General features: G+C 47.1%; 55 protein-coding genes (2 of these 55 cut by a window edge). 36 read left to right on the forward strand and 19 right to left on the reverse strand.

The window, feature by feature from the left end:
- The 5 genes from VRK_RS02160 to hldE form a co-directional block, all read left to right on the forward strand.
- Window positions 1-160, forward strand: the 3' end of a protein-coding gene (locus VRK_RS02160) for a CYTH and CHAD domain-containing protein (protein WP_059119885.1). It extends 1,361 nt beyond the left edge of the window; 160 of the gene's 1,521 nt are visible here — the last part of the coding sequence; its start codon lies beyond the left edge, outside the window; it ends in the stop codon at window positions 158-160.
- Window positions 161-362: 202 nt separating this feature from the next.
- Complete coding sequence (locus VRK_RS21550; RefSeq protein WP_269431940.1) at window positions 363-485, forward strand: hypothetical protein; 123 nt, start codon at window positions 363-365, stop codon at window positions 483-485.
- Window positions 482-1,738 (forward strand): methyl-accepting chemotaxis protein, encoded by a 1,257-nt coding sequence (locus VRK_RS02165; RefSeq protein ID WP_059119886.1) that lies wholly within the window; start codon window positions 482-484, stop codon window positions 1,736-1,738. Before VRK_RS21550 ends, VRK_RS02165 begins: the two co-directional genes overlap by 4 nt.
- 161 nt (window positions 1,739-1,899) lie before the next feature.
- Complete coding sequence (glnE, locus tag VRK_RS02170) at window positions 1,900-4,746, forward strand: bifunctional [glutamate--ammonia ligase]-adenylyl-L-tyrosine phosphorylase/[glutamate--ammonia-ligase] adenylyltransferase (RefSeq protein ID WP_059119887.1); 2,847 nt, start codon at window positions 1,900-1,902, stop codon at window positions 4,744-4,746.
- Window positions 4,747-4,823: 77 nt separating this feature from the next.
- Window positions 4,824-6,254: a bifunctional D-glycero-beta-D-manno-heptose-7-phosphate kinase/D-glycero-beta-D-manno-heptose 1-phosphate adenylyltransferase HldE gene (gene hldE / locus VRK_RS02175; RefSeq protein ID WP_059119888.1), complete on the forward strand. Its 1,431-nt coding sequence runs from the start codon at window positions 4,824-4,826 to the stop codon at window positions 6,252-6,254.
- Between the two features lie 89 nt (window positions 6,255-6,343).
- Here hldE and tolC read toward each other — a convergent pair whose 3' ends face one another.
- On the reverse strand, window positions 6,344-7,651 hold the full coding sequence (gene tolC / locus VRK_RS02180) for an outer membrane channel protein TolC (RefSeq protein WP_059119889.1): 1,308 nt from the start codon (window positions 7,649-7,651) through the stop codon (window positions 6,344-6,346).
- 233 nt (window positions 7,652-7,884) lie between these two features.
- On the opposite strand from tolC, the gene nudF reads away from it, so the two are divergent.
- The 6 genes from nudF (at window position 7,885) to parC (ending at window position 14,844) form a co-directional block, all read left to right on the forward strand.
- Window positions 7,885-8,514 (forward strand): ADP-ribose diphosphatase, encoded by a 630-nt coding sequence (gene nudF / locus VRK_RS02185; protein WP_059119890.1) that lies wholly within the window; start codon window positions 7,885-7,887, stop codon window positions 8,512-8,514.
- Window positions 8,502-8,960 (forward strand): DUF1249 family protein, encoded by a 459-nt coding sequence (locus tag VRK_RS02190; protein ID WP_059119891.1) that lies wholly within the window; start codon window positions 8,502-8,504, stop codon window positions 8,958-8,960. The genes nudF and VRK_RS02190 overlap by 13 nt, the downstream gene beginning before the upstream one ends.
- Window positions 8,961-8,972: 12 nt before the next feature.
- Window positions 8,973-9,794, forward strand: a complete 822-nt coding sequence (cpdA, locus tag VRK_RS02195) for a 3',5'-cyclic-AMP phosphodiesterase (protein ID WP_059119892.1) — start codon at window positions 8,973-8,975, stop codon at window positions 9,792-9,794.
- Between the two features lie 41 nt (window positions 9,795-9,835).
- Window positions 9,836-10,420 (forward strand): esterase YqiA, encoded by a 585-nt coding sequence (gene yqiA / locus VRK_RS02200; protein WP_059119893.1) that lies wholly within the window; start codon window positions 9,836-9,838, stop codon window positions 10,418-10,420.
- A 246-nt stretch (window positions 10,421-10,666) separates the two neighbouring features.
- The gene (parE, locus tag VRK_RS02205; RefSeq protein ID WP_059119894.1) at window positions 10,667-12,547 is read left to right on the forward strand and encodes a DNA topoisomerase IV subunit B; all 1,881 of its coding nucleotides are present in this window, start codon (window positions 10,667-10,669) and stop codon (window positions 12,545-12,547) included.
- Window positions 12,548-12,549: 2 nt separating this feature from the next.
- Window positions 12,550-14,844, forward strand: coding sequence for a DNA topoisomerase IV subunit A (gene parC / locus VRK_RS02210; RefSeq protein ID WP_059119895.1), 2,295 nt, complete (start codon window positions 12,550-12,552; stop codon window positions 14,842-14,844).
- 81 nt (window positions 14,845-14,925) lie between these two features.
- On the opposite strand, the gene VRK_RS02215 is transcribed toward parC, so the two are convergent.
- From VRK_RS02215 to nadC, 15 genes are all read right to left on the reverse strand, one after another.
- Window positions 14,926-15,408 carry a DoxX family protein gene (locus VRK_RS02215; RefSeq protein ID WP_059119896.1) on the reverse strand — a complete coding sequence of 161 codons (483 nt, stop codon included), beginning with the start codon at window positions 15,406-15,408 and terminating at the stop codon, window positions 14,926-14,928.
- A 9-nt stretch (window positions 15,409-15,417) separates the two neighbouring features.
- Window positions 15,418-16,167, reverse strand: a complete 750-nt coding sequence (locus VRK_RS02220) for an HvfC/BufC family peptide modification chaperone (RefSeq protein WP_059119897.1) — start codon at window positions 16,165-16,167, stop codon at window positions 15,418-15,420.
- Complete coding sequence (gene bufB / locus VRK_RS02225; protein ID WP_059119898.1) at window positions 16,151-17,071, reverse strand: MNIO family bufferin maturase; 921 nt, start codon at window positions 17,069-17,071, stop codon at window positions 16,151-16,153. Before bufB ends, VRK_RS02220 begins: the two co-directional genes overlap by 17 nt.
- 15 nt (window positions 17,072-17,086) lie before the next feature.
- A complete protein-coding gene (locus tag VRK_RS02230; protein ID WP_059119899.1) occupies window positions 17,087-17,362 on the reverse strand; it encodes a BufA1 family periplasmic bufferin-type metallophore in 276 nt (91 codons plus the stop codon).
- 88 nt (window positions 17,363-17,450) lie between these two features.
- Window positions 17,451-17,642, reverse strand: a complete 192-nt coding sequence (locus tag VRK_RS02235; protein ID WP_059119900.1) for a zf-HC2 domain-containing protein — start codon at window positions 17,640-17,642, stop codon at window positions 17,451-17,453.
- On the reverse strand, window positions 17,639-18,265 hold the full coding sequence (locus VRK_RS02240) for an RNA polymerase factor sigma-70 (protein WP_059119901.1): 627 nt from the start codon (window positions 18,263-18,265) through the stop codon (window positions 17,639-17,641). The genes VRK_RS02235 and VRK_RS02240 overlap by 4 nt, the downstream gene beginning before the upstream one ends.
- Window positions 18,266-18,515: 250 nt before the next feature.
- Entirely contained in the window at window positions 18,516-18,719 is a 204-nt protein-coding gene (gene yacG / locus VRK_RS02245) for a DNA gyrase inhibitor YacG (protein WP_059119902.1), read from the reverse strand.
- Between the two features lie 23 nt (window positions 18,720-18,742).
- Window positions 18,743-19,483 carry a cell division protein ZapD gene (gene zapD, locus VRK_RS02250; protein WP_059119903.1) on the reverse strand — a complete coding sequence of 247 codons (741 nt, stop codon included), beginning with the start codon at window positions 19,481-19,483 and terminating at the stop codon, window positions 18,743-18,745.
- A 32-nt stretch (window positions 19,484-19,515) separates the two neighbouring features.
- The gene (coaE, locus tag VRK_RS02255; protein ID WP_059119904.1) at window positions 19,516-20,124 is read right to left on the reverse strand and encodes a dephospho-CoA kinase; all 609 of its coding nucleotides are present in this window, start codon (window positions 20,122-20,124) and stop codon (window positions 19,516-19,518) included.
- Between the two features lies 1 nt (window position 20,125).
- Window positions 20,126-21,016, reverse strand: coding sequence for a prepilin peptidase (locus tag VRK_RS02260; protein WP_059119905.1), 891 nt, complete (start codon window positions 21,014-21,016; stop codon window positions 20,126-20,128).
- A 106-nt stretch (window positions 21,017-21,122) separates the two neighbouring features.
- The gene (locus VRK_RS02265) at window positions 21,123-22,346 is read right to left on the reverse strand and encodes a type II secretion system F family protein (RefSeq protein ID WP_059119906.1); all 1,224 of its coding nucleotides are present in this window, start codon (window positions 22,344-22,346) and stop codon (window positions 21,123-21,125) included.
- Complete coding sequence (locus VRK_RS02270) at window positions 22,327-24,138, reverse strand: GspE/PulE family protein (RefSeq protein WP_059119907.1); 1,812 nt, start codon at window positions 24,136-24,138, stop codon at window positions 22,327-22,329. Before VRK_RS02270 ends, VRK_RS02265 begins: the two co-directional genes overlap by 20 nt.
- A gap of 53 nt (window positions 24,139-24,191) precedes the next feature.
- On the reverse strand, window positions 24,192-24,632 hold the full coding sequence (locus VRK_RS02275; protein ID WP_059119908.1) for a pilin: 441 nt from the start codon (window positions 24,630-24,632) through the stop codon (window positions 24,192-24,194).
- A gap of 197 nt (window positions 24,633-24,829) precedes the next feature.
- Entirely contained in the window at window positions 24,830-25,420 is a 591-nt protein-coding gene (locus tag VRK_RS02280; RefSeq protein WP_059119909.1) for a hypothetical protein, read from the reverse strand.
- Window positions 25,421-25,568: 148 nt separating this feature from the next.
- The gene (gene nadC / locus VRK_RS02285; protein WP_059119910.1) at window positions 25,569-26,459 is read right to left on the reverse strand and encodes a carboxylating nicotinate-nucleotide diphosphorylase; all 891 of its coding nucleotides are present in this window, start codon (window positions 26,457-26,459) and stop codon (window positions 25,569-25,571) included.
- 146 nt (window positions 26,460-26,605) lie between these two features.
- Between nadC and ampD the strand changes: the two genes are divergently transcribed.
- On the forward strand, window positions 26,606-27,160 hold the full coding sequence (gene ampD, locus VRK_RS02290; RefSeq protein ID WP_157371829.1) for a 1,6-anhydro-N-acetylmuramyl-L-alanine amidase AmpD: 555 nt from the start codon (window positions 26,606-26,608) through the stop codon (window positions 27,158-27,160).
- Window positions 27,161-27,191: 31 nt separating this feature from the next.
- Here the strand turns inward: ampD and fldB are convergent, their stop codons facing one another.
- A complete protein-coding gene (fldB, locus tag VRK_RS02295) occupies window positions 27,192-27,710 on the reverse strand; it encodes a flavodoxin FldB (protein ID WP_059119912.1) in 519 nt (172 codons plus the stop codon).
- Between the two features lie 183 nt (window positions 27,711-27,893).
- On the opposite strand from fldB, the gene xerD reads away from it, so the two are divergent.
- From xerD to lpdA, 7 genes are all read left to right on the forward strand, one after another.
- Complete coding sequence (gene xerD, locus VRK_RS02300) at window positions 27,894-28,802, forward strand: site-specific tyrosine recombinase XerD (RefSeq protein WP_443083404.1); 909 nt, start codon at window positions 27,894-27,896, stop codon at window positions 28,800-28,802.
- Between the two features lie 12 nt (window positions 28,803-28,814).
- The gene (dsbC, locus tag VRK_RS02305) at window positions 28,815-29,549 is read left to right on the forward strand and encodes a bifunctional protein-disulfide isomerase/oxidoreductase DsbC (RefSeq protein ID WP_059119913.1); all 735 of its coding nucleotides are present in this window, start codon (window positions 28,815-28,817) and stop codon (window positions 29,547-29,549) included.
- A gap of 208 nt (window positions 29,550-29,757) precedes the next feature.
- Window positions 29,758-31,497: a single-stranded-DNA-specific exonuclease RecJ gene (recJ, locus tag VRK_RS02310; protein ID WP_059119914.1), complete on the forward strand. Its 1,740-nt coding sequence runs from the start codon at window positions 29,758-29,760 to the stop codon at window positions 31,495-31,497.
- 329 nt (window positions 31,498-31,826) lie between these two features.
- Window positions 31,827-32,597, forward strand: coding sequence for a pyruvate dehydrogenase complex transcriptional repressor PdhR (pdhR, locus tag VRK_RS02315; RefSeq protein WP_059119915.1), 771 nt, complete (start codon window positions 31,827-31,829; stop codon window positions 32,595-32,597).
- Between the two features lie 66 nt (window positions 32,598-32,663).
- Window positions 32,664-35,324 (forward strand): pyruvate dehydrogenase (acetyl-transferring), homodimeric type, encoded by a 2,661-nt coding sequence (gene aceE, locus VRK_RS02320; RefSeq protein WP_059122606.1) that lies wholly within the window; start codon window positions 32,664-32,666, stop codon window positions 35,322-35,324.
- A 16-nt stretch (window positions 35,325-35,340) separates the two neighbouring features.
- Window positions 35,341-37,224, forward strand: coding sequence for a pyruvate dehydrogenase complex dihydrolipoyllysine-residue acetyltransferase (aceF, locus tag VRK_RS02325; RefSeq protein ID WP_059119916.1), 1,884 nt, complete (start codon window positions 35,341-35,343; stop codon window positions 37,222-37,224).
- A gap of 244 nt (window positions 37,225-37,468) precedes the next feature.
- Entirely contained in the window at window positions 37,469-38,893 is a 1,425-nt protein-coding gene (gene lpdA, locus VRK_RS02330) for a dihydrolipoyl dehydrogenase (protein WP_059119917.1), read from the forward strand.
- A gap of 135 nt (window positions 38,894-39,028) precedes the next feature.
- On the opposite strand, the gene VRK_RS02335 is transcribed toward lpdA, so the two are convergent.
- On the reverse strand, window positions 39,029-39,649 hold the full coding sequence (locus VRK_RS02335; protein WP_059119918.1) for a LuxR/HapR/OpaR family quorum-sensing transcriptional regulator: 621 nt from the start codon (window positions 39,647-39,649) through the stop codon (window positions 39,029-39,031).
- A 421-nt stretch (window positions 39,650-40,070) separates the two neighbouring features.
- Here VRK_RS02335 and hpt point away from each other — a divergent pair, with 421 nt between their 5' ends.
- The gene (gene hpt / locus VRK_RS02340; RefSeq protein ID WP_059119919.1) at window positions 40,071-40,604 is read left to right on the forward strand and encodes a hypoxanthine phosphoribosyltransferase; all 534 of its coding nucleotides are present in this window, start codon (window positions 40,071-40,073) and stop codon (window positions 40,602-40,604) included.
- A 121-nt stretch (window positions 40,605-40,725) separates the two neighbouring features.
- On the opposite strand, the gene can is transcribed toward hpt, so the two are convergent.
- A complete protein-coding gene (gene can / locus VRK_RS02345) occupies window positions 40,726-41,394 on the reverse strand; it encodes a carbonate dehydratase (protein WP_059119920.1) in 669 nt (222 codons plus the stop codon).
- 421 nt (window positions 41,395-41,815) lie between these two features.
- Here can and VRK_RS02350 point away from each other — a divergent pair, with 421 nt between their 5' ends.
- The 16 genes from VRK_RS02350 to VRK_RS02425 all read left to right on the forward strand — a co-directional run.
- On the forward strand, window positions 41,816-42,793 hold the full coding sequence (locus VRK_RS02350) for an ABC transporter ATP-binding protein (RefSeq protein ID WP_082671287.1): 978 nt from the start codon (window positions 41,816-41,818) through the stop codon (window positions 42,791-42,793).
- 13 nt (window positions 42,794-42,806) lie between these two features.
- A complete protein-coding gene (locus VRK_RS02355; RefSeq protein WP_059119921.1) occupies window positions 42,807-43,577 on the forward strand; it encodes an ABC transporter permease in 771 nt (256 codons plus the stop codon).
- Between the two features lie 540 nt (window positions 43,578-44,117).
- Window positions 44,118-45,119, forward strand: coding sequence for a 3-dehydro-L-gulonate 2-dehydrogenase (gene yiaK, locus VRK_RS02360; RefSeq protein WP_059119922.1), 1,002 nt, complete (start codon window positions 44,118-44,120; stop codon window positions 45,117-45,119).
- A gap of 85 nt (window positions 45,120-45,204) precedes the next feature.
- Complete coding sequence (locus VRK_RS02365) at window positions 45,205-45,723, forward strand: TRAP transporter small permease (protein ID WP_059119923.1); 519 nt, start codon at window positions 45,205-45,207, stop codon at window positions 45,721-45,723.
- The gene (locus VRK_RS02370) at window positions 45,720-47,000 is read left to right on the forward strand and encodes a TRAP transporter large permease subunit (RefSeq protein ID WP_059119924.1); all 1,281 of its coding nucleotides are present in this window, start codon (window positions 45,720-45,722) and stop codon (window positions 46,998-47,000) included. Before VRK_RS02365 ends, VRK_RS02370 begins: the two co-directional genes overlap by 4 nt.
- Before the next feature lie 12 nt (window positions 47,001-47,012).
- Window positions 47,013-47,987, forward strand: coding sequence for a TRAP transporter substrate-binding protein (locus VRK_RS02375; RefSeq protein WP_059119925.1), 975 nt, complete (start codon window positions 47,013-47,015; stop codon window positions 47,985-47,987).
- A 94-nt stretch (window positions 47,988-48,081) separates the two neighbouring features.
- Window positions 48,082-48,789: an L-ribulose-5-phosphate 4-epimerase gene (locus tag VRK_RS02380; RefSeq protein WP_059119926.1), complete on the forward strand. Its 708-nt coding sequence runs from the start codon at window positions 48,082-48,084 to the stop codon at window positions 48,787-48,789.
- 37 nt (window positions 48,790-48,826) lie between these two features.
- Entirely contained in the window at window positions 48,827-50,314 is a 1,488-nt protein-coding gene (locus VRK_RS02385; RefSeq protein WP_059122607.1) for an FGGY-family carbohydrate kinase, read from the forward strand.
- Window positions 50,311-50,961 (forward strand): 3-keto-L-gulonate-6-phosphate decarboxylase UlaD, encoded by a 651-nt coding sequence (locus tag VRK_RS02390; RefSeq protein WP_059119927.1) that lies wholly within the window; start codon window positions 50,311-50,313, stop codon window positions 50,959-50,961. The genes VRK_RS02385 and VRK_RS02390 overlap by 4 nt, the downstream gene beginning before the upstream one ends.
- Before the next feature lie 9 nt (window positions 50,962-50,970).
- Entirely contained in the window at window positions 50,971-51,735 is a 765-nt protein-coding gene (locus VRK_RS02395; protein WP_059119928.1) for an IclR family transcriptional regulator, read from the forward strand.
- Window positions 51,736-51,753: 18 nt separating this feature from the next.
- Window positions 51,754-52,623, forward strand: coding sequence for an L-ribulose-5-phosphate 3-epimerase (locus VRK_RS02400; protein WP_059119929.1), 870 nt, complete (start codon window positions 51,754-51,756; stop codon window positions 52,621-52,623).
- Window positions 52,624-52,948: 325 nt separating this feature from the next.
- The gene (locus VRK_RS02405; RefSeq protein ID WP_059119930.1) at window positions 52,949-54,487 is read left to right on the forward strand and encodes a sugar ABC transporter ATP-binding protein; all 1,539 of its coding nucleotides are present in this window, start codon (window positions 52,949-52,951) and stop codon (window positions 54,485-54,487) included.
- Window positions 54,474-55,511, forward strand: coding sequence for an ABC transporter permease (locus VRK_RS02410; protein WP_059119931.1), 1,038 nt, complete (start codon window positions 54,474-54,476; stop codon window positions 55,509-55,511). The genes VRK_RS02405 and VRK_RS02410 overlap by 14 nt, the downstream gene beginning before the upstream one ends.
- Window positions 55,511-56,623: a substrate-binding domain-containing protein gene (locus tag VRK_RS02415; protein WP_059119932.1), complete on the forward strand. Its 1,113-nt coding sequence runs from the start codon at window positions 55,511-55,513 to the stop codon at window positions 56,621-56,623. The genes VRK_RS02410 and VRK_RS02415 overlap by 1 nt, the downstream gene beginning before the upstream one ends.
- A gap of 11 nt (window positions 56,624-56,634) precedes the next feature.
- Entirely contained in the window at window positions 56,635-57,519 is an 885-nt protein-coding gene (locus tag VRK_RS02420; RefSeq protein WP_059119933.1) for an SMP-30/gluconolactonase/LRE family protein, read from the forward strand.
- A 9-nt stretch (window positions 57,520-57,528) separates the two neighbouring features.
- A protein-coding gene (locus VRK_RS02425) for a NanQ anomerase/TabA/YiaL family protein (protein ID WP_059119934.1) crosses the window boundary here: on the forward strand, window positions 57,529-57,671 show its start. It continues 346 nt past the right edge of the window; only the first 143 of its 489 coding nucleotides appear in the window; the start codon lies at window positions 57,529-57,531; its stop codon lies beyond the right edge, outside the window.

Consider the following 57,671-nt stretch of genomic DNA (forward strand, 5'->3'; position numbering starts at 1 on the left):
AACGCTTGAACCATTAGAGCAGCAGGTTGATAAGCTTGAAGACGAGCAGCAAGAGCAATTGAAACGGTGGTTGATTCGGCAGGAAAATTCGATCCTTCATGCCATGGAGCAAACCAGAAACATTAGTATGGCTGTGACACCTTATTGGAAACATGCATAACCTGAAAAATCGAATCGGCGTCGGGATGGTGCAGTCGATGATCCCTGCTTCTTGTTTTTTGTTATATTTGACATGAAGAAAAGACTACAGAACAGCTCCGATGAGTCGATATAATAGTTATAGTCTGAGCTTCAAATCAGTCTGTCAGTGTAGATAGTCTGAAAATATAAGGGTATCTACGCTGTTCTTGATGACCTTCATAATGTTTGAAGATGAATTTTGGTATGCTCTTTCTATTGTTATTACAATCATAAAAATAAGGCATAGTGATTTAACGGGAATGATTGAATTAGGAAAATTAGGATTTAGTGGAGATGGATCATGACAAAACTGGCTTTTAAGCCTTGGGAACGGGTAATTACGGATCTTCGCCTTGTTCCCAAGATGGTGATACTGATGGTATTCAGTACGATATTGATAGTTGCAAAACAGCTCTGGGATGCCAGTGTGTTTTATTCAGCTCTTTTAGATGCCACAAACAATGCTCAGATTGCACAACACCACTATGAAGCCTATATCACACAAGTTGTTTGGCAAACGTTACTGTTAATTATTGTATTCATTATACTATTGCTGTTTGCAGCGAGGGTGATGTTAAGACAGACACAGTATATCAGCGATGCAATTAAGACCATGGCAAGTCGGGATTTATCTGAACCGGTTGAAATGGAATGTAAAGATGAATACGGTGATGTCGCCAGAGAACTTGAGAAAACTCGCCGTCAATTGCAGGACATGATTAAACTCCAAATTACCAGTTCTCAGGAATTATCCGGTTTGACTGAAGTGATGACAATCAGCATGTCCGAGACCAAAGAATCGGCACAAGAAGAGTTCAATGAAATTGACCAGTTAGCGACAGCAATGAGTGAAATGTCTTCTACGGTCCATACCGTTGCTGATCATGCGCAAAGTGCCTCCTCGTTGACTGAACAGGCCTCCTCTCGCGCCAAAACCGGGCAGGAGTTTGTTCAGAGTACTGTCTTGAAAATGCGCGATCTCTCAACTGATATTTCTGAATCGGCACAAGCGGTTAATCAAGTTGAGGAACGTGTTGTGGCAATTAGTAGTGTTGTCGGCACAATTCAGAGTATTTCTGAACAGACTAATTTATTGGCACTGAATGCTGCGATTGAAGCAGCCCGTGCCGGTGAAGCTGGCCGCGGATTTGCTGTGGTTGCTGACGAAGTCCGTAATCTTGCTCAGAGAACCCAACAGGCAACGGTTGAGATTCAAGATATGATTTCTCAACTTCAAAACAGTGCGAATTCTGCCGTAGGACTGATGGAAAAGAGTGTCGTTGAAGCGGCTGACGGTGTGGAATTGGTCACGAATGCGGGCAGTGAACTGGATGGTATCGTTGAACAAATTCAGCAAATCAATGATATGAATTTCCAAATCGCCAGTGCTGCCGGTCAACAGAGTGGTGTTGCCGAGGAGATGAACCAGAATCTAACCAATGTCCGTGAGTTGGTAGAAGCTTCCGTCACCGTGGTCGGTGAGTTACTGGAAACATCAGAAATCATGCAGAACAATGCTGAGGAACTGGATCGGAAGATTACTTCATTCAAAGTATGATCCCGTTGTGAAATTGTAAGCGCTCACTTAGAGGCTCTTGAACTTTCGTGGTTTAATCACGTTGGCGCAATCCCTTCAAGTGGGCGTTTTTTTTGCCATCATTCTTCTCAAGCTGGCTGTTTTTCATCATTTTGTAGGGCACCGATAATAAGAGGCTGCGAATGCAATTACCATCCGAACTTCAAACATTATCCGATTTAAACTATCAGCGGTTGACGGAAAAACATCCGGTGATCTTATCCTGGCCTTCAGTTTTAACCGAACAACTGAAATATGTGTTGGGATTGAGTGATTTCCTTTATGAAGCGTTGATGCGTGATACACAGTTATGTGAGATGTTCCCGTCAATGATTACGTGCCAATCCCGGGCAGACGGTTACCGGCAGCAGTTACAACAACAATTGGTCTCGGAACCGGATGAAGCGACGGGAGAGCAGATTCTTCGTGCGCTGAGAAACCGAGAAATGTTTTACATTGCCTGGCGTGATTTTCTGGCGGACTGGCCACTTGAAGAAAGTTTGCATCATCTCTCCGAATTAGCGGAAGCATTGATTTTTGAAACATATCAATGGCAATATGCGCTTTGTTGCAATCTTTGGGGAACACCGGTCAATCAAGCAGGTGAGACCCAGCCCATGTTAATTATCGGCATGGGCAAATTGGGCGGTGGCGAACTGAATTTTTCATCCGATATCGATTTGATTTTTACCTACCCGGACAACGGTGAAACGCAAGGGGTGCGAAAAAGTATTGCGAATGCGCAATTCTTTACGCGCCTAGGGCAGAGAATCATCAAGAGCCTTGATCAGCAGACAGCCGACGGTTTTTGCTATCGCGTCGATATGCGACTCAGACCTTTTGGCGATAGCGGCCCGCTGGTGATGAGTTTTGCGGCATTAGAAGACTATTATCAGGAACAGGGAAGAGACTGGGAACGTTATGCGATGGTCAAAGCACGCGTGATGGGGCGCGAAATGTATGCGTGTTATCAGGAGCTGAGACAGATGCTACGTCCTTTCGTGTTTCGTCGTTACATTGATTTCAGTGCGATTCAGTCGCTGCGCCGGATGAAGTCGATGATTCAAAGTGAAGTTCGTCGCCGAGGATTGGTGAATAATATTAAACTCGGTGCGGGCGGCATCCGGGAGATCGAGTTTATTGTCCAATCCTTTCAACTGATTCGCGGGGGACGCGAGCCGAGTTTAAGAAAACGCAGCTTATTAGAAACGCTGGATGCGATTCTGACATTAGGGCTGCTCGGTGAGAGCGACGTAACTTCGCTGCAACAGGCATATTTATTTTTAAGACGTGTGGAAAATCTGCTTCAGGCCTTGGCCGATAAGCAGACACAGACCTTACCCGATGATTCATGTTCCCGGCAGCGCCTCGTGACGGCTTTAGGGATGGATTGTTGGGAGACACTCCTTCAGGATATTCAGGCTCATATGGTTCGAGTACATCAAATCTTCAGAGATTTGATCGGCGATGAAGATGATAGCCAAGAGACACCGGTTGAGCCGGTATATCAAGAACTTTGGGATATGGCGGATAAACCGGAAGTCGTCGCCGATATCCTGCAAAAAGATCTGGCTTTAGCCGCAGAAAGCAAAGTAGCGGATGTGTTGCTGCAATTTAAAACCGAACTGGCTAAAAAAACCTTGGGACCTCGCGGCCGGGAAGTGATGAATCATTTAATGCCGAAAGTGTTTCAGGCCGTTTTCCGTCATCCTGACGCTCAGTTCGGTTTCTCCCGGGTTTTGTATCTGTTGCAACGTATCGCTACCCGAACCACCTATCTGGAGCTGCTCGATGAGCATCCCGCAGCGCTGATGCAATTAACCCGCTTATGTACTGCAAGTCCGATGATTTCTGAGCAGTTGGCTCGTTATCCCATTTTGCTCGACGAATTACTCGATCCACACCAGCTTTATCATCCGATTCCGCTCGACCAATACCGTGTGGAACTGCGAGATTTTCTAGCTCGCATTCCTCAGGATGATATGGAACAGCAAATGGAAGGTCTGCGTCAGTTTAAACAGATCTGTTTGCTGCGTATTGCCGCTGCTGATATTGCTGAAGTGCTGCCTGTGATGAAAGTGAGTGACCACCTCACTTATTTGGCTGAGGCGATTGTGGGAGCCGTTGTTCATCAGGCGTGGGAACAGTTAAAAGAGAAGTATGGTGAGCCGATGCATCTCAATCAGCGTCATGGCAGAGGGTTTGCGGTAATCGGGTACGGTAAAGTCGGTGGTTGGGAACTGGGTTATAACTCCGATCTGGATTTGGTTTTCCTCCATGATTGCCCGGCCAATATTAATACCGACGGTCATAAAGAAATTGATGGCCGGCAGTTTTATTTTCGTCTGGCACAACGCATCATTCATATTTTCTCGGTGCGAACGGCTTCCGGTATTTTATATGACGTTGATATGCGCCTCAGACCTTCAGGGGCTTCGGGGTTATTAGTGGCACCGGTCAGTGCTTTTGCCGAATATCAGCATCAGGAAGCGTGGACATGGGAACATCAGGCACTTGTTCGTGCACGAATGATTTATGGCGATGAACCACTGGCGGAGGCATTTGTGCAAACGCGTCATCAGGTGTTGAGTCTTGTCCGAGATGAAATCGTCCTGAAACGAGAAGTGGTTGAGATGCGAGAGAAAATGCGTCAGCACCTCGCGGAGAAAAAAACAGGCCGTTTTATGATTAAACAAGATCGTGGCGGGATTACGGATGTTGAATTTCTGGCACAGTATCTGGTGCTTGCTTATAGCAGTCAGTACCCGGAACTGACCCGATGGTCGGATAATGTCAGAATTTTCGAGTCGTTGATGGCGGTCGGTATGATGTCATCAGAACAGATGCAGGCACTCATTGAGGCCTATACCACGATGAGAGACCAAATTCATCACCGTAATTTGCTGAATCTGGATGCGGACGTGAGTCAGGATAAACTCATGACCGAACGTCAAGTGGTGACTCAGGCATGGCAACAATGGCTGGGATAATATCTCGGAGAGTGGTTATTCAGCCTGTGATTCGGCTGTGATAAACTCTGAGCAAATCGAAAAACTGGAGATTTCTAATGAAGCCAATTCTACCTGACTATAATCAAGCAGGTGTTTTAATTGTTGGTGATGTCATGCTGGACCGTTACTGGTATGGTCCGACTGGGCGAATTTCACCGGAAGCCCCGGTTCCTGTCGTGAAAGTCGAACATAATGAGGAACGTCCGGGCGGGGCAGCAAACGTTGCCATGAATATTGCATCGCTTGGCGGACAGGCACACCTTGTCGGGTTAACCGGACAAGACGAGCCCGCCGCAGTTTTGGAAGAAAAGCTGACTTCATTAAATGTTCATTGTCATTTTGTGGCCTTGCCTTCTTATCCGACGATTACCAAGTTACGTGTCTTAAGTCGTGGACAACAGTTAATCCGCCTTGATTTTGAAGATAAATTCGAGAATACCGATCCCGAGCTGGTATTGTCCCGCATGGAAAGTGCGCTCCCTCAGGTTCGCTCCGTCATTCTGTCTGATTATGCGAAAGGGGCACTCGAGCATGTACAGCAGTTTATTCAGAAAGCCAAACAGTTCGGTGTGCCGGTCTTCATTGATCCGAAAGGGGCTGATTTCGAACGCTATCGGGGCGCGACACTGCTCACCCCTAACATGGCTGAGTTTGAGATGGTGGTCGGCAAGGTTCATTCAGAAGATGAGCTGGTTGCCAAAGGGTTTGTATTGATTGACAAATTCGAACTCGATGCCTTGTTAGTGACGCGAAGTGAGCATGGGATGACCTTGTTACGTCGTGGTTATGAACCGTTTCATTTACCAACGCTGGCTAAAGAAGTTTATGACGTGACTGGTGCCGGTGATACGGTTATTTCCGTTCTGGCAGCTTCGGTTGCCGCAGGGAAACCATTGGATGAAGCTTGTGCGCTGGCTAATGCGGCAGCCGGGATTGTCGTTGGCAAAGTCGGAACATCAACGGTTTCAACGATTGAACTGGCGGAAGCGATTCATGGCAGTCAGGATACCGATTTCGGTGTTATCGGTGAGAAAGCACTGATTGAAGCTGTCAGAAAAGCGCAGGCTCACGGAGAGAAAGTCGTGATGACCAATGGCTGTTTCGATATTCTTCATGCCGGGCACGTCTCTTATCTCAATCATGCCGCTCAATTGGGCGATCGTCTGATTGTGGCTGTGAATACCGATGAGTCGGTGAAGCGGCTGAAAGGCCCGGGCCGTCCGGTCAATCCGACCGATCGTCGCATGGCGGTTCTGGCTGGGTTGGGTGCGGTCGATTGGGTTGTCCCGTTCAGCGAAGATACTCCGCAACGTCTGATTGCGACCGTATTACCGGATCTACTGGTCAAAGGCGGTGATTATCGTCCTGAAGAGATCGCGGGTGGTCAGGAAGTCATTGCCGCCGGCGGAGAAGTACGGGTGCTTAACTTTGAAGATGGTTGCTCAACTTCTGAAATCATTGAAGCGATCAAAGGTGGCCGTGGTTAAATGCTTTTATCAATTGTTGCTCAAATAAATAAAGCCAGCATTTTGCTGGCTTTATTGTCAATGTAACTGGCATTCTGACGTGTAGGTGACTATTTCAGGCCAGCGTTGATATCAAGAATATCTTGTTCGTTTAACGTGCCGACAGCCTGTTTTAATTGAAGTACATTCAGAATGTAGTCATAACGTGCATCTGAGAGATTTCTGTTTGCATCATAGAGGCGACGGGTGGAATCCAATACATCCACAATGGTGCGGGTTCCGACATCAAAACCGGCTTCAGTTGCTTGTAGTGCCGATTTTGCCGACACGACCGCTTGTTGGTAAGCCCGGATCGCTTCGATAGAAGCATTGATGTTGTTATTGTATGCGCGAACATTTTTGACGACGCTACGGTAGCTTGCTTCAAGATCCTGACTGGCTTGTGTTAAACCATATTCGGCTCTTTTGGTCTCAGCGGTGATTTTACCACCGGTATAAAGCGGCACCGAGAGGTTGACGCCGACACTGACATTATTAATTGGATCGAAGGCGTTATAGTTCGCATTTGACTGTTCATACTCATGTTTAGTGCTGTAACCCGCATCCAGACTTAGATTGGGCAAATGTCCTGAACTGGCTAAAGCAATTTTTTCACGGGCGATATCTTGGGCGATTCTGGCCGTCAAAAGCGATAAATTCTTCTTCTGGGCTTCATTTACCAGCTCAGTCATCGAGTTGTCCATTTTACTGGCCGAGAAACGATTGGTATCCAATGGACTGAGGTGAGCGTGTTCCTGACCGGTAATTTCACGAATGGCTTCGTAGCTGTTAGTCAGGCTATTTTCCGCTAAAACTTCATCAGCCAGAACACTATCATATTGTGCCTGAGCATCGTGGACATCAGTAATCGCAGATAAACCGACTTCAAATCGTTGTTTAGTCTGTTCCAGTTGACGCGCAACCGCATTCTTTTCAGCACGTACAAAAGCGAGGTTATCTTTTGCTCTAAGCACTTCGAAGTAAGCTTGAGCAACACGCAAAATGAGATTCTGCTGCGTTTGTGCATATTGAGAATCAACTTGGCGTGCTGATTTTTCAGCGATGCCCAAGTTCAGCCAGCTGTTTCTGTCATAAAGCGTCTGAGATAAAGTCACACCCGCTGACCACTGCTTGCTATCTGCAATATCTTTATTACTGCTGATAACGTTGTAACCTGTTGACAGGTTAATCTGTGGTAATAGTTCTCCCCGAGTTGACTTTATTGCTTCATAGGCTGAGTCTCGTTGTGCTGCAGCGCTAAGCAACTGGGGGTCATTTTGTTTGGCTTGGTCATAGATTTCCGCAAGGGTATCTGCCCAAACGATTGGGGACAGACTTCCCAGAGTGATACTGACGCATAGTGGGAGCAGTTTTTTCATTCTTCCTATTCCTGCAATATTGTCATGAGAGATTGCGCTCGCTAGTTTAACTTAAATTTCCTAAGAAGTGCTCAGGCAGTTTGTCATTTTTCTGGTTAATTATCCATCTGTATAGTAAACAAATTACTTAATTTAACTATTTTAGTAATTTTTATATAAAAAATTGAGCTGCATCCTTGGTACGTAAACTCTTACATGGTTAAATTTAAAGATTCAAATGGAGAATAGAAAGAATGCGATCATCACAAAAAGAGCCGACACAGTTTTCTGCTCAAGATTTGCAGGTTGTCAAAAAAGAGACACTTTTTAACGGCTTCTTCAAAATGGTAAAGTATTATTTCAAATATAGGCAGTTTGAAGGTGGCTGGAGTCGGGTTGTTGAACGGGAGATGTTTGTGCGCGGGCGTGCTGCTGCGGTGCTTCCTTACGATCCAGTGCTTGATCAGGTGGTCTTAATTGAACAAATCCGTGTTGGCGCGCTTGAACATCGGCATCCATGGCAGTTTGAAGTCGTTGCCGGGATTGTCGAAGAAGGGGAATCTTCGGAAGACGTGGTTCGTCGCGAAGCGGTCGAAGAAGCGGGACTCGATGTCGAACGGATTGTTCCGGTGACGTCATACTATCCTTCATCTGGCGGATGCAATGAAATGATTGACGTCTATGTCGGTGAAGTCGATGCCTCTATAGCGCATGGTGTTCATGGGTTGGATGGGGAAGATGAGGATATTCGTGTCCATGTGCTAAGTCGGGAAACGGCTTACGACTGGGTGAAGACGGGTAAGATTGAAAATGGTGCCTCCATTATCGCGCTACAGTGGTTGGCGTTAAACTGGGAAGAACTGAAGATACAATGGCAGAAGTAGCAATGAAAAAACCGTATCATGTTGATTTACCGGAACTGATGCGGGTCTATGAAACAAACTATGCAAAACTAAATGCGTTGTTGCCAGCGATGCACAGTGCTGAGGATGTGCGTTGTTACCAAGCCTTGCGTATGAATTATCAACTCGAAGTCATGGAAGTAACCAAATATACGACTTTGGTTAAAATATGTCAGAGTGATGATGTGGCTGTATTTCCGCTACCGACCATGTCTGTCAGGTTATATCATGATGCACGTGTTGCTGAGGTGTGCAGCGCTGAGCAGATACACCGATTAAAGCCTCGTTACGACTACCCGAACGATAGCATGGTACAAAAAGATGAAAAGGCGCAGACCAACCGTTTTTTGGGGGATTGGCTGACCTTTTGTTTAAAGCATGGTATTACTCGCGCACCGATTAATATCCGAGATCGATCATCTTCATAAGGTTAAGTAGATTTGGACGTATCGTTTCACACCGAACATCTTGATAGTATAAAACTGCTTCAGATGACCGATACTCATTTGTTTGCTTCTGATGAGGGCAGCTTGCTCAGCGTCAATACGGCAAATAGTTTTAAAGCGGTCGTGCAAGAAGTCATCGCGAGGGATGTTGATTATCAGCTCATTCTGGCGACCGGAGATATCTCTCAGGATCATTCCGAAGCGTCTTACCAGTTGTTTGTAGACGGCATTGCTCCTTTGCAGAAGCCTTGTTTGTGCCTGCCGGGAAATCATGATGAGCAGATCGCGATGAAAAACATTCTGGCGAACTCTCAAATCGTCCAACCGAGACATGTGACAGTGGGAGCCCACTGGCAGATGATTTTGCTCGATTCACAGGTCTCCGGTGTTCCCTATGGTTATATCAGCCCGGAGCAGCTGCAACTGATGGACGACATTTTACGTGAGACTCAGGCAAGACATACGCTTATCTTGCTCCATCATCACCCTCTGTTAGTCGGCAGTCGTTGGTTGGATCAGCATACGTTGAAAAATAGCGATTCGTTTTGGGATATTCTGTTGCAATACCCTCACGTCAAAGGCGTGATATGTGGTCATGTCCATCAGGTGATGGAACGTGATTATCATGGGATTCAGGTGATGTCTACACCCTCGACTTGTGTCCAGTTTAAACCGCACTCCGATGAATTTGCACTGGATTTGGTCTCTCCCGGCTGGCGTGAGCTTGAACTTCATCCTGACGGACAACTGACGACACAAGTTGGTCGTTTGAAGCAAGGTCTTTTCTTACCCGATTTCTCAGCAAACGGATACTGATAACAGATAATCACCCGCGTAGACAGAAGATGAGGCAATCAATGCGTAAACCTTCTTTATTGATCTATATTCACGGTTTTAACAGTTCCCCTTTATCCCATAAAGCGATGATCATGCAGCAATACTGCCGTGATTATCGTCCTGACATGCGGGTGATTGTGCCACAGCTTCCCTGCTTCCCTGAGGCTGCTGCCCGGATGCTTTGTGAGTTGATTCGAGATAAACAGCAAGAATATCGTATTGGTCTGGTGGGTAGCTCGCTCGGTGGCTATCTGTCTATCTGGCTGAACTCACAGTTTCATCTCAGAGCGGTGGTCGTCAATCCAGCGGTTCGCCCTTACGAATTGTTACAAGACTATCTTGGCGAACAAGTGAATCCATACACCGACGAAAAATATACTCTGGCGGCTTGTCATATCGAGGAGCTTAAAGCGCTGGATATTGAGGTGCTGCCTGACCCGGCCCAGTTTTGGCTGTTACAACAAATGGGCGATGAAGTGCTGGATTATCGTCAGGCTGTTGACAAATTTCGCAATTCTCGACAAACCGTAGAACAGGGGGGCGATCATAGTTTTGTTGGCTTTGAACGCTACGCTGCTGCTATTCTTGAGTTTCTGGAACTTTGACATGCATTGAGAAAAGTGTCAGAAACTAAGGCCGAAGCCTGACAGAAGCTTGACAGGAAGTCTTCTCTTCCTGACTATACCTCAAACATCGACGGGAAAGGGGGAGGATTGAAGTCTCTATCGCTTCCCACGTATGATGTGTGCCATACAAATAAACTTTTTTCAGTGACAACTGTAAATAGTCTCGAAATGTTTACAGATTGAGCGCAGAGTTAGAATCATTGATTGATATAAGCATCCCGAAATATGACTGAACAATATAATGCTGGTGCCATTGAAGTATTGAATGGCTTAGAACCAGTACGTCGCAGACCTGGGATGTATACCGATACCGCACGTCCGAACCATTTAGGTCAGGAGGTCATTGATAATAGTGTTGATGAAGCGTTAGCCGGGTATGCATCGAAGGTCCAAGTTATTCTTCATTCTGACCAATCTCTGGAAGTGATCGACAACGGGCGAGGCATGCCTGTTGATATTCATCCGGAAGAGAAAGTCTCAGGCGTTGAGCTGATCATGTGTAAGCTTCATGCCGGAGGAAAATTTTCCAATAAAAATTATCAGTTCTCCGGTGGTTTGCACGGGGTGGGTATTTCGGTCGTCAATGCCTTGTCCAAACGTGTCGAAGTTACTGTTCGGCGTGATGGACAGGTCTATGAGATTGCATTTGAGCATGGCGATAAAGTCTCTGATCTGACAGTGACCGGCACCTGTGGTCGTAGAAATACAGGTACCAGTGTTCACTTCTGGCCGGATAGCAGCTACTTTGATTCAGGTAATTTTTCGGTTTCCCGACTGATCAATAACCTGCGTGCCAAAGCGGTGTTATGTCCCGGTCTCGAAATCACTTTCGAAGATAAAGTCAATGGTAATGATTACCGTTGGTTCTACGAAGACGGTTTGAAAGATTATCTGGCAGAAGGTGTGAAAGGGTATACGCTTTTGCCCGAGGAACCTTTTACCGGTGAGTTTAAAGCTGAAATTGAAGCTGCGACCTGGGCTGTTATTTGGCAACCCGAAGGTGGTGATATGATCACCGAAAGCTACGTCAACTTGATTCCGACCCCATTAGGCGGGACGCATGTCAACGGATTGCGTCAGGGGTTACTCGATGCCATGCGTGAGTTTTGTGAGTTCCGCAACTTGTTGCCGCGAGGCGTCAAGCTCACGGGTGAAGACGTTTTTGATCGTTGTTCCTATGTGCTGTCTGTCAAAATGCAAGATCCGCAGTTTGCCGGTCAAACTAAGGAGCGCCTGTCATCGCGTCAAACCGCAGCATTTGTTTCCGGCGTCGTCAAAGACGCATTCAGTCTATGGCTGAACGAAAAACCACAACTGGCGGAGCTATTGGCGGAAGTCTGTATTGCGAATGCCCATCGTCGGATGCGAGCCAGCAAAAAAGTCGTCCGCAAAAAAATTGCTTCAGGGCCAGCGCTGCCGGGGAAACTGACAGACTGTACCGTTCAAGATCTGAGCCGCACCGAATTGTTTTTGGTGGAAGGGGATTCCGCCGGAGGGAGCGCCAAGCAGGCCAGAGATCGTGAGTTTCAGGCCGTTATGCCACTGCGGGGGAAAATTCTGAACACATGGGAAGTGTCAGCCGATCAGGTGCTGGCTTCACAGGAAGTTCATGATATTTCGGTGGCTTTGGGGATCGACCCTGACAACGATGATCTGGATAATCTGCGTTACGGTAAAGTTTGTATTCTCGCGGATGCGGATTCGGATGGTCTGCATATCGCAACCCTATTATGTGCGCTATTTACGCGCCACTTTCCTGCATTGGTGCGCGCCGGACATGTCTATGTTGCGATGCCTCCTCTTTACCGAATCGATTGTGGTAAGGAGGTTTATTATGCATTGGATGATCAGGAAAAAGATGGTGTGCTAGAACGCCTGAGTCAGAAAAAAGCCAAAATCAACGTGCAGCGTTTTAAAGGACTGGGGGAGATGAATCCACTTCAGTTACGTGAAACAACTATGGATCCGAATACACGCCGTCTTGTTCAACTCACGATCGACGATATTGAAGCGACTGATGAGATGATGGATATGCTCCTCGGGAAGAAAAGAGCGGACGACAGAAGATCTTGGTTGCAACACAACGGTGATTTGGCAGAGGTATAAAGATGGCAACAGAAATCAGTTTTGACGGAGTAGAACAGCTGCCGTTACGTAAATTTACGGAAGACGCATACCTGAACTACTCGATGTACGTCATTATGGACCGTGCACTGCCTTACATCGGTGACGGTCTGAAACCGGTTCAGCGCCGTATTATTTATGCGATGTCGGAGCTTGGGCTATCTGCTTCGGCCAAATATAAAAAATCGGCACGGACCGTCGGGGATGTGCTGGGTAAATATCATCCCCATGGTGACTCAGCCTGTTATGAAGCAATGGTTCTGATGGCACAACCTTTCTCTTACCGTCATCCGCTGGTGGATGGTCAAGGGAACTGGGGGGCGCCGGATGATCCGAAATCTTTTGCAGCGATGCGTTATACCGAAGCCAAACTGTCTCGTTTTGCGGAAGTTCTATTGGGTGAACTCGGACAAGGGACGGTTGAATGGCAGCCGAACTTTGATGGCACCATGAATGAGCCACAAATGCTGCCGGCTCGTTTACCGCATATCCTGCTCAATGGTGTGACGGGGATTGCTGTCGGGATGGCGACCGACATTCCACCGCATAATGTCCGGGAAATCACGGATGCTACCATTCATCTCATCGATAAACCTCAGGCCGGTTTAGAGGAGATCATGGGGTATGTTCAGGGACCGGATTATCCGACGGAAGCGGAAATCGTCTCTGCGCGTACCGATATTGAAAAAATATATCGGACCGGTCGTGGCAGTATCAAAATGCGTGCGGTTTGGCATAAAGAAGGTGGTGATATTGTTATCACCGCGCTGCCTCATCAGGTTTCCGGTGCCAAACTGTTAGAGCAGATCGCCAGCCAGATGCGAGCGAAGAAACTGCCGATGGTCGAAGATCTGCGCGATGAGTCAGACCATGAGAATCCGACGCGGATTATCATTGTGCCGAGTAAGAAAAAAGTCGATTGTGACGTTCTGATGAATCATCTGTTTGTTTCGACTGATTTAGAAAAAAGCTTCCGCGTGAACCTGAATATGATTGGTCTGGATAATCGTCCTCAGGTGAAAGGATTAGTGGAAATTTTGTCCGAATGGCTTGAATTCCGCCGCAATACGGTGAAGCGTCGCTTGCAGCACCGACTGGATAAAGTTCTGGCAAGATTACACATTCTTGAAGGCTTGCTGATTGCCTACCTGAATATCGATGAAGTCATCGAGATTATCCGCAACGAAGATGAGCCGAAAGAAGTTCTCATGGCTCGTTTTGGAATTTCTGAAATTCAAGCAAATGCGGTTTTGGATACGCGCTTACGTCATTTAGCGAAACTGGAAGAATTTAAAATCCGTGCTGAGCAAGAAGAGCTGGAAAAAGAACGGGATAAATTAGAGCAACTGCTTGGCTCGGAGCGTCGTTTGAATACGCTGCTGAAAAAAGAGCTGAAAGCCGATGCCGAGAAATATGGTGATGATCGTCGTTCTCCGTTGGTTGAAAGAGCTGAAGCGAAAGCATTGACGGAAAGAGAACTGGTGCCGAGTGAGCCGATTACGGTAATCTTGTCGGATAAAGGCTGGATTCGCCATGCCAAAGGTCATGATATTGACTGTCAGGGACTGAATTATAAATCGGGTGACCAATATCTGGCTCATGCTTGTGGGAAAAGTAATCAGCAGGCGGTTTTCTTTGGTAGTGATGGCCGCAGTTATTCACTCGAAGCGCATACCTTTCCTTCGGCCCGTTCTCAGGGAGAGCCGATTACCGGGCGTCTGAATGTTGCGGAAGGTACACAAATCCGTCAGGTGGTGATGGGCGATGAAGATCAACTGTGGCTGGTGGGCTCGGATGCCGGATATGGATTTGTCTGTAAGGGGAGTGATTTTCTCTCCAAGAACCGCAGTGGTAAGGCGTTGGTAAATTTACCGAATAACGCGCTGATCATGACGCCGCAACCGCTGAACAGTTTAGAATCCGATGAAATTATGGCGATCACCAATCAGGGCCGCATGTTGCTATTCCCGATTAAAGATCTGCCTCAACTGGGTAAAGGCAAAGGCAACAAGATCATTAATATTCCTTCGGCGAAGGCCAAAGAAAGAGAAGAGTTTGTTTCTCACCTGATGGTGCTGCCGCAAGGCGCTGCGATTACGATCTATGCAGGTAAACGTAAGCTCGGACTGAAGCCGGATGATCTGGAAAACTTCCGGGGCGAACGAGGCCGGAGAGGTGCATTATTGCCGCGTGGTCTGCAACGGGTGACCCGGATTGATATCGAAGATTTGGCTGCTGAGGAAGGTGCGCAACATCAAACTGGCAGTGATGATGCTTGACTGAACTGACATGCTTTACTGAAATGAAACAGACTAACTGGGCGATGAAGATCGCCCAGTTTTTTTATGTATCGATATTGATTAGCTTGCCGGGTGATGGTGGCGAAAACGCAGTAAATAATCTAATGAAATTGTCCCGGCTCCCTTGTACATGATCCAAGCGCTCAGTGCTAACCATGTCGCATGTGTCGGATAAGCATCCGGGTAAACAAAAACCTGAATCACCAGTGTCATGCCAAAAATTCCCAGCGCGGCAAGGCGAGTCATTAATCCGGTGAGCAATAAAATAGAAAGCAGATGCTCGGCAATGGTGGCAAGGTAAGCGGCCAACACATAAGGGATGAGCGGTAGGTTGTATTCATATTCGAACAAGGTAAATGTACTGTCCTTAATGGTCGGCCAGCCCAGATGAATTGGGCCGGAAATCAAGTTGAAAGAAAATCCTTCGATTTTGGTTTGCCCGGACAGCCAGAAGATTGCAGCGAGGCCAAAGCGACTCAGCAGTAAAATGATCGATTCTGTCCACGGAGAGACTACGATTTTCTTGAGTAATGGCGGTGACATAACCAGCTCCTATTGTGGCAAAATCGCTCGGATAATGGGTTTTTGTAAGAGGGTTGAAAATAACTCTGGAAAATGATCTGGCGCGATGTTTTGGCTTGCTTGTTCCAGCGTGACGCCTTGCTGTAACCGCTGAAGTAAATGGTATTCATCAGCCGAAAGAGAGTAGAAGACACCATAATGCTCTCTCTTGGTCAGTAGTAGGTACTCACTTTTATCCCACTGAATATCTTGAATCATGTGCGCTGAATTTGGCTGGTGAGCCTGATAAATTAACCCGACAGCATAAGATGTTTGCCAGAACTGACAGGGTTCGGTGAGCTGCCAGACCGATTGGGTCGGATCTGCGCATTCTGCCAGATGCTGTTGAATGTCGGTAATGGAAAGCACGGGGAGATCGGCTGCGTGAGTCAATTGCAGTAACTGATATTCCAGTTGGGCTAATTCACTGAAGTAAGGCAGTGATGAAAGCTGCGGGATTGAGCGGGAAAACTCAGCAAATTGCGCCCCATACTCGCTCAATATTGGCGAAGTTGGCGGATAACGTTGAATAAAGTGCCCTGCCAGCATGCGGAAAAAATCTTCACCGACAACCTGTCTACAGACAGGGTAGATCTCTTCCAGTGCTTCGGTCAGTGAGTGATAGACATTGTTGCGGTAAACGGCAAAACGAGCTTGTTTTTCTGCGGTTGATGTTGCGTCGATTTGCGGCAGTGCTTCATCGTTTTGCATCAGAATCGACTGACTAAATTGCTGTTGCATGATCGGCCCCTGACTCTGATTGAAACGTGCGTTGAATGCGAGTTCGTATCTGATCAGCCATTGTGGCCTGCCGTTGTAGTACGGCAAGTTCCGGGAGTTGCCCGTCCCATTCAATCAACGTGGGCTTATCTCCCCACTTCTGTAAGGTATATTGATAGAGCTGCCAGACGTCATCAGTGACTTCTCGGTCATGGCTGTCGATTCTTAGTGGTACTGTCTCATTTTGGTCAATCGCATATCCGGCCAGATGAATTTGTCGTACAGACTGACCGGGAAATTGATCGATATATTGGTAGGGATTCTGTTGATGATTAAAACAGGAGACGGCAACATTATTGACGTCAAGTAGCAATTGGCATCCGGTCCGCTGGATGATCGTGCTGATAAATTCCAGCTCACTCATGGTTGTTGTTTTGAAGCGCAGATAAGTGGATGGATTTTCCAATAGCATGGGGCGCTTCAACTGTTCCTGAACCTGCTCAATGTGCGCACAAACTTGCCCAAGCGTTTTCTCCGTATAAGGGAGCGGGAGTAAATCATTGAAAAAATGATTGAAATGGCTGGACCAAGCCAAATGCTCTGAAAAAACCAGCGGTTCGATCCATTCAACCAGTTGTGCGACTTTTTTCAGATGTTCCCGGTTCAATGGTGATTCGCCACCGATCGAGAGGCCAACTCCATGAACAGTGATCGGATAATGTGCCCGAATCTTTTCCAGATAGTAGCGATTGGGGCCTCCGGCAGAAAGATAGTTTTCAGCATGGATTTCAAAAAAACCGACCGACGGTTTTTCTGTCAGAATCGTCTGATAATAACAGGGTTTTAAGCTCACCCCGCTTCGGGGTGGAAAACCCGAAGACGTTAGCACGTCTTCGGCGGATGGGGTTTGACGAGGATTAATCATCGCGAAAAGCTCGACTTAGAATGCTTTGAGCAGACCATGGCCTGTCGGCGAGGTTTCTGATTTCATCTCCATACAGGTCCCTTTAGGAACAAACTTCCATGCGTCTCCCTGATAATCTGTTTTTGCTGTGCCGGCACAAGTGGTTCCGGGGCCAGCTTTACAATCATTTTGCCCGGCAAGTGCGATCCCGTAGCATTTTTCTTTACCGGCGGCTTGAGCCGGCAGTGTCGCTGCCGAGAGTGCAACCGCAGTTGTCAGAGCGAGAGCAAGAGATGTTTTTGATGTGTTCATAGTGTTTTCCTCACAAGTGTATTGTCTGATTCCCTTATTCGACGGATGAACAGGGGTAGGTATTACACAAAAAATGGAAAAAAATTTATTATTCTTTATCTTTCAATTCTGCATGCATATAACTTTTTGATAATAAACGGATATCATCCATCTGCTTACCAAACCGACGGCAACTGCTGCACATGCTTGTATGGAGACGTAATGCCAATTTCTCTTTGGTGGTGAGTGTTCGCTCCATTCGCTCGGAAAGAAGTCGGGTAGCTTGTTTACAGTTCATCATCGTTCCTCCGACAGATACCAGTTATTTTCTAAACACTCCCGGAGTCTGAGACGAGCACGGTAGAGCGTGACATTGAGGTGACTGACCGAGATGTCTTCATTGTGACAAATCTCGGGCGTTTCCAGTTCAAGGAACTCTCGCATCATGAATAATCGACCATAGCGTTCCGGTAAGGCATTCAGGCAAGCATCGAACACGCGCCAAAAATGTTCGTTTTCAATACAACTATCAGGTTGTTGCCATTTCACCGGGCGCTCGTGTTTATGCCAGTGACCATGTTGATCAAACAGCTTTTCCATCAAGGCATCGCCTTGAGTACAGTCCCCCTGTTCAAGCTGACTGGCGACCGTGGTGCGTTTTTCTTTTCTCAGTAAATCGATCAATTTGTTTTTGAGAATGGCAAAAATCCAAGTTTTCAGTGCGGCTTGCTGTTCAAACTTATCGATATGTTGATATGCGGCAATCATTGCTTCCTGGACCGCATCCTCGGCCAGTTGTTCGTCTTGAACCTGCAACCGGGCAAATTTCAACATCTGCTGCCTTAACGGTTGGATAAACTGCTCATCATCAAAGAGATGCTGTGAAAAGGTATTTGGTTGAATATCTGAATCGGCTAATGTCATTCAATATCTCAATAAAAAGGAACTCTGTTAGTTTAGACGAATCTTGAATCAATTCCTTACAGGGTATTTTTATTTTTTATGAGTCGGATGTCTGTGTCGTGTTCTTTATGATGTCATTCGTTTGAACGACGAGTATCAAGCGATGAGCAAGCTGGGTACGTCGTCAGATCAGGAATTCATAGAAAGAGAAAGATGGTGGGGGAGAATATAAACATCCGCCCAATGCAGAACGGATGTGAAGATGTGAAGGTTAATCGAGATCGTCTTCTGACCAACCATCCGTATCGGAGATATCGGGAGCACTGGGGATGGTATTTTCTTCATTGGCCCAGCTACCGAAGTCGATCATTTGGCATTTTTTACTACAAAACGGGCGGAAGGGACTTTGCTCTCCCCAGACAACAGCGGTGCCACATTGAGGACATTGAACGGTTGTGATTTTTGGATTTGTCATAATTCTCTATATAGTTCAGTTCGTTAGCAACAAACTGCCAGCTCAAACTGAATATCGCAAGCGCTGGCCTGATTGGTTTCAAATTCAATAAATTTTATCGCAAAACGGTTTTTGTGTCCTGAGATCATCGGATAAACCCCATATTCCAGAGGAATCAGCAGACGGAGAATATTCGCATCTTCAGCATCGCTCTGATAAAAGCCTGATTTTGCAGTATACGCATGGTACTGACCGGTTTCCCGGGCGAGTTTCAGCCATAGACTCAGTGCAGATGATAGGGGTTTCAGGGTGTGGAGCCAAGTCAAAGCATCCCGCTGTTTTTGTTCGGTCGGTGTATGTAGCCAGTAATGCAGTGCCGGCAGATCAAAACAGCATGAACCACCGGGAAGATTAAATCGCTGGCGGACAGAGATCAGAAAGCGATCTTCTTTGAGTGAGACGCCAAACCGTTCTGCATTCATCAGATTTGAATGGACTTCATCGACTTCTCTCAGTAACGCCAGTAAGGTATTTTGATCGACCCCGTCAACATTCAACCAATTTCGGTACATGATGCGCTGCTTCTCGATATCTTTCGCCAGTTCACTGCGTAGCTGAATTTGTTCAAAAATATCAAGCAGGTCAAACAATGCCCGGAAAAAAAGCTGATATTGGTCACTATCATCAAATTGAGATGCACGATGAAGTTGGGCCAGCAGGGCTTCGACTCTCAGATAAATTCGAGTCTTTTCATTCAGAGGATGTTCGAATTGATGGATCGTCATTTCGCTAGCCTTTATTTATATCCGTATTATTTTCACAAATTTCTGCCGCTCATGGCTAGGTACTTCTGGTGTAATTCTGTGATTTGAGGCAGAAGTTGATGGCTTTCCGCACTATTGTTAATCACATCATCGGCCACTGCAAGGCGTTCAGTTCTAGTCGCTTGGGCAGAAAGTATATTCTGAGCGTGCGAATCACTGATTCCGTCACGAAGCATTGTGCGCTGGATCTGTATCGTTTCATCCACATCGATGACTAAAATTCGGTCGGCCATCGACTGGAGTTGATTTTCAACTAAGAGTGGGATGACTAACAATGCATAGGGTGAGGTGGTGCGAGTGAGCGCGCGCTGCATTTTTTGTCTGATCATCGGATGAAGGAGTTGGTTCAGCCATGATTTTTCATCCGCATCGGCAAAGATAATTTCTCTTAGGCGCGCACGGTTTAATGTGCCGTCATCGTTGAGTATCTTGTGACCGAAATGTTCTGTAATGGCCGTCAGCCCTGTGGTGCCGATGGCAACCACCTCTCTGGCAATGACATCCGCATCGACGACATCAATCGCAAAGTGTTGATGAAAGAGTTCGGCTACCGTTGTTTTTCCGCTCGATATACCTCCGGTCAACCCGACAACGAATGTCATATTACGCTCCTAATACGATTGATGTATACCAGCTCATCATCGGGTTGCCCCAGATGAGACAGATCCATCCGGCAATCGCCAGAGAGGGGCCGAATGGAAAGGATGGATTACTTTGCTTACTTGTCAAAACTTGCTTTCTTATCAAAAGTAGTGTGACACCTAAAATGATGCCAATCACGGAGGACAATAAAATCACCATCGGTAACGTTTGCCAGCCGATCCATGCGCCGATGGCAGCAAGATATTTAAAGTCACCATACCCCATGCCTTCTTTTTTCGTCAGCAGTTTAAAAATCCAGTAAATCGACCAGAGTGATAAATAGCCGGCAACCGCGCCGATTACCGCATCGGATAGCGGCAGCGGATTGATATGTGTCAGTGAGAGTAATAGCCCAAGCCAGATCAGCGGGATGGTTAAATTGTCGGGAAGTAACATCTGATTGAGATCGATACATGCAGCGGCAATGCTGATGTAAGTAAACATGAGCAATGCCAGCGTGTAATAGGTCATGCCTCCGTGAATTGCGACGATGCAGCTTGCCAGTGCCGTCACGAGTTCTACCAGTGGATATTGTACTGATATCCGTTTTCCGCAGTCTGCACATTTGCCACCGAGCAGTAACCAGCTAAACAGCGGGATATTATGCCAAATCCGGATTCGGTGATGACAGTGCGGGCAAAATGAAGCCGGGAGACTGAGTGAAATCTGTTCTTTCTTGGCCGGTGCAGGAATGTCGTATTCGGGGAAAGCTTCGGCAAATTCTTGCTTCCAGTTTGTGACCATCATCTGTGGTAAACGATAGATGACGACATTCAGAAAACTGCCGATGATGAGCCCGAAGAGGCTCGCAAAAACAGGAAATAACCAAGGATAAATCAAAAATGCATCCATTCAACTATGCTCAATGTTATTCGATAATTCACCCCGTTCAACGAGGTCGTTTCAATTCAGACCGGTGACTCAGAGCTCATCTGAGAGTACAACAGCGGACATTATACTATCCCATCACCTGCATTAAGTTAAAGACAGGTAAATACATTGCGATGACTAATCCCCCTATCAGGCCGCCAAGCAACAAGATCAATAAGGGTTCAATCATTTCTCCGAGCTGTTCAACATACTGATCGATGTCTTGTTCGTATTGTTGGGTCACCTTAGTCAGCACTTGACCTAATGTGCCGGATTCTTCTCCGATGAAGACCATTTGTGTGACAAATTCAGGAAAATGGTGACTGTTCTGCATTGCCGCATATAAGCTGGTTCCGGCAGAAACCTGTGCCAAAACCGTTTCCAGTGCGGTTCGATAGCGCAGCGACCCTGCAATATTTTGTGCGCTTTTCAGGCTATCCAGTAAAGGAATGCCGCAATCATAACAGGTTGCCAGAGTGCGACAACAACGAATCATGATCGCTTTTGTTCGCAAAGGACCCAACAGTGGTAGTCTGAGTAGGAGTGACTCCATAATCATTTGGAGCATCGTGATGCGATGCCAGAGGCTCTTCAACAGGCATATCACACCAATCACGAATGCGACGGCCCACTTCCCCCAGAATCTTAGTATGTCCGATACGGTCAGAACCTGGCGAGTCAACCAAGGTAACTCAGCGTGCATATGGGCAAACATCTGAGCGAATTCAGGGATGACTTTCGTTAACATCAGTGCGGTGAGTAGCAGTGCGCTCACCAACACAATCGATGGATACGTTGCTGCTTTGATCATTTTTGCACGGAGCTGGGCGTGTTTTTCCCGGTAATCGGCAATTTGGGCCAGTGTTTCGGCGATTCTCCCGGTCATTTCTCCTGCATGGAGCATGTCACCATACAGACCCCGAAAAGCGGGGGAACTCTGTTGGAGTGCATCGGTTAACGATGCACCATTCATCAGCGCATTGTGTGCTTGTAATACAATGAGTTTGGAACCAAAACGAGAACATTGTGTGGCAATCAGAAGGAGCGCTTGAACGATGGGAAGCCCGGCGTTCAGCATAATTGCCAGCTGTCGTATCAGGTCTGTAATATCCTTTACGCGAGCACGATTGAGCCATCGTGTGAGTGGATTGGGCGGATCCGGGCGAATGATGTGAATCGCAGTCAGGTTTTGTTGTAACTGGCGGAGCGCATCTTCCTGAGAAAATGCCCAGAGATGTCCGGTTTTACGCTGTTGATCGAGATGAATCCCTTGCCAGTAATAGCGATGAAGTTCAGGCGTCGGGGGCGGCATAGCGATCTCCTCTGTCTGTGGTGTGTTGAGATGAAGTTGTCTGGTATTGTGTCGGCTGGCATGTTGACTGAGATTGAGTCGCTGAAAATGTATTGGTTGCGTTGGCGATCTCGGCTGGTGGGGTTCCCAGCACCCGAACGATCTCTTCATAAGCGGTCACTCCCTGTCGGACTTTTTCTAGTCCTTCCTGCCACAGGCCCGTTGTTGTGTCGTTTTCCGGGAGCGGCATGTGTTGTTTCCGAGGATGTGACTCGTTATCTGAGAAGACTGAGAATTGGGTGGGATAGTACATATCATAAATGCTGAAGCGACCTTGATAACCACCAATACAGGCGTGACAGCCTTGAGAGGATGGCTGATAGGCCCGTCCGTTATTTAATATCGGCCAGCGTCGGCACAGTTCAGGCGGCAGTTGTACTGCGACCTTGCAGCGTGGGCAAAGTTTGCGGAGTAGCCGCTGGGCAACCACCAGACGAATAGTCGGTAGAATATGATAGCTTTCCAGTCCCATGTAGATGAGTCTGGTCAAAGCTTCATATGCTGAGTTGGTATGCAGGGTTGAGAACACCAGATGCCCTGTTTGTGCTGCCCGAAAGGCAATTTCTGCGGTTTCCGGATCACGGATTTCACCAATCATTAGAATATCAGGATCCTGTCGCAGTAGAGATCTGAGTATATGGCTGAATGACAGGCCGATCTTTTCGTTCACTTGAATCTGATTGACCCCGGAGAGTGCGATTTCTATCGGGTCTTCTACGGTGGATATATTGCGCGATTCATCGTTGAGCCAAGTGAGTGCGGAATAGAGCGTCACTGTTTTACCACTGCCTGTCGGGCCGGTAATCAGAATCATCCCCTGAGGATGCTGAATGGCCTGTAGAAACATCTCATGTTGCGTGGCTGAAAATCCCAGTTGATCGGGGTGTAGTTCCATTTGATGGCTATTGAGGAGTCGAATAACAATCTTCTCCCCCCACTGGGTTGGTAATGTTGAGATCCGAAGATCGACATCGATAGTCGATAAGGCACCGAGTTTGATCCGGCCGTCTTGCGGTAAACGGCGTTCCGCAATATTCAAATTGGCTAATACTTTCAACCGGGATGCGAGTCTGCGGCTGACTTTACTCGATGGTGTATGAGTCGTCACCAGCAAGCCATTGATTCTCATGCGGATACGATAAGTGTGCTCATAAGGTTCGAAATGAATGTCTGATGCATGTCTTTGATGGGCTTCCTGAATGAGTTGGATAATAAATTGCGTGACCGGGGCATCGTTAGGTCGGATATCCGTTGTCTGGTAATCATCATGATCTTCCTGAATCACGTATTCATCCAGTCGGTTTTGAGCGGGAATACTATGGCCAATGTTGTCACTGGATTCGTAGTGTGCGATCGCTTCCTGTAGTTGTTCAGCATCGGCAACAACCACATCAATATTGAGCCCGGTAGCAAACTGAAAATCTTCGCGAAGGTGAGGGATGGTGGGGTCCCCGACCGCCAGGGTCAGCCATTCATGCTGGATTGATATTGGCAGTGCTAAGTAGAGCTGCATCAGATCACTGACATCGAGTTGCCGACAGGTTTCTGCATAAGCGTAAGTGTGGATGTCGATCTGGCGCATCTTGAGATGTTGGGCGATAAAATCGGCTATCTGCCTTGCCGTCATCAGTTGAGAGTCGAGCAGCACTCTCAACGGCGCAGTTGCATGATGGCCGCACTGTCCAGTCATCATGGTGAATTGCTCTTGCGTCAGGTGGTGTTCGGAGTGGAGCAGCCGAAGTAATATACTCATGGTAAGCCTCTGATCGTTCTGATAGTTGTGAGTGTGGTCTTGTCTGCCGGGACTTACATGATGGTGCCTTTCTGACAGCCTTTGATCTGTTCTGCTGCATCCTGAATGCATTGCCATCCCGTGGTTGCGCTTTTTCGCCACTGCACTTTTTTTCCGGGAACGGATGTTGTGGTATTAAATTCGAATGACAACACACCTTGTTCAGCGACCTCGGTGTCTGGGAGCAGCGATAAGGTTCCCAGAGCGCTCATGGTGGCACTTGCGCCAATATCACTCAGACCTGTTGCGGATGGAAATCTGCCGTTTTCCTGAATGAATAAATCGATATTGGTTGTCAGTGCACTGGTGGTACTGACACCGGCGGTGACTTCTGATTTCTGGATATAGTTCTGGTAAGCCGGGACGGCAATGGAAGATAAAATGCCGATAATGGTGACGACAATCATCAATTCAACTAGGGTAAACCCCAGTTGTCGGCTGGCAGTTGAGGACATAAACGATCTCCGTTGTTAGATGAACGGAGCACATCATAATTTGGTGCCGGGTCATTGAAACGGGTACTCTTTCTGAATGCGGGAGAGTCCCGGGAAGCTCATTTCTGACTGACATATGAATCTCAGAAGATTTCGACAGAGGGCGCATTTTTTATTGTGAGCATCATGTCCGAACCCGCTGATCTTAGTTTGTGGTCTTAGTCTCTGGACCACTCATATTCACAGGCATCGAAATGTTTTTTGGTGCAGAAATAGTGTTTATTTTTCTGAATGAACTGATCTTTTTTCAGAAATGCCAATGCCCAGTGAGCGGGCTGAAAGGTGAATGACTGCTGATCGAAAGTGATGGTTAAGGGGTGAGGTGTTGCCATGACCAGACGAAAAGAAAGCTCACGACCATTTTCATCGCAGATAAGCGGCTGTTGTGTTGAGCCCTTATCGCTGTTGACGATGACGTGATAAGCCTGATCCGGTGAACATGAATGACGGAAGATGGTGAACAGGTCAAAACGGTTATCCAGCGTGAGCGATGTAAAAATAACGGCTTGCTGAAAAGGATAAACGCGGCGAAACAGTAACTGGTGGGTATCCGTGGTTCGTGTGACCTGTACACCACCGATATCGTACCATTCCCAGTCCATGTCTTTATTCTGATAGGTCAGCAGATAATGGGACGTTAGCCAAAGACCGATGGCTATCACCAGCAGAAGCAGCAGAGAAATTTTCGTGCTCGTCGCGCGCAACAAGGATTGAACATTGATCATATCGATTGTGATTTTACCCGGCATCAGTTCACAGTGAACATACTGACTGAATAGACACAATCCGTGTGTCTGCGTTCAGAATTTTTTCGTCCTTTCTTGAACTCTTGATGAGTGATGAGCCAAGAAAGTCCATATTTTGTGCATCCGAAGTGTGTTTGAGCTCCGTTACGTGCTATCCCTGAAAACGCATTGACAGATCAAGTGCCTGAATATGTTTGGTCAGTGCTCCGACAGAAATATAATCAACGCCGGTCATGGCATATTCACGAATCGTTTCCAGCGTCACATTGCCTGAGGTTTCCAGCGCAGCTCTGCCGGCGTTGATGCGGACCGCTTCTCGCATCATGTCGCAATCGAAATTATCCAGCATAATGATATCGGCACCGGCTTCAATTGCTTGTTGCAGCTCTTCGAGTGATTCGGTTTCAACTTCGACGGGTTTGCCGGGGTTGAGCTGTTGCGCGGTTTGAATGGCAGCGGCAATTCCCCCACAGGCGATAATATGATTCTCTTTGATCAGATAGGCATCAAATACACCGATGCGATGGTTGAATCCGCCCCCGCAGGTGACGGCATATTTGAGTGCGTTACGCAGGCCGGGAACGGTTTTACGCGTATCGAGCAGACGGCATTCTGTCCCCTGAAGCATCGCAGCGTATTGCGCGGTTTTGGATGCACAACCGGATAATGTCTGAATAAAGTTCATGGCATTGCGTTCACCGGTCAGCAAAATCCGGGATGGGCCGCGCAGGGTACACAAGATTTGGTTGGGCTCGATGAGATCGCCATCTTGCACATGCCATTCGATCGTAACGCTGCCACCGAGTTGTTGAAAGACTTCATCCGCCCAGGCTTGACCACAAAATATACCCGCTTCTCTGGTAATAATTGTGGCTGTATTGTATTGATCTGCCGGAATCAGACTGGCAGTAATATCGGCACTTGGATCGACGGTTCCACCCAGATCTTCATAAAGGGTTTCTCTGACGACTCGAGTGATATCGAGAGGCAGCTGTTGTTTGAGGTAGCTGAGGCGTTCCTGACTATTATGGCTGTTTTTCATCGACGATCTTTCGCTGTTGGTTAGACATTTTAAGTGGTATAGGTGCGGCATAATACGATGACCGGATGTGAAATTCAGCCATTGCGTTCGAATTTTCCGGCAATTGGCGTAAAATTTTGGGACAAAGTTGTGAGAGGATGACAGTGATGATTGATTCGGATGGATGGTACGGCAAAGCTCAACGGGTGATTTCGCCGTTTTATGATCAACGGGAAAGCCCTGATGATATCTCTTTACTGGTCATTCATAATATCAGTTTGCCACCGGGACAATTTGGCGGGCCTTATATCGAACAGCTTTTTCAGGGCAAACTACAAGCGGCACAGCATCCTTTTTTTCAAGTCGTTGCGGATTTTCGGGTCTCGGCACATTGTCTGATTCAGCGTGACGGTCATGTGATTCAGTTTGTTTCTTTTCTGGATCGGGCCTGGCATGCCGGGGTGTCTTCGTTTGCCGGACGGCCGCGATGCAACGATTATTCGATTGGTATTGAGTTGGAAGGTACCGAATTTACCGCTTATACCGATGCGCAGTACCAGTCTCTGGCAACTTTGACACAAGCGGTCTTAGCGCGTTATCCGCAGATCACCCATGAACGCATTACCGGGCATCAGTATATTGCACCGCTGCGTAAAGCGGATCCGGGATTAACCTTTGACTGGCGGCGTTATCGATACATGTTGAAAAAATCATGTGAATGATATGCCGAGGTAAGGAGCAATATCATGCGTTCTAGAGCGCATCATGATATTCAACGAGAATTTGCTCACACCAGTTGGCGATGCGTTCGTCACTCAACTCGTACTGAGAGTCTTCATCCAGTGCGAGGCCGACAAAATAGCGGCCGTCTTCTGTCAGTGCTTTGGAGGCATCGAAGTTGTAGCCCTCATTAGGCCAATATCCGATAAAATGGACGCCACAATGTTTCAGTTCATCGTGCAGCAGCCCCATGGCATCGAGATACCATTCACCATAGCCTTCTTGATCTCCCAACCCGTAGAGCGCGACATATTTTCCGGTCAGATTCGGCTGTCGGATGTGATCCCAAATCGCTTGCCAGTCTTCCTGAATTTCGCCGAAATCCCAAGTGGAGATCCCGAGGATCAACAGGTCGTAGTCTTGCATTTGCGTTAAAGGGATATCTTTCACGTTGTGTACATCGACGATATCTTCACCGATCATCGCGCGGATTTTTTCGGCCGCCATTTCGGTGTAACAGGTAGTGGAACCGTAGAAAAGACCAATCTTCATAACAATTATTCCAGCAAATCAATGTGTGCCAACGTACTCAAGGTTGTCGGATTCTAACGCTATCCCCCGATGAGCTCAAGATGAGTGATCCGCGATAAAATTGATCGGTTTTTGGTGATGTTTCTTCTGTCGGCAGAGGATTCTATGGTATTAAGAGCTGGTGAAATGAAAGTGAGGTCGATAGTGTCGGAGATTTTTGCAGCGGATCAACGCTGGGTTGAGCAGTTTTTGGATGCGATGTGGATGGAGCGTGGTTTGTCGGAAAACACGTTGGCGTCTTATCGTCATGATTTGGAAAAACTGTTGCGCTGGATGCAGTCTCACGACTATCGACTTGCGTCCGTTCTGACATCTGAATTACAGGCGTTTCAAGCCTGGCTGGTGGATGAGAATTATAAACAGACATCCCGGGCCCGAATGCTTTCTGCGATTCGTCGTTTATTTCAATATTTGAATCGTGAAAAAGTCAGAACGGATGATCCGAGTGCTTTGCTGGTGACACCAAAGTTACCGAAAAGGTTGCCGAAGGATTTGAGTGAAGCTCAGGTTGAAGCCTTACTGGATGCACCAAATCCTGAAGACCCCGTCGAGTTACGTGATAAAGCCATGCTTGAGTTGTTGTACGCGACCGGATTACGGGTGACAGAACTGGTCACGCTGACGATGGAAAATATCAGTCTGAGGCAGGGGGTGGTCAGAGTATTCGGCAAAGGTGGTAAAGAAAGACTGGTACCGATGGGCGAAAATGCCATTGAGTGGATTCAGACATTTTTGCAGCAAGGAAGAGGGATTTTGTTGGGTGAACATTCATCTGATGTTTTGTTTCCGAGCCGCAGATCACGTCAGATGACGCGTCAGACATTCTGGTACCGAATTAAATATTACGCAGTTCAGGCTGGTATCGATACGGACATGTTATCACCCCATGTGCTACGACATGCATTTGCAACTCATTTACTGAACTATGGTGCAGATCTCAGAGTCGTACAGATGTTGTTGGGGCATAGTGACTTATCGACAACGCAAATTTATACTCATGTGGCGACTGAAAGATTAAAACAGCTCCACAACGAACATCATCCAAGGGCTTAAAAGGTGACAATGATGCGCGCAATCCGCGAATTAGTTTTATTAGGTTTAGTATTTTTCTCTCTGGCAGCATCGGCTGCCGACTCATTTGATAAACAGGCATTAATGCAGCGATTCCAGTCGTTGGGATTGAGCGTCAAAGATGTTGTCTCTGCTGATGTTGATGGTTTAGTTGAAGTTCAGACCACCAACGGGGTGCTGTTTGCGTCTCCCAAGGGAGATTATTTCATTGCCGGCACCCTGTATAAAATGAAAGGCAACGGTCAGTATGAAGATGTGATTGCGAAACGTCAGGCACCAATCAATGCCAAGCGAATTGAACAGCTGAAAGATCAGATGATCGTCTATAAAGCTGACCATGAAAAATATGTGGTCACGGTGTTTACGGATATTACTTGTGGTTATTGCATTCGTCTGCATAGTCAGTTGAAAGCGTACAATGATTTAGGTATTACAATCCGTTATCTGGCGTTCCCGCGTCAGGGGCCAACCGGACAGGTGGCCGAGCAGATGGCGGCGATTTGGTGTGATGCTGATCCGGCCAAAGCACTCAATGATGCCAAAATTAACCGTGATATTCCCAAGCCTGAAGGCGATATATCAAAATGCAAGAAAGAAGTGGCCAACCATTATCAATTGGGCCGGGAACTGGGGATTAGCGGAACACCGGCAATCTTCCTACCGAACGGTGAAATGATCGGTGGCTACTTACCGCCTGACAAATTACTTGAGCGTTTAGAAGCGATTTAATCGATCAACGCTCTTGCTGACTAGACTGATTTGGCCCGATATTGATCGGGCCATTTATTTCTCAACCTATTTATTTCTCAATTCATTGATATTTATCGGGATAATGATGGTCTGAACAGAGACTTTGTCAGCATGGTATGATGTCTTGGGGATTCATCGGAATCGAGTATATGAATTGTATTGCATTAAATGATAATTGAAGTAAAACATGATTGAAGTAAAAAGAAGACCTGTCGCTGATATTTCCTTGCTTCCGGATAGCATTCCTCCGATTTTGAGACGTCTGTACATCGGTCGTGGTATCAGAGATGTCAGTCAGTTGGAAAAAAGTGCCAAAGCACTCCACAGTTATCAGTTGCTTGATGGCATTGATCGTGCCGTTGCGATTCTTTTTGATGCGATTCAGCGTCAACAGCGCATTATTGTTGTGGGGGATTTTGATGCCGATGGCGCAACCAGTTCGGCATTATCTGTCTTGGCACTGCGGATGATGGGGAGTCAGCAGGTCGATTATTTGGTGCCGAATCGTTTTGATGATGGTTATGGTTTGAGCCCGGAAGTGGTCGATCAGGCGCTGGCGATGAATGGCGAAGTGATTATGACCGTGGATAATGGCGTTTCTTCGATTGAAGGGGTCCGTTATGCCAAACAGCAGGGACTGACGGTGATCGTCACGGATCATCACCTGCCGGGCAATGTGTTACCTGAAGCGGATGCGATGGTGAATCCGAATTTACCCAGTTGTCAGTTCCCTTCGAAATCACTGGCGGGGGTTGGGGTCGCTTTTTATCTTATGATGGCACTTTGTGTGGCTATGCGTCAGCGTCATTGGTTTGCAGAGCATGGCATCGCGGAACCGAAATTAATGGAACTGCTGGATTTGGTTGCGCTGGGAACCGTCGCCGATGTGGTGCCGTTGGATGAGAATAACCGCGTGTTGGTTTATCAGGGGCTGCAGCGTATCCGGGCCGGGCATGTTCGCCCCGGCATTCAGGCATTGATCGAAGTTGCGAAACGGGATGCTCGCCAATTGGTCGCTGCCGATTTCGGCTTTGCTTTAGGGCCGAGAATTAATGCCGCAGGCCGGCTGGATGACATGTCCTTCGGTGTTGAACTGTTGTTATGTGACAACATTCATGCCGCGCGCAGAATGGCCAGTGAACTGGATGCGCTCAACCAGACTCGCAAAGAGATCGAATCAGGCATGAAACAAGAAGCGATGGCATTCTGTGAGCGGCTGAAATTAGGCGCAGGAAGTGAGTTACCTTTTGGGATCTCTTTGTTTCAACAGGACTGGCATCAAGGGGTGATTGGGATTCTGGCCTCTCGCATTAAGGATTCTTATCATCGGCCGGTCATTGCTTTTGCGGATGCCGGTAATGGTTTACTCAAAGGGTCTTGCCGCTCAATTCCCAGCCTGCATATGCGTGATACGTTGGACTTGATTGATACGCATCATCCCGGTTTGATCCTGAAATTCGGCGGACATGCGATGGCAGCGGGGCTGTCGATCAGAGCCGGTGACTTTGAACTTTTCTCTAGTCAGTTTGACCGAGTGGTCCGCGATAGTCTTGATGAAGCAGCACTCAAAGGTGTGCTTTTGTCTGACGGGGAACTGCTGCCGGAAGAGTTTTCCATGTATACCGCGGAAACGATCAGAGCCGGAGGACCTTGGGGGCAGGCATTCCCGGAGCCACTGTTTGATGGTGAATTTAAAGTGCTGGATCAGAAGCTGGTCGCAGAGAAGCATTTGAAATTAATGCTTGAGCCGATTTATCAGGGACATACCACCCATAAAATGATCGATGCCATTGCGTTTAATGTCGATGTGCGTCGCTGGCCGGATCGGTCAGTAAAAACCGTTCATATTGTTTATAAGCTGGATATTAATGAATTTCGCGGCAATCAGTCACTCCAACTGATTGTCGATCATATTGAGGCGCGTTAGCGTACTTATCTACCCTTCTGTGAGATGATTTCGGTTGCGGAATCATCTTCATCTCAGTTTGATTTTTAGTGAATTACCTCGTTGAGAATGAGGTCTGCTTGTCCAATTAAATTGGTCAGATCTGCTAAATTTATTACCTTATGTCACTATATTTATTAGCAATTATGAATAGATAATGTTGCTAGTATGTTTAATTGTGATGGGTTCTATGATTTGGGTCAAATTTTGTCTGGACAGATAAGTTTTGAATATGTTAATTTCTGCACCAGTTGGGAATTGGTATTACCAATTGACTAGACACCAAAATATAACATAGCAGAATAATAAGTATGGCCTATCAAAGGATTCGTCAGCCGAAACTTGCCGATGTCATAGAGCAAGAGTTAGAACGGTTGATTGTGGAAGGAATATTAGCGCCTGGGCAGCAACTTCCGCCAGAGCGAGAACTAGCCCGACAGTTTGATGTATCCCGTCCATCTGTCCGAGAAGCTATTCAGCGGCTTGAGGCGAAGCGTTTGTTGACTCGCCGTCAGGGGGGAGGAACATTTGTCACTGCAAACATCGGGACGAGTTTCTCGGATCCTTTACTCGATTTACTGTCTAGCCATTCTGAAACTCAATTAGATTTGCTTGAAGCCCGCCATGCTTTGGAGGGAATATCTGCTTATTTTGCAGCTCTGCGTGGTACAGAAGAAGATTTTGTGCGAATTCAGGCCTGTCTGGAAAAGATTAGCGAAAAACAAGCAGCAAAAAATATCGCAGAGGAATCATCCAGCGTCGTCGAATTTTTAATCGCACTGACTGAAGCTGCACATAATGTGGTCTTGCTACATATCGTTCGTAGTCTGGCGCCGCTGCTTGAGCAAAACGTATTACAGAATTTCAAATTATTACACCGCCGCCCTGAAGTGGTGGAGAAAGTGAGTAAACATAGGGCAAGTATCGTAGATGCTATCGTTTCCGGAGAGCCTGAAAAAGCTCGTGAAATGTCGCATTCTCATCTCGCCTATATTGAAGAAACACTGCTGGACCTAACGCGTGAACAGACTCGACGAGAACGTTCGTTACGCCGGATTCAGCAGGGTAATAAGCCGGACTGATTGATTGAAATCGAATGTCCTTTATTACTGATTTGTTTTGATCAAACCAACAAAAGGAAAGATCGCATGTCTGACATGAAGCATGACGTAGATGCACTGGAAACTCAGGAGTGGTTAGAAGCACTTGAGTCAGTTGTCCGTGAAGAAGGCGTTGAACGTGCTCAGTATCTCCTGGAAGAAGTTCTGGAGAAAGCACGTCTCGATGGCGTTGATATGCCAACAGGCGTTACAACAAACTATATCAATACCATTCCTGCCGATCAGGAGCCTGCCTATCCGGGCGACACGACACTTGAGCGTCGTATCCGGTCAATTATTCGCTGGAACGCAATCATGATCGTTCTTCGTGCTTCGAAGAAAGATTTGGAGTTGGGTGGCCACATGGCTTCGTTCCAATCTTCAGCTGCATTTTATGAAACATGCTTTAACCATTTCTTCCGTGCGCCAAATGAGAAAGACGGCGGCGATCTGGTTTACTATCAAGGTCATATCTCTCCGGGAATCTACTCCCGTGCTTTTGTTGAAGGCCGTCTGACTGAAGAGCAACTCGACAACTTCCGTCAAGAAGTTGATGGTAAAGGGATTCCATCTTATCCACACCCTAAATTGATGCCTGAATTCTGGCAATTCCCGACGGTATCGATGGGGCTTGGACCTATCTCTGCTATTTATCAGGCGCGTTTCCTGAAATATCTTGACGGCCGTGGCTTGAAAGATACCTCAGAACAGCGTGTTTATGCCTTCCTTGGGGATGGTGAAATGGACGAGCCGGAATCTCGTGGAGCTATCTCTTTTGCCGCACGTGAAAAACTGGATAACCTTTGCTTCCTGATCAACTGTAACCTGCAACGTCTGGACGGACCGGTCATGGGGAACGGTAAAATCATTCAGGAACTGGAAGGTCTGTTCCGTGGCGCAGGCTGGAACGTGGTTAAAGTCCTGTGGGGCAACAACTGGGATTCGCTGTTGGCAAAAGACACGTCTGGCAAACTGTTACAGTTGATGAATGAAACCATTGACGGTGACTATCAGACATTCAAGTCAAAAGATGGTGCCTACGTTCGTGAGCACTTCTTCGGCAAATATCCTGAAACAGCAGCGCTGGTTGCGGATATGACCGATGATGAAATCTTTGCTCTGAAACGTGGCGGTCACGATACATCGAAGCTGTTTGCTGCATTCAAAAATGCTCAGGACACCAAAGGCCGTCCAACCGTGATTCTTGCCAAGACCGTCAAAGGTTATGGCATGGGTGATGCTGCAGAAGGTAAAAACATTGCGCACCAAGTGAAGAAGATGGATATGACCCATGTTCTGAAAATGCGTGACCGTTTAGGCCTGCAAGATCTGATTTCAGATGAAGACGTAAAATCGCTGCCTTATCTGAAACTTGAAGAAGGTTCAAAAGAACATGAATACCTGCACGCTCGTCGTAAAGCGTTGCATGGTTATACACCACAACGTCTGCCGAAATTTACGCAAGAATTGGTGACGCCTGAATTGGATGAATTCAAGCCGCTGCTGGAAGAACAGAAACGTGATATTTCTTCAACGATGGCGTTTGTCCGTACGTTGAACATCCTCCTGAAAGATAAAAATATCGGTAAGCATATTGTGCCGATTATTGCTGATGAAGCGCGTACTTTCGGCATGGAAGGTCTGTTCCGTCAAATCGGTATCTATAACCCACACGGTCAGACTTATACACCGGAAGATCGTGGTGTCGTTTCTTACTATAAAGAAGATACTTCCGGTCAGGTATTACAAGAAGGGATCAACGAGCTGGGTGCGATGTCCTCTTGGGTTGCTGCTGCAACATCATACAGCACCAACGACTTACCAATGATTCCGTTCTATATCTATTACTCGATGTTCGGTTTCCAACGTATCGGTGACATGGCATGGATGGCGGGTGACCAACAAGCGCGCGGTTTCTTGCTCGGTGGGACTGCCGGACGGACGACACTCAACGGTGAAGGTCTGCAACACGAAGATGGTCACAGCCATGTTCAGGCAAGTACTATTCCAAACTGTATTTCTTACGATCCGACATTTGCTTATGAAGTCGCAGTGATCATTCAGGATGGTATTCGTCGTATGTATGGTGAACAAGAGAATGTTTACTACTACCTCACGCTGATGAATGAAAACTATGCAATGCCTGCAATGCCGGAAGGTGCTGAAGAAGGCATTCGCAAAGGGATCTATAAACTGGAAACGCATGCCGGTAACAAAGGCAAAGTTCAGTTGATGGGCTCTGGCACGATTATGAATGAAGTGCGTAAAGCAGCTGTGATTCTGAGTGAAGAATACAGCATTGCTTCTGATGTCTTCTCCGTAACTTCATTTAATGAACTGACGCGTGATGGTCAGGCATGTGAACGTGACAACATGCTTCACCCTGAAGCGGAAGAAAAAGTGCCTTATATCAGTACTGTTATGGGATCTGAGCCTGCAATTGCAGCAACAGACTACATGAAAAACTATGCCGAACAGGTTCGTGCCTATATCCCTGCTGAATCTTATAAAGTTCTGGGAACGGATGGTTTTGGTCGTTCTGACAGCCGCGAAAACTTGCGTCGTCACTTTGAAGTGAATGCTGGTTATGTCGTGGTTGCTGCGCTGAATGAACTGGCAAAACGAGGTGATATCGAGAAATCCGTTGTGACTGCAGCGATTAAGAAATTCGATATCGATACAGAAAAAACAAACCCGCTATACGCTTAATTGAGGTAGAAAAGCAATGACAATCGAAATTAATGTACCTGATATTGGTGCGGATGAGGTTGAAGTCACTGAGATTCTGGTAAGCGTTGGTGACAAAGTTGAAGAAGAGCAATCCCTGATCACCGTTGAAGGTGACAAAGCTTCTATGGAAGTCCCTGCATCGCAGGGTGGGGTTGTCAAAGAGATCAAAATTGCCGTTGGCGATAAAGTGTCAACTAACTCTCTGATCATGATCTTTGAAGATGAGGGTGCAGCTGATGCTGCACCTGCCGCTGAAGCGAAGTCTGAAGATGCTGCGCCAGCGGCATCAACAGCAAGCACTGAAGTCAAAGAAGTGCATGTACCAGATATCGGTGGTGACGAAGTTGAAGTCACTGAGATCATGGTTGCTGTCGGTGATCAAGTTGAAGAAGAGCAATCTCTGCTGACCGTTGAAGGTGATAAAGCTTCCATGGAAGTCCCTGCACCGTTTGCCGGTACAGTCAAAGAGATCAAAGTTGCGACGGGTGACAAAGTGTCAACCAATTCTTTAATTATGGTCTTTGAAGTGGCGGGTTCAGGTTCTGCACCAGCTGCGGCTTCTGAGCAGCAAGCGCCAGTTGCTGCTGCAACAGCATCAGCATCTAAAGACGTACATGTTCCGGACATCGGTGGTGATGAAGTTGAAGTGACTGAAATCATGGTTGCTGTGGGTGACTCGATCACTGAAGAGCAGTCACTGATTACCGTTGAAGGTGATAAAGCTTCCATGGAAGTTCCGGCACCATTTGCCGGTACGGTCAAAGAAATCAAAATCAAAGTCGGTGACAAAGTGTCAACAGACTCTTTGATCATGGTCTTTGAAGTCGCCGGTGCTGCACCTGCGGCTGCCCCAACTGCAAAATCAGAGTCTGCGCCCGCACCAAAAGCAGATGCTGGAAAACCAGCGGCTGCTAGCGCTGCACCAGCAACGGGTGATTTCCAAGAGAATAACGAATATGCGCATGCTTCTCCGGTTGTTCGCCGTCTGGCACGTGAATTCGGTGTTAATCTGGCAAAAGTAAAAGGGACGGGTCGTAAGAGCCGCATCCTCAAAGAAGATGTACAAAACTTTGTCAAAGAAGCATTGAAACGACTAGAGTCCGGTGCTGCTTCCGGCAAAGGTGACGGTAGTGCATTGGGTCTGTTGCCATGGCCAAAAGTGGACTTCAGCAAATTTGGTGAAACTGAAGTTAAGCCGTTATCTCGCATTAAGAAGATCTCCGGTGCCAATCTGGCGCGTAACTGGGTGATGATTCCTCATGTGACCCAGTGGGATAATGCGGATATCACTGAGCTGGAAGCGTTCCGTAAAGAACAGAATGCGATTGAAGCGAAGAAAGATACCGGTATGAAGATCACGCCACTGGTTTTCATTATGAAAGCTGCGGCCAAAGCACTGGAAGCTTTCCCGTCGTTCAATGCATCACTGTCTGAAGATGGTGAAAGCCTGATTGTGAAGAAATACGTCAATATCGGGATCGCAGTTGATACACCAAATGGCCTGGTTGTTCCCGTGTTCAAAGATGTGAACAAGAAAGGGATTTACGAGCTTTCAGAAGAGCTGATGGCGATTTCGAAAAAAGCCCGTGCCGGTAAACTGACTGCTTCAGATATGCAAGGTGGCTGTTTCACGATTTCTAGCCTTGGCGGTATCGGCGGTACGGCATTTACACCAATCGTGAATGCGCCTGAAGTCGCTATTCTGGGTGTATCTAAGTCAGAAATGAAACCTGTTTGGAATGGCAAGGACTTTGTTCCTCGTCTGCAACTTCCACTGTCTCTCTCTTACGATCACCGTGTGATCGATGGGGCTGAAGGCGCTCGTTTCATTAGTTACCTGAACGGTTGCCTGAGCGATATTCGTCGTCTGGTACTGTAATCTTGTGAAATGATAAGGCGGCTGAATAGCCGCCTTGATCGATAGAATCAAAGGGCAATTTGAACCGGAATGTTATTCTCGGGTTTTAATTGTTGACTGGCTCACAGGCTTTGGGGTTTATCTTTTCATATCATTAACATCTCTGTAAACTGGATTGGTTTTAGGATTCACTCCTCACATGTTTTAGACGTATGTTTTTGAAGCCCCATTAGCCTGTAAGGGATAATGACTACAAGAGGTCAAAATGAGCAAAGAAATCAAAACCCAGGTGGTTGTGCTAGGTGCAGGTCCTGCTGGTTACTCCGCTGCTTTCCGTTGTGCCGACTTAGGTCTGGAAACTGTAATTATTGAGCGTTACAACACCCTCGGTGGTGTATGTTTGAATGTCGGCTGTATTCCATCTAAAGCACTGTTGCACGTTGCGAAAGTAATTGAAGAAGCGAAAGCATTATCAGAACACGGCATCGTGTTTGGCGAACCGTCAACAGACATTAACAAGATTCGCTTGTGGAAAGAAAAAGTTATCAATCAGTTAACTGGCGGTCTGAGCGGTATGGCGAAGATGCGTAAGGTTAACGTCGTCAATGGTTTTGGTAAATTTACCGGCCCGAATAGCATCGAAGTTGAAGGTGAAGATGGCAAAACAGTCATTAACTTCGACAATGCAATTATTGCGGCGGGTTCTCGTCCGATTGAATTGCCATTTATTCCGCATGAAGATCCACGTATTTGGGACTCAACCGATGCGCTGGAATTGAAAGAAGTGCCGAAGAAAATGCTGATCATGGGGGGTGGGATTATCGGCCTTGAAATGGGGACGGTTTATCACGCGCTCGGTTCACAAATTGATGTGGTTGAAATGTTCGATCAGGTGATTCCTGCGGCAGATAAAGATGTCGTAAAAGTGTTCACCAAACGGATCAAAGACAAGTTTACCCTGATGCTGGAAACCAAAGTTACGGCTGTTGAAGCGAAAGACGATGGTATCTATGTTTCGATGGAAGGCAAAAGTGCCCCGGCAGAAGCAGAGCGTTATGATGCAGTACTGGTTGCTATCGGCCGGACACCAAACGGTAAACTGCTCGATGCTGAGAAAGCGGGTGTGGAAGTTGATGATCGCGGCTTTATCAATGTTGATAAGCAGATGCGTACGAATATTCCTCATCTGTTTGCGATCGGTGATATTGTCGGTCAGCCAATGCTGGCACACAAAGGTGTTCATGAAGGACACGTTGCTGCTGAGGTAATTGCCGGTAAGAAACATTACTTTGATCCAAAAGTGATTCCATCGATTGCGTATACTGAGCCTGAAGTCGCGTGGGTTGGTAAGACCGAGAAAGAAGCCAAAGCTGAAGGCATCAACTACGAAGTTGCGACTTTCCCTTGGGCTGCTTCTGGCCGTGCTATCGCATCTGACTGCTCTGACGGTATGACGAAGATGATCTTCGATAAAGACACACATCGTGTGATTGGTGGTGCGATTGTTGGTACCAACGGTGGCGAGCTACTGGGTGAAATTGGTCTGGCGATTGAAATGGGTTGTGATGCTGAAGATTTGGCGCTGACCATTCATGCGCACCCAACGCTGCATGAGTCTGTCGGTCTGGCTGCTGAAGTCTTTGAAGGCACTATTACCGATCTGCCTAACGCGAAAGCGAAAAAGAAATAATGGCCTGATGCCCTTCAATAAAAAACCGCTGTCACTGACAGCGGTTTTTTTATCTCTGAAATCCTATTGAATCTCTCACCGGAACGAACACATTTTCCAGTCGAACACAAAGAGAATGGATTTCCGGATAATCAGTTAAGCCCGACGGTTGTTATAAATGCATAACATGTCCAGATAGCTGTTCACCAGATCATCGATCTCTTTTTGATCTTGTAAACGATTCACTTGGACAAACAGGGAATAGAAAATCCCGAGGAACAGGGTGACTAAGTGCTCAGAATCATAATGATCGCTGACATCACCGCGTTCGATTGCGTTGACAAACATGTTCTTCACCAGCAGGCGGTTCGTATGGTTGGTCGATACGAATAGCGGCCAGACTTCATCGCGAGTCGATGCACTCCATTCGAACCACACTTTCAGCCAATGACAATCTTCAAAGACCAGTTTTGTCATTTTATGTGTGAGATGATAGAGGTTATCTTTGATATAACTATCTACATCAATATTGTCTGCGAGGAAGTTTGAGAATTGGTGAACGACATGAGTGAGTACATCATCAACTAAATCCTCACGAGTTGGGAAATAGTTAAATACAGTTGCAACAGAAACCTGAGCAATTTCAGCGATATCTGCATGTCCACCACGTCCGATACCTCGTTTGGCGAAAACTTCAAGCGCAATTTCCATTAATTGAAGTTTACGTTTCTGAGGTGATAATCGTGTACGAGGGCGTTTTTCTATTGAAGCGTCCATAGTTTTTTTCCTTGCCAATTACGTTGAATGAAAATGTGTTCTAATGATTATTTTATTATTTTGTGTTCGATATATGAGTGTAATGGTGCATATGTGTCAGGTCAATTCTTTATGTAAAGTTTTTGTGCAGTGTCTCAAGTATCATTAGTGATAGGATTGAATCATACTAGTGATAATTATCGTGAAATTATGTCTTTATTTTATAGATGAATTTTATTCATCCAGAAGTTGAACAGATCGATATGACATTTGTTTGTTGAGCATAGAATGAGTCTAGACCGTTCTGTCAGGTTTGTTTAACTCTGATCTCAGAGGTGGTACCATACGCCCCTTCATTGATAGGCTTATCATTCAAACAGTGCCGAATTCAGTGAGATAAGATGCATTAATTTACAAGCCAAACCAAAGCAATGAGATTTTTATGAAGCATACCGTTGAAGTCATGATTTCTGAGCAGGATGTCCAGAAACGTGTACAAGCCCTAGGGAAGGAAATTACCGAATATTATCAGCATAGCGAGGAATTGGTTCTGGTCGGGTTACTCCGCGGATCATTCGTATTTATGGCTGATTTAGCCCGCGCGATTCAACTGACGCATCAAGTCGATTTTATGACGGCTTCCAGTTATGGCAACGAAATGCAAAGCTCACGAGATGTGCGTATCCTGAAAGATCTCGATGATGATATTAAAGGCAAAGATGTATTGCTGGTCGAAGATATTATCGATACGGGCAATACCTTAAATAAAGTGAAAGAGATTCTGTCATTGCGCGAGCCGCGTTCGATCCGTATCTGTACATTGCTGGATAAGCCTTCACGCAGAGAAGTCCCTGTGGATGTAGCGTGGATTGGTTTTGAAATACCGGATGAGTTTGTCGTCGGTGTCGGTATTGACTATGCGCAGAAATACCGTCACTTGCCTTATATTGGCCGGGTCACGCTACAAGAGTCATAAGACCTTATGGAAGATGGGCTGCATCATTGTTGTTTAAGAGCGCATCTGTGAATTAAGATGAAATTTGTAAAAATAAAGAGCCCGGAAAGGGCTTTTATTTTTTAGACACTCAATACGGCGCTCAGCGACAAAGTAGCTTGTAGTCCGGATTGAGAATTTTTTCCATGGCTTGATGGTAGTTATCTTCAACGGTTTGTGGGGAACTGCAGCGAACTCCCAGATATTCTAGTTTCCCATCTTCGATGCCGTAGACCACACCGTGGAGTTCGATTTGTTGACCTCGCTCCCAGGCGCCTTGAAGGATGGTCGAGTTACCTAGGTTATAAACCTGTTCTGCGACATTGATTTCTGCGAGCTTATCGGCACGGTCTTCATCTGACATATTGTTAAGGTAAGTCCGGTGTTTGCAGTAGACATCGTGAATGTGAAGCAACCAGTTATTGATGAGCCCGAGCTTCGGTGTATCGATTGCGGCATTCACGCCACCACAGTGATAGTGTCCACAAATGATGACATGTTTCACTTTGAGAACATCAACAGCGTACTGGACGACAGAGAGGCAATTCAGGTCGGTATGAATGACTAAGTTGGCAACGTTGCGGTGAACAAATAATTCTCCGGCATAAAGCCCGGTCAGACGTTCTGCCGGCACGCGGCTATCGGAACAGCCGATCCACAGAAAATCTGGATTCTGACCTTCTGCCAGTTTACTGAAATATTCAGGATTTTCCGCTTTAATCGATTGGGTCCATTTCGCATTATTTTCGAATAGTGTTTTAATCTGGGGCATCTTACTTTCCTTACAAGCAATGGGATTCATTTCCCATAGCCTAAAGATAATCAATCCGATTGTTCGGCGGGCTTAACTGAGAATCAATATACACAATAATAGTGGCGAATATATTGCTTTTTTTACTCATCTGATCAGATATAGCAGGATCAGGAGAACTGAGGTGATAAATTCATCGATTTTTAGAAGCTCAGACGGGTTATGGAGAGAATGTGAAAAACTGTGTATTTTCACCGTAAATACCCTCATTTAAAACCGGTTTTTTTGAGTTTTAGCCGCAAGTTTGATATTTCATTTTTTTCTGATGTAAGCTTGAAACTGATTGGCTGCACCTCCATATGAAAATTATTCGTCTACTCGCATCCCTATCATCAGTTGCTGCTTCAGCAGACGATGTCAATGACACAGGATCTTATTCAATATGAATGCATTAGAACTAACCGATTTGCGTAAAACGTATGCCGGTGGATTTGAAGCACTGAAAGGCCTCAATCTGACGGTGAGAAAAGGGGATTTTTACGCCTTACTGGGGCCGAATGGTGCCGGGAAGTCAACCACCATCGGGATTATCTCCTCACTCGTCAATAAAACCTCGGGAAAGGTATCCGTCTTTGGTCATGATCTGGATAAAGAAATGGAGCTGGCTAAACTTTCTTTGGGGTTAGTGCCGCAGGAATTTAACTTCAACCAGTTTGAAACGGTTGAGCAAATCGTGATCCAACAGGCGGGATACTACGGTGTGCCACGTGCGCAAGCCAAAGAGCGGGCGAAGAAATATCTGACACTGCTCGACTTATGGGAAAAGCGCAAAGAACGATCCAGAAATCTCTCCGGCGGCATGAAGCGTCGGTTGATGATTGCCCGGGCTTTGATGCATGAGCCTCAGTTATTGATTCTCGATGAACCGACCGCCGGTGTCGATATTGAATTGCGCCGGTCGATGTGGGATTTCCTTCAGCAGCTCAACCGCCAAGGGATTACGATTATTCTGACCACACATTATCTGGAAGAAGCGGAAATGTTATGTCGCAATATCGGGATTATTCACGGTGGTGAGTTGATTGAAAATACTTCGATGAAGGCGTTGCTCGGTCAGCTTAAGGTGGAGACATTCATTCTGGATCTTGCACCGACGGTGACCGATATTCCGGAGTTGACCGGTGTGCTCAATCAGAAACATGCCGATGGCTCTCTGGAGATTGAAATCGAAAAAACACAGGGGTTGAACCATGTTTTTCGGCAGTTAAGTGAGCATGGCATTCCGGTTCTGTCGATGCGAAATAAGGCCAACCGACTGGAAGAGTTGTTTGTCCGTATTGTCAATGAATCTACGACGGATAGGCACACCGCCGTAAGCCATAACGCGGTCACAACAGATCATGAGACGTCAACGAATTAAAATGAGAGGAAGCATGTATAAGCTTTATTGGACCGCCTTTTGCAGTTTGCTGGGGAAAGAAGTGGTCCGTTTTTCCCGTATTTGGGTGCAAACCCTCGTACCGCCAGCGATTACCATGACACTCTATTTTATCATTTTCGGTAATTTAATTGGTTCTCGCATCGGGATGATGCATGGTGTCAGCTATATGGCCTACATCGTTCCCGGCCTGATTATGATGTCGGTGATTACTAACTCTTACTCGAATGTCGCCTCTTCTTTCTTTGGTGCCAAAATGCACAAAAACATTGAGGAGTTGTTAGTCGCACCGGTGCCGACTTACGTCATCATTGCTGGTTATGTCATGGGTGGGGTTACCCGGGGATTATGTGTCGGGGTGATGGTCACGTTGGTGTCGCTGTTTTTTGTCGATCTTCAGGTCGAACACTGGGGCATTATTGCCGTGACGGTTTTTCTCACGTCCGTGGTGTTCTCTCTCGGTGGATTTATCAATGCCATCTATGCAAAAAGTTTTGATGACATTTCGATTGTGCCGACGTTTATCCTGACCCCACTGACTTATCTTGGCGGCGTGTTTTACTCATTATCGCTGTTGCCTGAATTCTGGCAGTATGTGTCCAAGGTCAATCCCATTGTGTATATGGTCAATGCATTCCGTTATGGATTTCTGGGGATTTCCGATGTGAGTATTCTGGCATCGTTTTCGGTGTTAGGGATCTTCATCGTGGCGCTGTATACCATGTCTTATATCTTGGTGAAAAAGGGGATAGGGCTGAGAACATAATCACGGCTCGATGGGGGCGAGCTGAATCGAGTCGTTCGTTAATCCAATATGGTCATGCAACAGGGAGCATCGATTCAGGTGCTCCCTGTTTTTTACATGAAAATTATCTTATCAGGATGAGCTTTACAGAAAAGGCCATGACGTTATCAAGACACTCAGAGTGAGTAGCAAACTCATTCTGACAAAGAACAGAACGGTTTTTATATCGGGCATTTCATTTTTCCTCAGAACATCAATATTGCCATTGTATTTATTTTTCTATTTTATCTGATCTATCCGTTTGGGTTGATTTTTTGTTGTAATTTTCCTTCATTTTAACGTTTTTTATCTGAATTAAATCTCTTTCATAGTTTAATTTACTGATTTGTCTCTTAATTATGTATTTAAGTTTCATCTTTATTCATTTCGTATAGCGAAACAAAAAATGCCATTTGTTTTGAATTTGAATCATTGGCTCACAAAGTGAGCAATTTGAGATTTTAAAATTCGGAATAAAACGTAGCATCAATTACGTAATATGAAATGAATCGGAGATAAGCAATGCCTCTCGTATCCTTAAATGAACTACAACATCAATTTGAAAGTGCCTTGCTCAAAAGGGGCATGACCGCCGACTCAGCAACCAAACTTGCCCAAGGGTTTGTTGAAATGGCGAATGAAGGAACCTACTCGCATGGTATCAACCGATTTCCGGTTTTTATTTCTCAGGTCGATCAAGGGCATATTAAGCTCAATGCCGTGCCTGAGTGCGTCAACAGTCTGGGTGCCCTGGAGCAGTGGGATTGCCATTTCGGCCCCGGTGTTCTCAATGGATTAATTTGTACTGACCGTGCTATTGAACTGGCGAAACAGTATGGCATCGGCATGGTGGCAATGCGCAATTCAAACCACTGGATGCGCGGCGGGACTTACGTACTCAAAATGGCTCGTGCAGGCTTGGCAGGTATTGCATCCACCAACTCAATTGCCGTAATGCCCGCTTGGGGAGGGAAAGATCATCGCGTGGGCAGTAATCCATTAATTATGGCGGTTGCCGGTGACCCGCCGGTATTGGTGGATTGTTCAATGAGTCAGTATTCCTACGGTCAACTGCAAAACTATGTGCTGGCGGATAAAGAACTCCCGGTCGTCGGCGGCTTTGATGATGAGGGTCAGTTAACCACCGATCCGCATGTTCTGTGGGAAAACAAACGACTCCTGCCGATGGGATTCTGGAAAGGCTCTTCAATGGCTGTGGTACTGGACATGCTGCTGACGGCGGTAAGCGGTGGGTATTCCGTCCCTGCATTAACTGAAGATATGCAAGCTGAATTCGGCGTTTCACAGTTTTTGATTGCCATCGATACCAGCAAAACGATGGACGGAGAGCGTCTGCTCGAAGAGATGAAGCGCATCCGGGAATATGTGCTCGCCTCAGAACCTGCCGAGAGTGGCAAGGTGATGATTGCAGGATCTGAAATTCAGTCTTATATCGACAAGCACCGGCAGCAAGGTGGTATCGAAATTCACGATGAGATTTGGCAGCAGATCCTTGCACTTTAGATTGACCGAATCAGTCGAACTGATAACAAAAGTCGATCCATAAAAAGAATGATTCAGACAAGTAGGCATCGCCGGAGAGTTGTATATGCGTACGGTATTGAAACGAGTTTTGGACAGTATTGACATCATCATGGCAGCGATATTGGTCGCCATGTTAGTGCTGGTATTTACCAATGTAGTACTCAGGTATGGATTTTCTTCAGGGCTGAGAGCATCGGTTGAATTGTCGCGTCTGGGGTTAGTCTGGGTGGTGATGTTGGGGGCGGTGATCGTCCTCCAGCGAGATGAGCATCTGGCGGTCAAAGAGTTTACCGAGAAACTTATGCCACGCTGGGTCCCATTTCTCAGACGGCTCTGTTGGTTGATTATTTTGGTCTCGGTCGGGATGCTGTTTTATGGCGCATTCGGTCAGATGATGGATAACTGGCGTGATATTTCCCCGCTGACAGGCCTGCCCTCGGCACTATTTTATCTGGCCGGTGCGATCTCCGGTGGATTAATGGCGATTTTGGCTGCCGGGCGAATCTTTTTCCCGCAGTGGCTGATGGATACCTCCTCTCATGAGTCCGCTGTGACAGAACAGACTCAGGAGGATAAAGCATGACGCTATTTATCTTCTTAACGGTCTTGATTGTGTCGATCCTTTTAGGTTTGCCCGTCGCCTTTGCTTTATTACTGTCGTCAATCGCACTGATGGTCCACATGGATCTGTTCAGTTCTGACATTTTGGCTCAGTCGCTGGTCAACGGGGTCGATAGCTTTACCCTGCTGGCAATTCCGTTCTTCCTGATTGCCGGTGAGGTGATGTCTGCGGGTGGGTTATCGACGCGAATTGTCCGGCTGGCAACTTGCTATGTCGGTCACCGCAAAGGTGGGTTGGGATACGTTGCGATTATGACATCGGTGCTGCTTGCCGGGCTTTCCGGTTCTGCGGTTGCCGATGCTGCAGCGCTGGTCAGTATTCTTTACCCGATGATGAAAGCGGCCAAATATCCGCAGAGTCCGTCGATGGGGCTGCTGGCCGCCGGTGGCATCATCGCACCAGTCATTCCACCGTCTCTGCCGTTAATTTTGGTTGGGGTTGCCGGTGGCATTTCCATCAAGAACCTATTTCTCGGTGGGATCGTGCCCGGTATCTTGATGGGACTGACACTGATGTTTGTCTGGGCATTCACGGTGCGCAGCGAAGATCTGGACGTGCAGCCCAGAGCTTCAAAAGCGGAAAAACGTGCCGCACTGAAAGATGGGGTCTGGGCGTTATTGTTGCCGGTGATCATTATTGGCGGGATTCGCTTTGGGGTGTTCACGCCGACAGAAGCTGCGGTTGTGGCAGCCGTGTATGCCATCTTTGTTGCCTCGGTCATTTACCGGGAAATTAATCTGCGCAGCTTTTATCACATTCTGCTCAATGCCGGACGTTCGACGGCTATGGTGATGTTTCTGGTCGGCTGTGCCATGGTCGCAGCCTGGCTGATTACCGTGGCTCAGTTGCCCCAACAACTGGCACAGATGCTGGCGCCGTTGGTTGACAGTCCACGTCTGCTGATGGCGGTCATTATGCTGCTGGTTTTATGTGTCGGCATGGTGATGGATCTGAGCCCGACGATTCTGATTTTGGTACCGCTCCTGATGCCGGTTGTCAAACTGGCAGGGATCGACCCAACCTATTTTGGACTGATGTTCGTGATCAATTGTTCGATCGGTTTGATTACGCCACCGGTTGGCACTGTGCTTAATGTCGTATGTGGCGTAGCAAAAGTGCCCATGTCGGCAGCGGTCAAAGGCATCTTTCCATTTATTCTGGCGTACACCGTGTTACTGACGCTGTTCGTCATCTTCCCGAGCATTATAACAATACCAATGAAACTTATTATCGGATAACGGAGAAACAACATGAAATCAATTCTGAAAGTTGCAGGCTTGGTGACAGCACTGGCGATATTCACCACCCAGTCTTATGCCACCACGTTGAAACTTGCCCATGCTGCCCCTGAATCAGATCTGCAGCAGGACATGTCACTATTCTTTAAAAAAGAGGTCGAAGCGCGTTCTCACGGGGATATCAAAGTCAATATCTTCCCTCAAGGACAATTGGGCAATGATAAACAGATGATTGATGGCACCCGGGCGGGAATCATTGATATCTCAATGGTCGGATTAAATAACTGGTCTGGCTTACTCCCTGAATCGGCTGCTTTCACTCTGCCATTCATTTTTCCGACTCGGGAAGCCGCTTATCAGGTCTTAGACGGCGACGTGGGTCAGGACGTGCTCAAGTCGATGGAAAAATATGGCATCAAAGGGTTGGGATATCCGGAAAACGGCTATCGGAATATGACCAATAATCGCGGACCAATCCGTAAACCGTCAGATGTTGCCGGGCTGAGAATGCGGGTCAATAACTCCAAAGCACTCAACGATATGTTCAATGCATTGCATGCGAATCCCCAACAGATCCCTGTTTCTGAACTATATACAGCCTTAGAAACGGGCGTGGTCGATGCTCAGGATCATCCGATTGGTGTCACCCTGTCTTTTAAATTTTATGAAGTACAGAAATATTTGAGCATGACTCAGCATGCGTATTCACCACTCGTCTTAACCATGAACTTAAAAAGCTTCGAAAAACTCAGTGCCGCTGAACAGAAAATCATCACTGATGTTGCGGCTGAAGCCGTCAAGATGCAGCGCCAAATGAGTATCAAAAAAGAAGATCAGATGATCGCTGAACTGGAATTTCATGGCATGAAAGTCAACCGGGATGTGGATGGTGCAGCATTTCAGGCGGTGGTTAAACCGGTGTGGAATGAATTTATCAAAGAAAACGGTGACACCATGATCAATCGCATTCTGGCAGCGCAAAAATAACCGTCAGCGATTGAGCAACCCTTCGGTGTGCAGTGGTGCTGTACACCGAAATGAAGAGGAGAGATATCGACAAGCCTTGTCGATAGGAGCGGCTATGTATTCTGAAATCAAGCAACGCGTATTAGAGGCGAATTTGAGCCTGCCAAAATATGGTTTGGTGACATTCACATGGGGCAATGTTTCTGAGATTGACCGGGTAGCTCATGTGATCGCTATCAAACCATCCGGCGTGGCGTACGATGACATGACCATCAACGATATTGTTATCGTCGATCTGGATGGCAACATTGTCGAAGGGACACTGAATCCTTCCAGTGATACCAAAACCCATCTTGAACTGTATAAAGCTTTTCCGTCGGTTGGTGGCATCGTGCATACCCATTCACGCCATGCCACGATCTGGGCACAGGCCGGATTGGATATACCGGCGCTCGGCACCACCCATGCCGATTATTTTTACGGCAACATCCCCTGCACGCGTCCGCTGACACCGGCAGAGATTCAGGGGGATTATGAGCAAAATACCGGCTTAGTGATCATAGAAGAATTCCAGCGGCGAGCGATTGATCCGGTGGCTGTACCCAGTGCGATCATTGCCGGTCATGCCCCGTTTAGTTGGGGGAAAAATGCCGATGAAGCGGTGCACAATGCCGTGGTGCTGGAAGAAGTCGCCACGATGGCACTCGGCACCCGGGCACTGAATGCCGGTATTGTGTTACAGCAAGAGCTTTCGGATAAGCATTATTTCCGCAAACACGGGCAAGATGCTTATTACGGACAAAAAAGTAAATCAATCAGCTGATGTACAGATGGCGGAGCAACGTATGGGGCACAACACGATGAGTTACTTTCTTGGGATTGATTCCGGAGGCACGGTGCTGAAAGCGGGTCTGTTTGATTGTCACGGTCGTCAGATTGCGTTGTATCGGGAAAATACCCAAGTGATTCGTGAGAAACAGGGGTGGATTGAACGGGATCTGTCGCTGTACTGGCAAGAAACCTGCCGGGCGATTCAAGGGGTAATCAAGCAGAGTGGCATCCGTGCGGAGCAGATTCGGGGCTTGAGTATTTCTGCGCAGGGAAAAGGACTCTATTTGCTGGATAAAGATGGCAAAGCACTGCGTCATGGCATTCTGTCGTCCGATTCCCGGGCGATTGATATTGTCAGGCAGTGGCAGCAAGACGGTATTCCTGAGGCGATCTATCCGCTGACCCGGCAGACATTATGGACCGGACATCCCGTTTCGATTCTGCGTTGGGTGAAAATGCACGAGCCTCATCTCTACGCACAGATTGGCACGGTGTTCATGTCTCACGACTATTTGCGTTACTGCCTGACCGGAGAGATCCGGGCAGAAGTCACCAACATGTCGGAAAGTAACTTCTATCATGCCAGCCAGCAACAGTACGATCCGGCACTCTTGTCTCTCTTCGGCATCGAAGAGGTGTTCGGGGCATTGCCGAAGCTGATTTATCCTGCGGAATGCTCCGGTATGGTGAACGAAGCGGCGGCTCAGGCGACCGGATTAATGGTCGGTACGCCGGTTTACGGCGGTTTATTCGATGTAGTCTCGACAGCGATCTGTTCCGGTATTCATGCTGATCAGCCGATGTTGAATGCGGTGATGGGGACTTGGTCGGTCACCTCCGGGATCACGACCACACTGGAAACCCATACCGATGAGCCGTTTGTTTACGGACATTATGCGATGCCCGGGGCTTATATCGTCCATGAAGCCAGCCCGACATCAGCAAGTAATTATGAATGGTTCGCGCCTTATCTGGGGGGCGAACAGATCGATCATCAGGAGAATGAGCGTTTAGTCAGCTCGCTGAATCCACTCGCCAGTGATGTATTGTTTGTGCCGTTTCTCTATGGATCTAACGCCGGACTGGGGCTGAAAGGATCATTCTATGGATTGCAGGCCTATCACAGCAAAGCCCATCTTATCCAAGCGATCTGGCTGGGCATTGTGTGTTGTCATCATGTTCATCTGCAAAAAATGTTACGCCGTTTCCCTGAGACCCGGGTATTACGCGTAACCGGCGGCACGACACAATCACCGACCTGGATGCAGATGCTGGCGGACTTAACCGGATTACGTCTTGAAATCCCTGCGGTTGAGGAAACCGGTGCACTAGGGGCGGCACTCGTCTCAATGGTTGGCAGCGGGACTTATCCGGATCTCACTACTGCCTTGGCTGCATCTGATATCCCGATAGAAACGGTTCTTCCTAATCCTGATTTATATGCCAGCTATCAAAGCCGGTTTGAACGTTATCAGCGTTATGTCGAAGCACTGAAAAATTTTGAGGAAATGGTATGAACCAGACACAACCTTATTTGCAAATTGCACTGGATTCGACGGACCTGAGCACCGCATTGAATGATGCTCGCCATGTGGCGGATATGGTGGATGTGATTGAAGTCGGGACGGTTCTGGCTTTCTCGGAAGGCATGCATGCGGTTAAGACCATGCGGCAACAGTATCCTCAGCATATTTTGGTGTGTGACATGAAGCTGCTTGATGCGGGAGAAACGTTAGCGGAGATGGCATTTGCCAACGGTGCCAACTGGGTGACCGTCGGTGCTGCCGCCCATATTGAAACCATCCGCTCGGCACAGCGGGTTGCGCAGCAATTTGATGGTGAAATTCAGATTGAACTGTTCGGACACTGGACTATTGAGGACGCGAAACTCTGGGTAGAAAGTGGCGTGACACAGGCGATTTATCACCGCTCCCGGGATGCGCAGGCTGCCGGTGTGGGGTGGGGTGAGCATGATTTGGTGCAAATGGAACAATTATCCGAGGTCGGGCTTGAACTCTCGATTACCGGTGGTATTGTTCCGGAAGATATTCATTTGTTTAAGAATATCCGTGCAAAATCGTTCATCGCTGGACGCGCACTGGCAAATCACGATGGCAAAACCATAGCCCGTGAGTTTCGCAAACAGATCAACCATTACTGGTAAGGTTTCTTTATGAGTGAGCAGGTCAAATCACTGGTGAAGTCTATGGCTGTGCTGGAATTTCTGAGCCACCACCCCGATGGGGTCGCGTTGCATGAAATTGCGCAGCAGACGGGCATCAATAAAACCTCGGCTTATCGTATGCTCGGTACCTTTGAGGCGTTGGGTTATGTCGCCCAGCATTCAGCTTCAAAGAACTATCGGTTAACCCTGAAGCTACTGCATATCGGTCATTCGGCTCTGAGTTCTGACGTCTTGGCGACGACCCGGCCGAAGTTAAATGAACTGGTGAAAGACCTGAATGAAACGATCAATTTTATTTCCCGTGAGGGGGATAAGATCGTGTTTCGCGACAAGCTGGAACCTCAGCATTCACCGTTCAGAACCCGTACGTTTGTCGGCATGTATTCCGAAATGTATTGCACCGCTGCGGGAAAAGTTTTTCTGGCGTTTTCAACCCAGGAAGATCAGGAGAATTATTGGCGGCGCAATGTCGGACTGATTCAGAAGCTGACCGACAATACCATTATCGACAAAACCCATTTTCTCAATGAGCTGAAGAAGATCAGAGCACAAGGGTATGCAATTGATAATGAAGAAAATGAAGCCGGGATTTCTTGTACCGCCGTGCCGATTTTTGACCGCTCAGGTTCACCGGCTTATGCCGTCAGCCTCTCAACCCTGACTCCCCGGTTAAGAAATTTCGGACCGGATAACCTTGCGAAGAAAATCAAACAAACGACAGAAAAGATAGAACAAGAACTGTTTAAGCAGTGATTGAAAAGGATACCAGCGATGAACAACCATACCCTCAAATCTCGTATCGGCTTATATGAAAAGGCGATGCCGGCAACGCTGTCCTGGGAAGAGCGTCTCAGAGAAGCGAAATCTCTCGGCTTTGATTTTGTCGAAATTTCTGTCGATGAAACCGATGAACGACAACAACGATTGGACTGGGGAGATGATGATATTGATCGGCTTCGCCAGCTCTGTTTTCAGTACGACATACCTTTACAGAGTATGTGTCTGAGTGCGCACCGCAAGTTTCCGTTCGGATCTGAACATCCGCAGGTGCGTGAAAAAGCCCGTGAAATTATGGAAAAAGCCATCAAACTGGCGTATCGATTGGGGATCCGGACGATTCAATTGGCCGGATACGATGTCTATTATGAATCTCAATCGGTAGAGACCCATCAGCGTTTTATTGACGGCATGCGTTGGGCGGCGAAGCTGGCTGAGCAGGCGGGCGTGATGTTGGCAGTCGAAATAATGGATACGCCCTATCTCAATTCGTTGTCTAAGTTTGAAGTTTTGAAGCGGGAAGTCCCGTCCCCTTATTTTATGGCTTATCCCGATGTCGGTAATATTACCGGCTGGAATCACGATGTATGTACCGAGCTGAAACTGGCTCGCGATCATCTGGTGCAGATTCATCTCAAAGATACGCTGAAAGTGAAACATGGTTTCCCCGGCAAGTTTCGTGACTTGGTGATTGGTGAAGGGGAAGTCGATTTCCCGGCCATTTTTGCGGCACTCAAAGAGATTCACTACGGTGCTCCGTTCGTGATCGAAATGTGGGCCCATGATGAGCACTGGCGAGACAATATTATCACTGCCAAACAGCGTTTAACGGAGATGGCGCAGAGCGTCGGGTTTGCGCTATAGGCGGTTTTCTATTCGTTACTCTTCCCGATTGAATCGCTGATAGGGCGCGTGTCAACGCGCCCTATTTTTCATCTCAACGTCATCATGACATTCAATCGTGACACCCGGCAGCAACCGGATTGATCTCGAATGTGATCTAATTCACTGAAATATCAAAAACAAACGGCATCCCTATCAAATCCCGATCTTGCTCACTTTTTAAACATGGAAAACGCTATATCGTAATTTGGAATTTTAAATAATATTATTCCACAATATGGAATATTTGGCGTGATTGATCGTGAGCTGATATCCCGCGAAACAGTCATATCATCATGAGGTATCTATGGAAGTGCTCAACAATCCACAAGGAAGCCTGCTCTCGATTGATCGGTTAACCAAGCGATTCTTTAATTTTGTTGCCTTGGAGTCTGCTTCTTTCCATGTTCACCCCGGGCGTTGTGTGGCGCTACTCGGAGAAAACGGTGCTGGAAAGTCGACTTTGATTAAAACACTGGCCGGTATTCATAAAAAAACCTCCGGTGAGATTCGCTTTCAAGGGGAATTGATTGAAGATGCAGCCCATTTGGCGTCAGCCGATAAAGTACCGATTGCTTTTATTCATCAAGATCTTGGTTTGATCGAATGGATGACGGTTGCAGAGAACATCGGTTTAACGCTGGGGTTCCCGAAACGCTGGGGCATGATCAACTGGAAAGCCGCAGAGGAAAAAGCGCAGCAAGTGCTGGATTTAGTCGGGTTAGATGTGAAATCGTCTGAGCGTATTTTTAACTTAAGTGCGGCAGAAAAATCATTACTGGCCATCGCAAGAGCCTTGGTCGCTGATGCGGAGGTTTTGATCTTAGATGAACCGACGGCTTCTCTCGTTGCCAGTGATGTCGGCCGGATGTTTCAGGTTTTGAAACGTCTGAAAGCGCAGGGGGTGGGGATGATCTATGTCTCTCACCGGCTGGATGAAATACATGATATTTGCGATGACGTTGTCGTTTTACGGGATGGCCGCTTAGTGGGCTCCGGACTGGTCAGTGACTACACCATTGATGATCTGGTCACGTTGATTGTCGGTTCGCAAAAAGAGATGAATTATCGTACTCCGCTCCGACCGGAGCAGGATGATATTTTGCAAGTGCGAAATCTGCAACTCGGTGATTTGGAACCGTTCAATATGACTTTACGTCATGGGGAGCTGGTTGCTTTGGTTGGTCTGCGCAATGCCGGGCAGGAAGCGATTGGGCAGGCGCTGTTTGGTTGTCTCAATATCAAATCCGGTGAGGTGTTGATTCGGGGGAAGCAAGCCGATATCAGTTCACCGGCTAACAGTATTCGTAGTGGATTTGCCATGGTGGCCGCTGATCGAGTCAAAGAGAGTATCTGTGGCACCATGAGCGCACTGGAAAACCTCAACTTAAATCCGACCATTCGTGGTGCGGGTAATCTGACATTCCTGTCAAAGCAGCAAGAGTACCGCAACACGCTTGAAGCAATGAAACAATATGACGTTCGCCCGATGGATCCTGATATTGCGATCAGTTCGATGAGTGGCGGCAATCAGCAAAAAGTGATTCTGGCGCGTTGGTTCAATCTGAATAAACCGATTGTCATTTTGGATAATCCCACGGCTGGCGTTGATATTGGTGCTCGCTCTGAAATCTATCGGATCATGCGCGAGTCCATTCGTCAGGGGTTGTCTGTGATTGTTATTTCCAGTGATTTTGAAGAGGTGGTGAATATTTCGAATCGTGCCTTGGTATTTAACCGGGGAAAAGTGGTGAAAGAGCTGACGGAGCAGCAAGTGACGGTGGCTAATTTATTGAAGTATGCATCAGGTTCAAAAGTAGGAGAGGGCGAACATGGCGACGTCTAATATTAAATCGACCGCATTAGAGACGGATGTGACCCTCTCTTTGGGGATTGGGAATTTCATCACTCAGATCGCAATGCGTTATGGATTATTGCTATTGACGATATTTTTAATCCTTTTGTTTAGTCTGACCACCGACACCTTCTTTTCCATGCTGACGTTACAGGCGATTTTGAGTGAAAAGAGCGTTGTTGCCATTCTGGCTTTAGCGGCGATGGTGACCATGATCACCGGCAAAATGAACCTGAACGTCGGGTTCGGCGTAACATTCTGGCATGTCTTTGTGATTACGTTACAGCAACGGTATGGATTCTCCTGGGAAGCTGCGGCATTGATTGTCGTGCTGTGTGGATGTCTCTATGGTGCATTTAACGGCATGTTGGTGGCATTGGCCGATATTGATTCTTTTGTGGCAACGTTAGGTACCGGGACAGTGATCTATGCCGTATCACTATGGCACACCGGTGGCCGTCAGATTGTGGGGGTATTGCCGGAGAGTTTCTATCAGTTCAGCGGTTATGAAATGGCAGGTATTCCGATCATCGTTTTTTACCTACTCGCGATTACGCTGTTGCTTTGGCTAGTGACTGAATATACCGCTTTGGGACGCAAACTTTATGCAGTCGGAGCCAATCCGAATACCGCGACCTTAAATGGCATCAACACGACTTCCTGTTACATCGGGGCTTATGTGGTCTCGGATGGGTTGATCGCTTTTGCCAGTGTTTTATTGGCCTCTCATATCGGGATCGGCTCTTCTTCCGTGGGGCAAGACTACATGTTACCGGCTTTGGTCGGGGCATTTCTAGGCTCAACCACCTTTCGTGCCGGGCGGGTTAACGTCTGGGGCACCCTGATCGGTGTTTCTCTGGTCAGTGTCGGGATCTCCGGTCTCCAGCAATGGGGCACTCCATTCTTTGTCGAGCCGCTCTTCAATGGCGCGATTCTGTTAATTTCCATCACTTTGGCTGGCTTTAGCCAAAAACGTAAACAAACCGCAACCAAAAATAATGTGAAGGTGAAATAATGAAAAGACGATTCAAACTACTAGCCATAGTGATCGGTACTGCATTAACTCTACCAGTGCTTGCTGATGAGGCATCTGATTATGTTGAGATGGCAAAACAGGTTGTCCAACAGGCATCAACCGACAGTGCTTCTGCTTTTTCACTGCCGAAAGGACCGGCGGCAGTCAAAGATAAGACCGTTATTTTTATCGCTTCAGATCTGAAAAACAGCGGTGTTTTAGGCGTAATGAAAGGCTATCAGGAAGCAGCTAAAGTTATAGGCTGGCAGGTGCGAGTGCTGGATGGGGCCGGCAGTGTGCCATCACAGTCTTCCGCCTTGAAGCAAGCGATTGCATTGCAGCCGGATGGTATTGTTATTGGCGGATTCACCCCTAATACGATGATTCCGACCTTGCGTCAGGCACACAAGCTGGGGATTCGGATTGTCAGTTGGCATGCGACACCTGAGCCCGGACCGATTCAGCAACTTTATATTGAAGATAACATCACCAGTTCGGCTGATGATGTGGCTAAAGTATCCGCCATGTACGCGATTGCCAAATCCGATGGTCATGCGAATGTCGTGATTCTGACCGATGGTTTGTACAGTATCGCGGTCCGCAAAGCCGATGTGATGAAATCTTATATTGAAAAATGTACCGGATGCTCGGTGCTGAGTTATGAAGATACGCCACTGGCGAATACATCCGCCCGGATTCCGCCACTCACGTTCTCATTAGTTCAGAAATATGGTGATAAATACAACTATACCCTTGCAATCAATGACCTCTATTTTGACTACATGGCTCCGGCGCTTCGTTCGCTGTCCGGTAAGAAAAAAGGTGAAGGCCCGTATAATATCTCTGCCGGAGATGGCAGTGAGTCCGCATTTGAGCGCATTCGTAATGGTGATTTTCAGGTCGCAACGGTCGCCGAACCGTTAAATCTGCATGGATGGCAGTTAATCGATGAACTGAACCGACTGTTCCATGATCAGCCCATCAGCGGTTATGTGACTCCCGCGCACTTAGTCACGGCAGAGAATATTCATCAAGCTGGCGGGGATCGCAATTTATATGATCCGGAAAATGGTTATCGGGATTATTACAAAGCGTCTTGGCAAATCAACTGAGCGAGGTGAATATGTCGTTTGAACAGGCCTTGTTGTCGCCACTGCGTCAAGTCAGTGGCGGGCATATTTGGTGTGAGGGGGCTGCATGGTTGCAGCACTCCGGTCAGCTGCTGTTTTCGGATGTAAAGAAGAATGCGCTCTATCTTTATCATCCCGACTCTCACGAGACGGAACTCGTCACGGATTACTCACATTTTGCCAATGGCAACTACTCACTGGCCAACGGAGATGTAGTGACATGCGAACACGGGCGACGCTGTCTGTCGCTCCGACCTAAAGATAATCTGGCACTCGCCAAAATTCTGGTTGATAAGTATGATGGCAAACGGCTCAACTCACCGAATGATGTGGTTGAGCGTCGTTCGGATGGGACGATTTGGTTTACGGACCCGCCATACGGCATCATCAGTGATGTTGAGGGATATAAATCGGAAAGTCAGATGATTGGATGTTATATCTACTGTTATGACCCGGATGATCAGTCATTGACGATTGCATCGACTGATATCCAGCGGCCAAATGGTCTGGTTTTTTCTCCCGATGAGAAAACCTTGTACGTGGCGGACATGTCGATTGTTGATTTTCCGACGCAGGGATTAAAACACTTGAAAGCCTTTGATGTACATGGAAAAGTGTTATCTCAAGGACGTTTGGTTTATCAAGTGGAACATGGCATCCCCGATGGGATGACCATGGACCGTTTCGGGACGCTCTATTGCAGTTCGTCTGAAGGGGTTTTAGTGCTGAATCGTGAGATGGTGCTGGTGGGATGTATTCCTGTACCGGAGACGGTTTCCAACTGTACGCTGAATCATGATGAAAGTACGCTCTATATCACGGCATCGACTTCGGTTTATGCTATCGATCTCAACTGTCAGGAATTGGCAGAATTATAAGGAATTACTATGCTCGCTTGTCATTTTCATGCCTCGGATTATCGGGCTTTGTTACCTGCGCTATTTGTTCGGGCGATTGATTATGTTGTTTCACAAGATTTGAATGCGCTTGAATCCGGTCGGCATACTATTCCCGGGATCGAGCAGGACGA

Source organism: Vibrio sp. MEBiC08052 (assembly GCF_001506075.1).
GTDB lineage: Bacteria > Pseudomonadota > Gammaproteobacteria > Enterobacterales > Vibrionaceae > Vibrio.

What these genes read in the sequence shown, in the direction of transcription:
- glnE (WP_059119887.1), top strand. Translation starts at nt 1,900, where the DNA reads ATGCAATTACCATCCGAACTTCAAACATTATCCGATTTAAACTATCAG.
- aceF (WP_059119916.1), top strand. Translation starts at nt 35,341, where the DNA reads ATGACAATCGAAATTAATGTACCTGATATTGGTGCGGATGAGGTTGAA.
- VRK_RS02215 (WP_059119896.1), bottom strand. Translation starts at nt 15,408, where the DNA reads ATGTCACCGCCATTACTCAAGAAAATCGTAGTCTCTCCGTGGACAGAA.
- VRK_RS02270 (WP_059119907.1), bottom strand. Translation starts at nt 24,138, where the DNA reads ATGAGTATATTACTTCGGCTGCTCCACTCCGAACACCACCTGACGCAA.
- VRK_RS02420 (WP_059119933.1), top strand. Translation starts at nt 56,635, where the DNA reads ATGTCGTTTGAACAGGCCTTGTTGTCGCCACTGCGTCAAGTCAGTGGC.
- yqiA (WP_059119893.1), top strand. Translation starts at nt 9,836, where the DNA reads ATGCGTAAACCTTCTTTATTGATCTATATTCACGGTTTTAACAGTTCC.
- yacG (WP_059119902.1), bottom strand. Translation starts at nt 18,719, where the DNA reads ATGACAAATCCAAAAATCACAACCGTTCAATGTCCTCAATGTGGCACC.
- VRK_RS02235 (WP_059119900.1), bottom strand. Translation starts at nt 17,642, where the DNA reads ATGATGAACTGTAAACAAGCTACCCGACTTCTTTCCGAGCGAATGGAG.
- VRK_RS02165 (WP_059119886.1), top strand. Translation starts at nt 482, where the DNA reads ATGACAAAACTGGCTTTTAAGCCTTGGGAACGGGTAATTACGGATCTT.
- VRK_RS02395 (WP_059119928.1), top strand. Translation starts at nt 50,971, where the DNA reads ATGAGTGAGCAGGTCAAATCACTGGTGAAGTCTATGGCTGTGCTGGAA.
- hldE (WP_059119888.1), top strand. Translation starts at nt 4,824, where the DNA reads ATGAAGCCAATTCTACCTGACTATAATCAAGCAGGTGTTTTAATTGTT.
- VRK_RS02400 (WP_059119929.1), top strand. Translation starts at nt 51,754, where the DNA reads ATGAACAACCATACCCTCAAATCTCGTATCGGCTTATATGAAAAGGCG.
- VRK_RS02280 (WP_059119909.1), bottom strand. Translation starts at nt 25,420, where the DNA reads ATGCCGGGTAAAATCACAATCGATATGATCAATGTTCAATCCTTGTTG.
- VRK_RS02350 (WP_082671287.1), top strand. Translation starts at nt 41,816, where the DNA reads ATGAATGCATTAGAACTAACCGATTTGCGTAAAACGTATGCCGGTGGA.
- VRK_RS02190 (WP_059119891.1), top strand. Translation starts at nt 8,502, where the DNA reads ATGGCAGAAGTAGCAATGAAAAAACCGTATCATGTTGATTTACCGGAA.
- bufB (WP_059119898.1), bottom strand. Translation starts at nt 17,071, where the DNA reads ATGATTAATCCTCGTCAAACCCCATCCGCCGAAGACGTGCTAACGTCT.
- VRK_RS02405 (WP_059119930.1), top strand. Translation starts at nt 52,949, where the DNA reads ATGGAAGTGCTCAACAATCCACAAGGAAGCCTGCTCTCGATTGATCGG.
- parE (WP_059119894.1), top strand. Translation starts at nt 10,667, where the DNA reads ATGACTGAACAATATAATGCTGGTGCCATTGAAGTATTGAATGGCTTA.
- aceE (WP_059122606.1), top strand. Translation starts at nt 32,664, where the DNA reads ATGTCTGACATGAAGCATGACGTAGATGCACTGGAAACTCAGGAGTGG.
- VRK_RS02365 (WP_059119923.1), top strand. Translation starts at nt 45,205, where the DNA reads ATGCGTACGGTATTGAAACGAGTTTTGGACAGTATTGACATCATCATG.
- hpt (WP_059119919.1), top strand. Translation starts at nt 40,071, where the DNA reads ATGAAGCATACCGTTGAAGTCATGATTTCTGAGCAGGATGTCCAGAAA.
- VRK_RS02260 (WP_059119905.1), bottom strand. Translation starts at nt 21,016, where the DNA reads ATGGATGCATTTTTGATTTATCCTTGGTTATTTCCTGTTTTTGCGAGC.
- parC (WP_059119895.1), top strand. Translation starts at nt 12,550, where the DNA reads ATGGCAACAGAAATCAGTTTTGACGGAGTAGAACAGCTGCCGTTACGT.
- VRK_RS02220 (WP_059119897.1), bottom strand. Translation starts at nt 16,167, where the DNA reads ATGCAACAGCAATTTAGTCAGTCGATTCTGATGCAAAACGATGAAGCA.
- pdhR (WP_059119915.1), top strand. Translation starts at nt 31,827, where the DNA reads ATGGCCTATCAAAGGATTCGTCAGCCGAAACTTGCCGATGTCATAGAG.
- ampD (WP_157371829.1), top strand. Translation starts at nt 26,606, where the DNA reads ATGATTGATTCGGATGGATGGTACGGCAAAGCTCAACGGGTGATTTCG.
- VRK_RS02230 (WP_059119899.1), bottom strand. Translation starts at nt 17,362, where the DNA reads ATGAACACATCAAAAACATCTCTTGCTCTCGCTCTGACAACTGCGGTT.
- VRK_RS02415 (WP_059119932.1), top strand. Translation starts at nt 55,511, where the DNA reads ATGAAAAGACGATTCAAACTACTAGCCATAGTGATCGGTACTGCATTA.
- yiaK (WP_059119922.1), top strand. Translation starts at nt 44,118, where the DNA reads ATGCCTCTCGTATCCTTAAATGAACTACAACATCAATTTGAAAGTGCC.
- VRK_RS02410 (WP_059119931.1), top strand. Translation starts at nt 54,474, where the DNA reads ATGGCGACGTCTAATATTAAATCGACCGCATTAGAGACGGATGTGACC.
- can (WP_059119920.1), bottom strand. Translation starts at nt 41,394, where the DNA reads ATGCCCCAGATTAAAACACTATTCGAAAATAATGCGAAATGGACCCAA.
- tolC (WP_059119889.1), bottom strand. Translation starts at nt 7,651, where the DNA reads ATGAAAAAACTGCTCCCACTATGCGTCAGTATCACTCTGGGAAGTCTG.
- coaE (WP_059119904.1), bottom strand. Translation starts at nt 20,124, where the DNA reads ATGACATTCGTTGTCGGGTTGACCGGAGGTATATCGAGCGGAAAAACA.
- nadC (WP_059119910.1), bottom strand. Translation starts at nt 26,459, where the DNA reads ATGAAAAACAGCCATAATAGTCAGGAACGCCTCAGCTACCTCAAACAA.
- VRK_RS02375 (WP_059119925.1), top strand. Translation starts at nt 47,013, where the DNA reads ATGAAATCAATTCTGAAAGTTGCAGGCTTGGTGACAGCACTGGCGATA.
- VRK_RS02275 (WP_059119908.1), bottom strand. Translation starts at nt 24,632, where the DNA reads ATGTCCTCAACTGCCAGCCGACAACTGGGGTTTACCCTAGTTGAATTG.
- fldB (WP_059119912.1), bottom strand. Translation starts at nt 27,710, where the DNA reads ATGAAGATTGGTCTTTTCTACGGTTCCACTACCTGTTACACCGAAATG.
- lpdA (WP_059119917.1), top strand. Translation starts at nt 37,469, where the DNA reads ATGAGCAAAGAAATCAAAACCCAGGTGGTTGTGCTAGGTGCAGGTCCT.
- dsbC (WP_059119913.1), top strand. Translation starts at nt 28,815, where the DNA reads ATGCGCGCAATCCGCGAATTAGTTTTATTAGGTTTAGTATTTTTCTCT.
- VRK_RS02370 (WP_059119924.1), top strand. Translation starts at nt 45,720, where the DNA reads ATGACGCTATTTATCTTCTTAACGGTCTTGATTGTGTCGATCCTTTTA.
- nudF (WP_059119890.1), top strand. Translation starts at nt 7,885, where the DNA reads ATGCGATCATCACAAAAAGAGCCGACACAGTTTTCTGCTCAAGATTTG.
- VRK_RS02265 (WP_059119906.1), bottom strand. Translation starts at nt 22,346, where the DNA reads ATGCCGCCCCCGACGCCTGAACTTCATCGCTATTACTGGCAAGGGATT.
- zapD (WP_059119903.1), bottom strand. Translation starts at nt 19,483, where the DNA reads ATGACGATCCATCAATTCGAACATCCTCTGAATGAAAAGACTCGAATT.
- VRK_RS02335 (WP_059119918.1), bottom strand. Translation starts at nt 39,649, where the DNA reads ATGGACGCTTCAATAGAAAAACGCCCTCGTACACGATTATCACCTCAG.
- recJ (WP_059119914.1), top strand. Translation starts at nt 29,758, where the DNA reads ATGATTGAAGTAAAAAGAAGACCTGTCGCTGATATTTCCTTGCTTCCG.
- VRK_RS02355 (WP_059119921.1), top strand. Translation starts at nt 42,807, where the DNA reads ATGTATAAGCTTTATTGGACCGCCTTTTGCAGTTTGCTGGGGAAAGAA.
- VRK_RS21550 (WP_269431940.1), top strand. Translation starts at nt 363, where the DNA reads ATGTTTGAAGATGAATTTTGGTATGCTCTTTCTATTGTTATTACAATC.
- VRK_RS02385 (WP_059122607.1), top strand. Translation starts at nt 48,827, where the DNA reads ATGAGTTACTTTCTTGGGATTGATTCCGGAGGCACGGTGCTGAAAGCG.
- VRK_RS02240 (WP_059119901.1), bottom strand. Translation starts at nt 18,265, where the DNA reads ATGACATTAGCCGATTCAGATATTCAACCAAATACCTTTTCACAGCAT.
- VRK_RS02380 (WP_059119926.1), top strand. Translation starts at nt 48,082, where the DNA reads ATGTATTCTGAAATCAAGCAACGCGTATTAGAGGCGAATTTGAGCCTG.
- VRK_RS02390 (WP_059119927.1), top strand. Translation starts at nt 50,311, where the DNA reads ATGAACCAGACACAACCTTATTTGCAAATTGCACTGGATTCGACGGAC.